Below are 57,671 nucleotides of genomic sequence, written 5' to 3'. Positions count from 1 at the left end.
AGTGCCTATAAGGAAGTGATCGTGTTCACGCTGATCATCCCAGTGCTGCTGTGGCGTAGTCTCGCCAGTCCGCATGCGGAAGAGGACGAGGAGTGACACGATGAAACGCATCCTGCAAAGCAAGTTCTTCTGGCTGTTCCTCGTCGTGATGTTCGCGCTGCCGGTGTTGCCGCAGCCGCTTCACGTGCCCGAGTACTGGGTGACGCTGCTCAATTACATCGGCCTGTACGCGATCGTGGCGATCGGCCTGGTCCTGCTGACCGGCATCGGCGGCATGACGAGCTTCGGCCAGGCGGCGTTCGTCGGCGTGGGCGCCTATACGACCGCCTTCCTGACGACGCAGTACGGCGTGTCGCCGTGGCTCGCGCTGATAGTCGGGGTGGTGCTGACAGCGCTGATTGCGCTGATGCTCGGTGCCGTGACGATGCGTCTGTCAGGGCACTTCCTGCCGCTCGGCACTATCGCCTGGGGGCTGGCGCTGTTCTATCTGTTCGGCAACCTCGACATCCTCGGCAAGTACGACGGCATCAACGGCATCCCGGTGCTTAACGTGTTCGGCATCAATCTGGAATCGGGCCGCCATATCTATTACCTGATCTGGGTGGTGGTGATCGGGGCGGTGGTGTCCGTTCAGAATCTGCTTAATAGTCGGCCGGGGCGGGCGATCCGTGCCTTGCGCGGCGGCGGCGCGATGGCGGAAGCCATGGGTGTCAATACGGCGTGGATGCGTGTGGTGATCTTTATCTACGCGGCCGTGCTGGCGTCGATCTCCGGCTTCCTTTACGCGCATCTGCAACGCTCGGTGAATCCGACGCCGTTCGGTCTGAACCACGGCATCGAATTCCTGTTCATGGCGGTGGTGGGCGGCGTCTCGCATGTGTGGGGCGCGGTGCTCGGGGCGGCGATCCTCACTATCCTGCAGGACTATCTGCAGACGCTGCTGCCCAAACTGCTAGGGGAGAGCGGCAACTTTGAAGTGATTGTGTTCGGCGTGCTGATGGTCCTGTTGCTGCAGTACGCGCGCCAGGGCGTGTGGCCGTTCGTGGCGCGCTTCTTTCCGCGCGGGCCGCGTGCCCACGTGCCGGAGCAGGCGGAGCCGTTGCCGCAGCGCAGCAAGCCCGCAGCCGGTGAAACGCTTCTGACCGTGGATAAGGCGCGCAAGCAGTTCGGCGGCCTGGTGGCCGTGAACGACGTCAGCTTCGAGGTGAAGGCGGGGCAGATCATCGGGCTGATCGGACCGAACGGCGCCGGTAAATCGACCACCTTCAATCTGGTCACGGGTGTGCTGCGGGCGACCAGCGGCGAGATCGCGTTTCGCGGCGAGCGGATCGATGCGCTCACTTCACGTGAAATCGTCAAACGCGGGATTGGCCGCACGTTCCAGCACGTCAAGCTGCTGCCGGGCATGAGCGTGCTGGAAAACGTCGCGATCGGCGCGCACTTGCGCGGGCACGCGGGCGTGTGGCGTAGCGTGGCAAGGCTGAACGGCGCGGAAGAAGGGCGCCTGATGGCGGAAGCCGCCCGGCAGATCCGTCGCGTGGGGCTGGAAGAGCATATGTACGACGAGGCCGGAAGCCTCGCGCTGGGCAAGCAGCGGATTCTCGAAATCGCGCGGGCGCTGTGCTGCGATCCGACGCTGCTGCTGCTCGACGAGCCGGCTGCGGGTCTGCGTTATCAGGAGAAGCAGCAGCTCGCCGATCTGCTGCGCAAGCTCAAGGAAGAGGGGATGAGCGTGCTGCTGGTCGAGCACGACATGGATTTCGTGATGAACCTGACCGACCGGCTGGTGGTGATGGAGTTTGGCACGCGGATCGCGGAAGGTTTGCCGCAGGACGTACAGCAGGATCCGGCGGTACTCGAGGCGTATCTGGGTGGGGTGGACTGATGAGAACGATGATGAATTCCGCAATGCCGATCCTCGACGTGGAGGGCCTGTCGGTCCGCTACGGCAAGGTCGAGGCGCTGCACGGCGCCAGTATCAAGGTGCGGCCGGGGCAGATCGTGTCTGTGATCGGTCCGAACGGCGCGGGCAAGTCCACGCTACTCAACGCCATCATGGGCGCGTTGCCGGTGAGCGGCCATGCGAAGGGCGCGATTGTCTATCAGAGCGAGGATGTCAGCGCGGTGCCGGTGGAAAAGCGGGTGGCGCTGGGCATGTGCCTCGTCCCCGAGAAGCGGGAGTTGTTTGCGACGATGAGCGTCGAGGACAACCTGGTGCTCGGCGCCTACCGACGCAAGCGGGCAGGGGAGCGCAACTTCCTGGACCAGCTTGAACCGGTGTTCACTTTGTTTCCGCGCCTGAAGGAGCGTCGCAAGCAGGCGGCAGGGACGCTATCCGGCGGCGAGCGGCAAATGCTGGCGGTGGGGCGGGCGCTGATGGGCAAGCCCGAATTGCTGATGTTGGACGAGCCGAGCCTGGGCCTCGCGCCGCTGATCGTGAAAGAGATTTTTCACATCATCAGCGCGCTGCGTCAGACAGGTGTCGCGACCTTGCTGATCGAGCAAAATGCCCGCGCGGCCCTGCAGATTTCGGACTATGGCTACGTGCTGGAGACCGGCGAGCTGGCGCTGGAGGGTCCAGCCGTGGAGCTGGCGCAGAATCCTCGCGTGATCGAAACGTATCTCGGTTTGACGAAGAAGGTGGCGTAAAGCCTTTGGCCTCAAGGGTTTGCGAGTGATCGAGCGGTGTGTTTCACGTGAAACACACCGTTTTTTTTATCGCCTTGGCCAAACGGACGAATTCGGGCCAAAACCGAACCCGCTATAATTCGCCCATACATTTTCCTTAGAAGGTTCACGCGGTGTCCCGGCGTGAGATCCGCGATGCTTTATCCCACTGAATTTGACGTAATCGTCGTCGGCGGCGGCCACGCCGGCACCGAAGCCGCTTTGGCTTCCGCGCGCATGGGCAACAAGACGCTCCTGCTGACGCACAACATCGAAACCCTCGGCCAGATGAGCTGCAATCCGTCGATCGGCGGTATTGGCAAAGGCCATCTGGTGAAGGAAGTCGATGCGCTGGGCGGCGCGATGGCTGCGGCCACGGACGAGGGCGGCATCCAGTTTCGCATCCTGAATTCGTCGAAAGGCCCAGCCGTGCGTGCGACCCGCGCGCAGGCCGACCGCCTGCTGTACAAGCAGGCCATCCGGCATCGTCTCGAAAATCAGCCAAATCTCTGGCTGTTCCAGCAGGCGGTGGACGACCTGACGGTGGAGGGCGATCGGGTAGTGGGCGCGGTGACGCAGGTGGGAATTCGCTTCCGCTCGCGTGCTGTCGTGCTGACGGCCGGGACCTTCCTCGACGGCAAGATTCACGTGGGTCTGAACAACTACACGGGTGGCCGCGCAGGCGATCCGGCTGCGGTGTCGCTGTCGGCACGCCTCAAGGAACTGAAGCTGCCGCAAGGCCGGCTGAAGACCGGCACGCCGCCTCGGATCGACGGCCGCACGATCGATTTCTCCAAGCTCGAAGAGCAGCCGGGCGATCTGGACCCGGTGCCGGTGTTCTCGTTCCTCGGTCGCGTCGAGCAGCATCCGCGTCAGGTGCCGTGCTGGGTCACGCATACCAACGAGCGCACGCACGACATCATCCGCGGCGGACTCGACCGGTCGCCGATGTATACGGGCGTCATCGAAGGGGTGGGGCCGCGCTATTGCCCGTCGATCGAGGACAAGATTCACCGCTTTGCGTCGAAGGAATCGCATCAGATCTTCCTTGAACCCGAAGGCCTGACCACGAACGAGTTCTACCCGAACGGGATTTCCACGAGCCTGCCGTTCGACGTGCAATTGGAACTGGTGCGCTCGATGGTGGGTCTTGAGCATGCTCACATCCTCCGTCCGGGGTATGCGATCGAGTACGACTATTTCGATCCGCGTGGACTGAAAGCATCGCTGGAAACCAAGGTGATCAACGGGCTGTTCTTTGCCGGCCAGATCAACGGTACGACCGGTTACGAAGAGGCGGCGGCGCAAGGGCTGCTGGCCGGGATCAACGCGGGTCTGCATGTGCAGGGCCGCGAAGCATGGTGCCCGCGCCGCGATCAGGCTTACCTCGGCGTGCTGGTCGACGATCTGGTGACGCGTGGTGTCTCCGAGCCGTATCGCATGTTTACCAGCCGGGCAGAATATCGCCTGAGCCTGCGCGAAGACAACGCGGATATGCGTCTGACGGAGGTTGGGCGCGAGCTCGGCGTCGTGGACGACGTGCGTTGGGAAGCCTTTAGCCGTAAGCGCGAGGCTGTTTCACGTGAAACAGAGCGCCTCCGCACGACGTGGGTGAATCCGAAGACGCTGCCCGCTGAAGAGGCGACGGCATTGCTCGGTAAGGCGATCGATCACGAGTACAGCCTCGCCGATCTGCTGCGTCGTCCGGGTGTGACGTACGACGGCGTGTGCGGTTTGCGCGACGGCGCCTGCGCACCGGCCGAAGCCTTGGCTGAAGACGACGTTCTGCTGGCCCAGATCAAGGAGCAGATCGAGATCGGCATCAAGTATCAGGGCTATATCGAGCGTCAGGCCGGGGAAATCGAGCGCAACGAATCCCACGAGAACACACGCCTGCCCGAAGGACTGGACTATGCCGAGGTACGCGGACTGTCGTTCGAGGCCCGCCAGAAGCTGACCCAGTTCCGGCCGGAAACGATCGGCCAGGCATCGCGCATCTCCGGGATCACGCCGGCGGCGATTTCGCTGCTGATGGTTCACCTGAAGCGTGGCCTTGGCCGGCGCTCGAGCAAACCCGCCGGTGCGGCCGACAGCGGCACCGACTCCACGCCGGTGACGCAATGACGGCACGGCAGAAGGGATTTGGCGGCGCGGATAGCAGGGAAGCGCTGGGTGCATTGCTCAATGAGGGCGTCGAGGAGTTGGGCCTCGATCTGAGCGACGCCCAACTCGACAAACTGCTCGACTACGTCGCATTGCTCGCCAAGTGGAATGCCGTATACAACCTCACGGCAATCCGCGACCCGCGGCAAATGCTGATCCAGCACATCCTCGATTCGCTTTCGATCGTGCCGCATCTCGCGAGCCTGGGGCCGTCGTCGGCGCTCGACGTCGGCTCGGGTGGCGGCCTGCCCGGCATCGTGCTGGCGATCGTCTTGCCGGACTGGACGGTCACGCTCAACGACATCGTCCACAAAAAGACGGCGTTCCAGGCGCAGGCCAAAGCGGAACTCGGTCTCACCAATCTCTCGGTAGTGACCGGCCGCGTCGAAACGCTGAAGCCTGGCGTGGAAGTGCCGGCAAAGTTTGATGTAATCGTCTCGCGTGCATTCGCAGAGCTCGCGGATTTCGTTACACTGGCCCGTCATCTGGTTGCCGGGCAGGGCGCGATCTGGGCCATGAAGGGCGTGCGCCCCGATGGCGAGATCGAACGCCTGCCTGCGGGCTCCCACGCGAAACAGATCATCCGGCTCAAGGTGCCGTCGCTCGAGGCTGAGCGCCACCTGGTCGAGGTGGTGCTGGACGCTGGCAGCTAAGCCCCACGAAGCACAGCAGACACCAGACACAAGCGCATTCCAACTCATCCAGGCAGCAAAAAGGGACACACCAACGATGGCAAAAATCTTCTGCGTTGCGAACCAGAAGGGCGGCGTCGGGAAGACGACGACAGCAGTCAATCTTGCCGCGAGCCTCGCATCGCAGGGACAGCGTGTCCTTCTCATTGATCTGGATCCGCAGGGTAACGCCACCATGGGCAGCGGCGTCGACAAGGCCGCCTGCGCGAATACCATCTATGAAGTGCTGGTGGACGGCGTGGCGGTGGCGGATGCGCGTGTGCGGCCTGAGGCGGTTTCGTACGATGTCGTGCCGGCCAACCGCGAACTGGCGGGCGCTGAGGTCGAGCTGGTGAACGTGCAGAATCGCGAGCGTCAGTTGAAGGATGCGCTGGCGCTGGTGGAGGGCGAGTACGACTTCGTACTGATCGACTGTCCGCCGGCTCTGTCGTTGCTGACACTCAATGGTCTGTGTGCCGCGCATGGCGTGGTGATCCCGATGCAGTGCGAGTACTTCGCGCTCGAAGGGCTGTCGGACCTGGTCAACACCATCAAGCAGGTGCATGCGAACCTGAATCGCGATCTGAAGGTCATCGGGCTGCTGCGCGTCATGTTCGATCCGCGCATCACGCTGCAACAGCAGGTGTCCGACCAGTTGAAAGAGCATTTCGGCGACAAGGTATTTGACGTCGTCATTCCGCGCAATGTGCGCCTTGCCGAGGCGCCCAGCTATGGATTGCCGGGCGTGGTGTTCGACCGTGCGTCGCGCGGCGCGCAGGCGTACGTGCAATTTGGCGCGGAAATGATTGAGCGAGTGCGCGCGATCATCTGACGCGTGGCGAGGCACCCCAAGCTGATCGAGGAAGTACGATGAATGCAGTAGCACGAAAGAAGGGATTGGGCCGGGGGCTGGAAGCCTTGCTCGGCGGCAGCGCGGATATCACCGAGGCGGTCAAGATCGAAGGCGCGCCGAACGTCTTGCCGCTCGGCAAGCTGCAGGCCGGCAAGTACCAGCCGCGCACGCGTATGGACGAAGGCGCGCTGCAGGAGCTGGCGGCCAGCATTCGCGCGCAAGGGCTGATGCAACCGATCCTCGTGCGGCCGGTTTCGGCGGACAAGTACGAAATCATCGCCGGCGAGCGGCGTTTCCGCGCCGCGCGTCTGGCCGGTCTGGACGAGGTGCCGGTGCTGGTGCGGGATGTGCCCGACCAGGCCGCTGCCGCCATGGCGCTGATCGAGAACATCCAGCGCGAAGATCTGAATCCGCTGGAAGAAGCGCAGGGCATCCAGCGTCTGCTCGACGAATTCAGCTTTACGCACGAGCAGGCGGCCGAGTCGGTGGGGCGCTCGCGCAGTGCCGTGTCGAACCTGCTGCGTCTGTTGAATCTGGCAGCGCCGGTGCAGACGATGCTGCTCGCGGGCGATCTCGACATGGGGCATGCCCGTGCACTGCTGGCGGTCGACCCCGCCACGCAGATCACGCTTGCCAACCAGGTGGTCAACAAGCGGATGTCGGTGCGCGAAACCGAAAAGCTGGTGACCACGACCACCAAGGTGGCGCCGGCGGTGAAGGCGAAGGCAAACAACGACGGTGGCCGCGATACCCGGCGCCTCGAAGAGGAACTGTCGGATCTGCTGGCTGCCACGGTCAGGATCAAGCTCGGCCGCGGCGGGCGCGGCCAGGTGCTGGTGGACTTCGGCGACCTCGACGCGCTCGAAGGTATCCTCGCGCGGCTGCGCGGCAACGCCACAGCCTGATCGACGCTTCCCAGTGACGGTTGCCGAGCGCGAGTCCCACACCGCCAAAAGAAGTCCGCTGCGCAAGCTGATCGCCTTTGCGACGAACGAGCCTGTTCTCTCGGTCCTCGTCGTCGCGCTGATCGCGCTGCAGTGTCTGCACCCGCGCCCGTGGCTCACGCTGCCGGGCCTCGTCGACTGGCAGACCGTCCTGACACTGGCAGGACTCCTGATCTTGACGAAGGCCATCGAATTGTCAGGATTCCTGATATGGCTGGCGCACCGCGTGATTCATTCCATCCACTCGGAACGGGCCCTCGCATTTTTGCTGATCGGCCTGGCGGCGGTGTTGTCGATGCTGCTGACCAACGACGTCGCGCTGTTCGTGGTCGTGCCACTCGCGTTGTCCCTGCACGAACTCACACCGCTGCCGCTCAAGCGCCTTGTGATTTTCATCGCGCTGTCGGTGAACGCCGGTTCGATCCTCACGCCGCTCGGCAATCCGCAAAACCTGTTTCTTTGGCAAACCAGCGGTGTGTCTTTTGGCGGTTTCGTCTGGGGGCTGGCGCCACTGTGCGCCGCGTTGATGGCGATGCTCTACGTCATGGCGGCGGCCAGCTTCCGCGCGAAGCCGCTCGATCTGTCCAAAGACACGGAGGCGCACCGCGTCGACCGCGTGCTGGTTGGCGTCGCGGTGCTGTTGTTCGTGGCGTTCGTGCTGCTCGCCGATTCGCACCATGCCGGCATCGGACTCGCGGGCGTCATGGCGGGCTTCCTGATCTGGCGCCGCGAGATCGTGTTGAAGATCGACTGGTTGCTGCTGCTGATCTTCGTCTTCATGTTCATCGTGTTGCGCAGCGTCGCGGCCCTGCCGTGGGTGCACGCGACGGTCGGCCAACTGGGGTTGGCGACCCCGCTGCGCGCTTTTGCCGCAGGGGCGATTCTTTCGCAAGGCATCAGCAATGTTCCGGCTGCGATTATGCTCGCCGAGTTCACCAAAGACTGGCGCGCGCTCGCCTATGGCGTGAGCGTGGGGGGCTTCGGCATCGCCATCGGCTCGCTGGCGAATCTGATCGCGGTGCGTCTCTCAAAAGAGCGCGGCATGTGGCTGCCGTTTCACCTTTACGCCGTGCCGTTCTGGCTGATCGGCGGGGCCGTTGGCGGCTGGCTGCTGTTGCATATTTGATACGGACGCCGCAGCATCCGCGTGCTAGTGTTCCGGCCCGGATCGGGCCAATTCAAGCGGCATTTTTCGCGATCCCCCGGCAGCCTTACAGTTGACGTCCATTGGGGTCGGAAAGCGGCTTTCCCGCATCATGGAGCGCCTTTTCACGCGGGTTATTGAACGGCCTAAAGTCTTGAATTGCCTGCAACTATCGCTTACAATCGCCCGGATTTAATTGCACGGCAACCCCGTAAGCGTCGCGTAAGCTGGCGGACGGAACTAGACTTTCGGAACACAGCGATGGCGGTCAAAACGTCGAATCAGGCGCCGAAGAATGGGCACGACGAAGACCGCGCAGAACGCCCGTTTTCCGCTGCGTCCGGTCGGCCCGTTACACCGGACCCTGAGTGGGATGCCGAGCAACACGATAACAATATCGTTCCGCTCACGCGGGCTGAGGCAGAAAAACTGTTCGGTCCGAATGTGAGTCGTCCATCGCGGGTCACGCCTTTCAAGGTCGTGGCGGCGCAAATGGTTTTGTCCCTGGGTGCGACGCTGGTGTGGTGGCTGTTCTACAAGCCGCCGGGCGCTGCTGCGCTGTCCGCGTTCCTGGGGGGGGCGATTTGCTGGGTGCCGGGCGCATTGTTCGCGGCACGCCTAAGAACACTGAGCGGCGCCGAAACAGTCATGAGCTGGATGATCGGCGAAGCGCTCAAGATGGGGACAACGATCGCGATGTTTGTAGCCATCGCTTTCTGGTATCACGACGTACGCTGGGTGCCGCTGCTCGTGACCTACCTCGTTGCATTGAAGACGTACTGGATCGCGCTCGCCTGGCGGTGAGCGGTGAAGTAACGCAAAAAATACTGGCTGGCGCGCGGCGTCGGCAAAAAGGCGCGCGGGTAAGACATCACTCGCGCCGGCGTGTTCCCGCAATAGACTATTGCGGCGGGAACGGCCCGGACTGATTTTCGACAATTTGGGTGGCATTAACGATATGGCAGCTAGCGAAGGAACGCGCGCGATGGATCCGTCCGAGTACATCGCGCACCACTTGCAGAACTTTTCTACCGCGCACCAGACGTCGATTTTCGATATCCACGTCTGGAATCTGGACACCCTGTTCTGGTCGATCGTTTGCGGCCTGCTCACCATCTTCATCCTGCATCTCGCTGCCCGTAAAGCGACCTCCGGCGTGCCGGGCCGCTTCCAGTGCGCGATCGAAATGCTGGTCGAGATGGTCGAAGATCAATCGAAGTCGATGATCCACGGCAGCCGTACCTTCATTGCTCCGCTCGCCCTGTTCGTGTTCGTCTGGGTTGCCCTGATGAACTCGCTCGACTTCATCCCCGTCGACCTGCCGGGCCGCGTGATCGGCTGGCTGGGCCTCTCGGAAGTCATCCCGCACCACCGCATCGTTCCGACGGCCGACCTCAACGGCACGATCGGCATCGCGCTCGGCGTGTTCGTGCTGATGATTTACTACAACTTCAAGATCAAGGGCGTCGGCGGTTTCGTGCATGAACTGCTGTCCGCTCCGTTCGGCGCGCATCCGCTGCTGTGGATCCCGAACCTGGCACTGAACATCATCGAGTTCGTCGCGAAGACGGTTTCCCTCGGCATGCGGCTGTTCGGCAACATGTATGCGGGCGAACTGCTGTTCCTGCTGATTGCCCTCCTGGGCAGCATCTGGAGCTTCGGCGCGGACACGACGGTGCTTGGCTTCATCGGCCACGTGATCGCCGGCAGCGTGTGGGCCATCTTCCACATTCTGATCGTGCTGCTGCAGGCGTTCATTTTCATGATGCTGACGCTGGTGTACCTCGGCCAGGCACACGACAAGCACTAACCTGCGCTGTCGAACCACGAATTGCTTTAGCTTTTTAGTTTTTTAAATCCTAGTTCCAACCAGTTCCAAAAAGACTTTTCACAAAGGAGTGATCATGCAAGCTTTCATCGCCAACATCCAGGGTCTGACCGCCATCGGTATCGGCATCATCATCGGCCTGGGTGCAATCGGCGCCTGTATCGGTATCGGCCTGATGGGCGGCAAGTACATTGAGGCATGCGCTCGTCAGCCGGAACTGATGAACCCGCTGCAAACCAAGATGTTCCTGCTGGCTGGTCTGATCGATGCGGCGTTCCTGATTGGCGTTGGTGTGGCAATGCTGTTTGCGTTCGCGAACCCGCTGCTGTCGAAGCTGGCAGGCTGAGGTTCCTCGGAAGTTTGCGCCTGAGCTATAACTGGTAAAGGCGCAGGGCGGAACGGGCACTTAGGCGCTGATCGAATACAGAATCGATGAGCGCCTTGCCGTTTCACTTTCCGAACTAGCAACGTTTAAGGAAACACCGTGAATCTCAACGCAACCCTGTTTGCGCAAATGGTCGTGTTCCTGATCCTCGCGTGGTTCACGATGAAGTTCGTGTGGCCTCCGTTGATCAACGCTCTCGACGAGCGCGCGAAGAAGATCGCCGACGGTCTGTCTGCTGCTGAAAAGGGCAAGGCGGAACTGGAAGCCGCGCACAAGCGCGTCGACCAGGAACTGGCACAGGCACGCAACGACGGCCAGCAACGCATTGCTGACGCCGAAAAGCGCGCAGTGACCCTCGCTGACGAAATCAAGGCTCAGGCGCAAGCTGAAGCCGCCCGCATTCTCGCGCAAGCGAAAGCCGACGCCGAGCAACAAGTCGTCAAGGCGCGTGAAGCGCTGCGCGGCGAAGTCGCCGTCCTCGCCGTCAAGGGCGCCGAACAGATCCTGAAGCGCGAAGTCGACCAGGCAGCTCACGCTGACCTGCTGAATCAACTGAAAGCCGAGCTCTGATCATGGCCGAACTTGCAACCATCGCCCGTCCGTACGCAGAAGCGCTGTTTGGCGTGGCCGAAGCTGGTGACATCGCCGCCTGGTCCACGCTCGTGCAGGAGCTGGCACAGGTTGCGCGTCTGCCCGAAGTGCTGTCGATCGCTACGAGCCCAAAAGTAAGCCGCGCCCAGGTCAGCGAACTGCTGCTGGCCGCGGTCAAGTCGCCGCTCAAGGACAATGCGCAAGCGAAGAATCTGGTGCACATGCTGGTGGACAACCACCGTCTGCCACTGCTGCCGGAAATCGCTACGCAGTTCGAAGAGCTGAAGAACGCCCGCGAAGGGGCGGCCGATGCGCTGATCGTCAGCGCATTCCCGCTCGAAGGCGAGCAGTTGAACGAACTCGTCGCAAGTCTCGAACACAAGTTCAAGCGCAAGCTGAAGCCGGTGGTCGAGGTCGACTCGTCGCTGATCGGCGGCGTGCGCGTGACGGTCGGCGATGAAGTGCTCGATACCTCGGTCCGCGCGCGGCTTGCCAGCATGCAGACGGCTCTGACGGCCTGAAGCGCCGAAAGCGCTGAAGCGGCTGGCACGCAACAGAATTGACTATCAGGAGCGAATAATGCAACTCAATCCCTCTGAGATCAGCGAGCTGATCAAGAGCCGGATCCAGGGCCTTGAAGCGAGCGCAGACGTTCGCAACCAGGGCACCGTGATCTCCGTGACCGACGGTATCGTGCGTATCCACGGCCTGTCGGAAGTGATGCAGGGCGAAATGCTCGAATTTCCGGGCAACACCTACGGTCTCGCGCTGAACCTCGAGCGCGACTCGGTCGGCGCCGTGATTCTGGGCGAATACGAACACATTTCGGAAGGCGACATCGTCAAGACGACGGGCCGCATTCTCGAAGTGCCGGTGGGTCCGGAACTGCTCGGCCGCGTGGTCGACGCACTCGGCAACCCGATCGACGGCAAAGGCCCGATCAACGCGAAGCACACCGACGCAATCGAAAAGATCGCACCGGGCGTGATCTGGCGTAAGTCGGTGTCGGAGCCGGTCCAGACCGGCCTGAAGTCGATCGACGCGATGGTGCCGGTCGGCCGCGGCCAGCGCGAGCTGATCATTGGCGACCGCCAGTGCGGCAAGACGGCTGTGGCTGTCGACACGATCATCAACCAGAAGGGCAAGAACCTCTTCTGTATCTACGTCGCGATCGGCCAGAAGGCTTCGTCGATCATGAACGTGGTGCGCAAGCTGGAAGAAACCGGCGCGCTGGAATACACGATCGTCGTGGCCGCTTCGGCTTCGGAATCGGCTGCGATGCAATACCTCGCACCGTACGCCGGCTGCTCGATGGGCGAATACTTCCGCGACCGTGGCCAAGATGCACTGATCGTTTATGACGACTTGACCAAGCAGGCCTGGGCATACCGTCAGATCTCGCTGCTGCTGCGCCGCCCGCCGGGCCGTGAAGCTTACCCGGGCGACGTGTTCTATCTGCACTCGCGTCTGCTGGAACGTGCGGCTCGCGTCTCGGAAGAGTACGTCGAGAAGTTCACGAACGGCGAAGTGAAGGGCAAGAGCGGTTCGCTGACGGCACTGCCGGTCATTGAAACGCAAGCGGGCGACGTGACCGCATTCGTTCCGACGAACGTGATCTCGATTACCGACGGCCAGATCTTCCTGGAAACCGACCTCTTCAACGCAGGTATCCGCCCGGCAATTAACGCCGGCGTGTCGGTGTCGCGTGTGGGCGGTGCGGCTCAGACCAAGGTGGTGAAGAAGCTGTCGGGCGGTATCCGTACCGACCTCGCGCAGTACCGTGAACTGGCTGCATTCGCCCAGTTCGCCTCGGACCTCGACGAAGCCACCCGCAAGCAGCTCGAACGCGGACGCCGCGTGACGGAACTGCTGAAGCAGCCGCAGTATCAACCGCTGCAAGTATGGGAACTGGCCGTTGCGCTGTTCGCTGCGAACAACGGTTACCTCGACGACCTCGAAGTCGCACAAGTGCTGCCGTTCGAAAAGGGCCTGCGTGACTACCTGAAGTCGAAGCACGCTGACCTGATCAAGCGCATCGAAGATACCAAGGAACTCTCGAAGGACGACGACGGCCTGCTGCATACGGCTATCAAAGACTTCAAGAAGTCCGGCGCTTATTGATCCGCGAGTGACCCGCAAGGCATAAACGGACCTTGAAGCGGCGCGGGCCGCATGTGAATGCCCCCGCGCTGCTTCGATCGCTTTGCATGGGACCCGAGTCACCGCTAAAGCGGTCACTCGGGCCGACAAAGGAGCAAGCAATGGCTGGAATGAAGGAAATTCGCGGCAAGATCAAGAGCGTGCAAAACACGCGCAAGATCACGAAAGCGATGGAGATGGTGGCCGCATCGAAGATGCGCCGCGCTCAGGAGCGCATGCGCGCTGCTCGCCCGTATGCCGACAAGGTCCGCGACATCGCTGCACACATGAGCCGTTCGAACCCTGAGTATCGTCACCCGTTCATGGTGTCGAACGAAGGCGCGAAGACGGCCGGCATGATCCTCGTCACGACCGACAAGGGTCTGTGCGGCGGCATGAATACGAACGTACTGCGCGCGGCGCTGCAGAAGTTCAAGGAGCTGGAAGGCCAGGGCAAGACCGTCGAAGCAACGGCGATCGGCACCAAGGGTCTCGGTTTTCTGAACCGCCTGCGCGCGAAGGTTGCGTCGAACGTCGTGCATCTGGGCGACACGCCGCACCTCGAGAAGTTGATCGGCGCGGTGAAAGTGCAGCTCGACATGTACTCGGAAGGCAAGATTTCCGCGGTGTACCTGGCGTACACGCGCTTCGTCAATACGATGAAGCAGGAAGCGGTGATCGAGCAACTGCTGCCGCTGTCGGCAGACCAGTTCGAGCGCAAGGAAGACGAGGGCACGACCCCGAGCACGTCGTGGGACTACATCTACGAGCCGGATGCCCAGGCGGTGGTGGACGAGTTGCTCGTGCGTTATGTGGAAGCGCTGGTTTATCAGGCCGTCGCGGAAAACATGGCGTCGGAGCAGTCGGCACGGATGGTCGCGATGAAGGCCGCTTCGGACAACGCGAAGACGGTCATCAACGAACTGCAGCTCGTATACAACAAGAGCCGCCAGGCCGCGATCACGAAAGAACTGTCGGAAATCGTCGGTGGCGCTGCGGCGGTCTGACCATCATGGTCAGGCGCGCCTTTGGGCAAGCGCTACGAAACTGCGCCTTTGCGCGAGTGAAGAATTGAGTATCTAAAGGAAAAGCGATGAGTACTACTGCTTTGGTAGAAGGCAAGATCGTACAGTGCATCGGCGCGGTGATCGACGTGGAATTCCCGCGTGAACACATGCCGAAGATTTACGACGCGCTCATTCTCGACGGTTCGGAACTGACCCTCGAAGTTCAGCAGCAGCTGGGCGACGGCGTCGTGCGGACCATCTGTCTGGGTGCATCCGACGGCCTGCGCCGCGGTACGACGGTGAAGAACACCGGCAAGCCGATCAGCGTGCCGGTTGGCAAGCCGACGCTCGGCCGGATCATGGACGTGCTGGGTCGCCCGATCGACGAAGCCGGCCCGATCAACTCGGACGTGACGCGCGGTATTCACCAGAAGGCGCCGGCGTTCGACGAACTGTCGCCGTCGACCGAACTGCTCGAAACGGGTATCAAGGTGATCGACCTGATCTGCCCGTTCGCAAAGGGCGGTAAGGTTGGCCTGTTTGGTGGCGCCGGTGTGGGCAAGACCGTGAACATGATGGAACTGATCAACAACATCGCCAAGGAACACGGTGGCTATTCCGTGTTCGCCGGTGTTGGCGAGCGTACCCGCGAAGGGAACGACTTCTATCATGAAATGAAGGACTCGAACGTTCTCGACAAGGTCGCGCTGGTGTACGGCCAGATGAACGAGCCGCCGGGCAACCGTCTGCGCGTCGCGCTGACCGGTCTGACGATGGCTGAGCACTTCCGTGACGAAGGCCTCGACGTGCTGTTCTTCGTCGACAACATCTACCGTTTCACGCTGGCAGGCACGGAAGTGTCGGCACTGCTCGGCCGTATGCCGTCGGCAGTGGGCTATCAGCCGACGTTGGCTGAAGAAATGGGCAAGCTGCAAGAGCGGATTACGTCGACCAAGACCGGCTCGATCACGTCGGTGCAGGCCGTGTACGTCCCTGCGGATGACTTGACCGATCCGTCGCCGGCTACGACCTTCGGCCACCTTGACGCAACCGTCGTGTTGTCGCGTGACATCGCCTCGCTGGGGATCTACCCGGCGGTCGACCCGCTCGATTCGACCTCGCGTCAGATCGACCCGAACGTGATCGGCGAAGAGCACTACGCCATCACGCGCGGCGTGCAGCAAACGCTGCAGCGCTACAAGGAACTGCGCGACATTATCGCGATTCTGGGCATGGACGAACTGGCGCCGGAAGACAAGCTCGCCGTGGCGCGCGCTCGTAAGATCCAGCGTTTCCTGTCGCAGCCGTTCCACGTCGCTGAAGTGTTCACGGGCTCGCCGGGCAAGTACGTGCCGCTGAAGGAAACAATCCGTGGCTTCAAGATGATCGTGGGCGGTGAGTGCGATCATCTGCCGGAGCAGGCGTTCTACATGGTCGGCACGATCGACGAAGCCTTCGAAAAGGCCAAGAAGATCCAGTAAAGGTCGGGTGTAGGCAATCAGGCGCGGCAAGTCACACCGCTGAATATGTAACACGTGACTTATCGCGCCTCTCACTACGCTCAACCGAGCCTTGCATGGGACGAGAGTAACCGCTAAAGCGCTAACTCTCGTCGAGCTTTGCATGGGACCCGGGTAAGCGCTAAAGCGCTAATTCGGGTCGACACAGGAGTCGATATGGCAACCATTAAAGTAGACGTCGTCAGCGCGGAAGAGCAGATCTTCTCGGGTCAGGCGAAATTCGTGGCGCTGCCGGGCGAAGCGGGCGAGCTCGGCATTCTGCCGGGTCACACGCCGCTCATTACGCGGATTCGTCCGGGTGCGGTGCGTATCGAAGCTGAAAACGGCGAAGAAGAGTTTGTGTTCGTCGCCGGCGGCATTCTCGAAATCCAGCCGGGCGCAGTGACGGTTCTCGCCGACACGGCAATCCGCGGTAAGGATCTCGACGAAGCCAAGGCCGAAGACGCACGCAAGCGCGCTGAAGAAGCGCTGCAGAACACCGGTTCGAACCTCGAATACGCAACCGCTCAGGCGGAACTCGCGTATGCGACGGCTCAGCTCGCGGCGATTCAGCGTCTGCGCAAGCTGCGCGGTCAGAATTAAGCAGCAAGCAGCAAAGAAAAAGCAGCCTGACCGGCTGCTTTTTTTTCAACATTTCTTGACGTTTACGGAAAGGGAAACAGAATCATTGCCTTGATGTGGCCGAAGCAGTTGATGCAGCTGACGAGTTTGAAGCAGTCGAAACAGGAAAGCACCTGCGGGTAAGACTTGATGCCTTGCCGTTATCCGCCGGGGCACAATCGGTTTCGAAGTCATTCCAACAGAGCACGCATTCGTTTCCGGAGACACCGCCATGGCAACGCAAGCGTCAGGTGAAGGCGCCCTCATTGAACCGAAGGACGGTCTGTCCTACGTGCGCGGCTCGACCGCTATCCCGTTGAGCGATGCGACCGTCGGACGATTCCTGTGCGATACCGCGCGACGTTTCGCCGACCGGCCCGCCGTGGTGTTCCGCGAGCAAGGCATTCGCTGGACGTGGCAGGTGTTTTTGCAGGAAGTCGACGTGCTCGCCACCGGTTTGCTGGCACAGGGTATCGGCAAGGGCGATCGTGTCGGCATCTGGTCGCCGAACCGGGTCGAGTGGCTGATGACGCAATTCGCCACCGCGCGCATCGGCGCCGTGCTGGTGAACATCAACCCGGCCTATCGGCTGGCCGAACTCGAGTACGCGCTGAACAAGGTGGCCTGCAAGGCCATCATTGCCGCCGAGCGCTTCAAGTCGTCGATGTACCTGGAGATGCTGCAAGAACTGGCGCCCGAGCTTGCCACAGCAACGCCCGGCGATCTGCACGCCGCTCGCCTGGCGGATCTGCGGGTCGTCATTCGCATGGGCGATACCCCGACGCCGGGCATGTTGAGTTTCTCCGATGTGATCGAGCAGGGCCGCACGACGCTTGACCCGGCGAAGCTCGAAGCGATCGGCGCCGCCCTGTCGGCCGACGATCCGATCAACATCCAGTTCACGAGCGGCACCACCGGCAATCCGAAGGGCGCCACGCTCACGCATCGCAACGTCGTCAACAACGCCCGCTATATCGCGATGGCGATGCGTCTCTCGGAACAGGATGGCCTCTGCATCCCCGTGCCGCTCTATCACTGCTTCGGGATGGTGCTCGCGGTGCTGGCCTGCGTATCGGTCGGTGCGAATATGGTGTTCCCGGGCGAGGCCTTCGACCCCGTTGCTACGCTGGCCGCGGTCGCCGAGGAAAAATGCACGGCATTGCATGGCGTACCGACCATGTTCATCGCCGAACTGGATCGCCCCGAGTTTGCGCGCTTCGATCTCACACGCCTGCGGACCGGCATCATGGCCGGCTCGCCATGCCCGATCGAGACGATGAAAAAGGTCGTATCGAAGATGCACCTGGCCGAAATCACGATTGCCTATGGCATGACGGAGACAAGCCCGGTGTCGTTCCAAAGCTCGACCACGGATCCTCTGGACAAGCGCACTTCAACGGTGGGGCGCGTCCAGCCGCATCTGGAAGTCAAGGTGATCGACGCGCTGGGCAATATCGTGCCGGTCGGCGAGACGGGCGAGCTGTGTACGAAGGGTTACTCGGTGATGCGGGGCTATTGGGGCGATGAAGCGAAAACGCGTGAAAGTATCGTGGATGGCTGGATGCACACCGGCGACCTCGCGACCATCGATGCCGATGGCTACTGCAACATCGTCGGCCGCCTCAAGGACATGCTGATTCGCGGCGGCGAGAACATCTATCCCCGCGAGATCGAGGAGTTTCTGTTCCGTCATCCGAAGATCCAGAGCGTGCAGGTGTTCGGCGTGCCGGACGCGAAATACGGCGAGGAAGTGTGCGCGTGGATCGTGCTGCGTGCCGGCGAACAGGCAAGCGCCGAAGAGGTGCAGGACTTCTGTCGCGGCCAGATCGCCCACTACAAAATCCCGAAGTACATCCGCTTCGTCGACGAACTGCCCATGACGGTCACCGGCAAGGTGCAGAAGTTCGTGATGCGCGAATGCATGATTCAGGAATTGAAGGTGAAGGAAGACAAGACGGCCTGATCGAGGTGGCCTGAAACGGCTGCGGGCGTCGCGTACCGTGTACGCGACGCCCGCAGGGGTCCGACCTTGAAGTAGCGAATCGTCTGCGAAGCCGGGTCTGAAAACAACCCTTGCGAGGCCCGTCTGGGCGGCGCGCAAACGTTTGGCTAAAGAAAAAAAAAGCGGGCCTGGAGCCCGCTAAAAACCACACGCTACGGGGTTAGCGCGAGGAGACCATTGGAGGAACCGACTGGGCAGACGCTTTACGCGTTGACCACGGCGCCAACAGGGATGCCCCTTTACAGGGCTTCGGCGTGCTGCCGACCGGCAAGTGCATCGTATCCGCTCACACCACGCACCCAGCCACATCCGTGTTGAAACCGTTGAAAGGCATTGTGGGCGAATAACTCAGGCAACGCGGTAACAAAGTGTTTCAGGTTGTAACGCCCGCCAGATAAGGCTCTTGGGGATTTTTTGCCATTGAAAGCTGTTTAAAACGTATTTCTTACCGATACTCCTGGCGATTGTTATACAGGTGCGATTGATGCTATCCGGGACGCATCGTGCACCGCTTCTGATTCAGTTTTCACTGCATGAAAACATGGTCTGCCCGCGCAATGGTCGTCGGATCGCCGTGTCTATAGGCCGATACGGCTCTAATAAGCTGAGCGATCGTGAGACGAACAGCCGCACGTCGCTGCAGCGCATCGTTGAGCGCAATCGCGTCGTCAGGGTGGTTGGCCTGTCAGACCAGCCGTCGCGAGCGCGCCGTTCTGTATCGGCTTACGTGCAGAGGGTCGGTTACATGATTGTCCCGACCCGCCCGCGTACCGCACCTGACGTGCAACCGCCCGGCGTACGGCCCTAAGCGATTACTTCAACCACTTGTCCGAGATCGCCTGGTATTCCCCCGTGGCCTGCGCGAGGTGCAACCACTGATCGACATACTGCTGGAACACCACGTCGCCGCGGGGTAGCAGCCATGCTTTCTCGCCGTATTGGAACGGCTTGTCGGGGTGGACGGAGCACAGCCCCGGGTTGAGCTTCTGCTGCAATAGCGTCTCCGAAGCGTCAGTCACCATCACATCCGCCTTGCCGGCCAGGATCTGCTTGAAGATGGTCACGTTGTCCGGATAGACGGTGAGGTTCGCGTGCGGGAAGTACTGCCTCGCGAAGCGCTCGTTCGTGCCGCCCGGGTTGACGATGACCCGGGTCGCGGGCTGGTCGATCTCGGCAACCGTCTGGTACTTGTTCACGTCATCGCAGCGAGCAATGGGCGTCTTGCCGTCGACCATGTAAGGCTGGGTAAAAAACGCGTGCTTCTGTCTCTCAAGGCTCGGTGAAACGCCGCCCACACCGATGTCGCATTTCGCCACGAAGTCGTTCATCAGGTTCGACCACGAGGTCTTCACGTACTCGACTTTCACGCCGAGCGACCGGGCGAGCGACTCGGTCATATCGATGTCGATGCCCTCGAACTGGCCGTCGCCCTTGTAGAACGAATACGGCTTGTAGTCGCCGGTCGTGCAGGTGCGCAGCGTGCCGCGCGCCAGAATCTCATCGAGCCGCGACGGGGCCATTGCGGCGGCGCCGGCAGGGGCCGTTGGCGTTTGCGCGTTGGCCATGCCGGCAGCCGTGCACAACAGCACCCCGACCAGGATCCATGCAGCTTTGTTCATCGGCTCTCCTCGAACACCGTAACTGTTTGGTAAGGCTGCTGATCATAGCCCGGCAACCGGCCGTTGAACATTAGCCGAAAGGCCTAGGCCAAGCGGCCGCCGCGCAACGCTATCGCCGGGATCAATGAAGATGCAGGATGGGTCCCGCTGCGTCCGGTAAAATGCCCCTTTGCCTTCAGTCGCAAGCAACGTGGCCCATAACCTCCTCAACGACACCTTCCTGCGCGCGCTGCTGCGCCAGCCGACCGACTACACGCCGATCTGGCTGATGCGTCAGGCGGGCCGCTACCTGCCCGAATACAACGCAACGCGCAGCCGTGCCGGCAGCTTCCTCAGCCTGGCGAAGAGTCCGGCCTATGCGACTGAAGTCACGCTGCAGCCGCTCGAGCGTTACCCGCTCGACGCGGCCATCCTGTTCTCAGACATTCTCACGGTGCCCGATGCAATGGGCCTTGGGCTGGATTTCGTGGCCGGCGAGGGGCCGCAGTTTGCCCGCCCGGTGCGCACCGAAGCGGACGTCGCGCGCCTCGCCGTGCCCGACATCGACGCCACGCTGCGCTACGTCACCGACGCCGTGCGCGAAATCCGCAAGGCGCTCACCGACGCGCAAGGCCGCCAGCGTGTGCCCCTGATCGGCTTCTCGGGCAGTCCGTGGACGCTGGCCTGCTACATGGTCGAAGGCGCCGGTTCGTCCGATTTCCGCACGGTGAAGTCCATGCTGTATGCGCGCCCGGATCTGATGCAGCGCATTCTCGAGGTGAACGCGCAAAGCGTGGCGGCCTACCTGAACGCGCAGATCGAAGCCGGCGCGCAAGCCGTGATGATTTTCGACAGTTGGGGTGGCGCACTGGCCGACGGCATCTTCCAGCGCTTTTCGCTGCACTACATCGAGCAGGTGGTGAGCCAGCTCAAGCGCACTCACGACGGGGAAAAGGTGCCGGTGATCACCTTCACGAAGGGGGGCGGCCCGTGGCTCGAAGACATTGCGGCTAGCGGTGTCGACGCGGTCGGGCTCGACTGGACGGTCAACCTCGCCAAGGCGCGCGAGCGCGTCGGCGACCGGGTGGCGCTGCAGGGCAACCTCGATCCATCGGTGCTGTTCGCGCCGCCCTCGGCGATTCGCATGGAAGCGCGTGCCGTGCTCGACAGTTTCGGCAATCATCCCGGCCACATCTTCAATCTCGGTCATGGCATCTCGCAATTCACGCCGCCGGAACATGTCGCCGAACTGGTCGACGAAGTGCATCGGCACAGCCGTGCTATTCGCGCTGCTGGAGCAGGCGGAACCACGCTGGCTACGTGACGGTTTTGTTGCAGTGCGGCGAGCTGGGCTCTCGGGCTAAGGTAAAAATAGTGTTAACCGGGCCGTCAGATGGCGCTTCCGCCGTTGTCAAGACTTGACTTATGCACACTTATCACGCTGCGGCGCGGTAGAGGCTTTCATCGCAGCATTGTCCTTGCAAGTTGTGTGCGCATTTGATCAAGTCCTTGACTGGCAAGGGTTTCCACGGGGCGGAAGGAATTGTGCGAAAACCCACACAAGGCCGCAGTGGCGCGGTTTTCCGGCCTTCCGGGCGGAGTTCTCAACAAAGTTATCCACAGGACGCGCGGGTCAACAGCAATTGTTCAGTCGAATCCAAAACTTAGCGCGGAAAGTGAAGTTTTACTTTAACTTCGCCGCGTACGCCGCCGCTTCACGGCACGTCACGCCGCTCGCCGCGCCGCGTCTGCCGACCCCGATCGCGATTCCGAATCCAATTTGAGCCCCGTCTTCGTCCGCGTCGCGCTGGATCATCCACTGCCGACCCTGTTCGACTATCGCTGCGACGCGACCGAGCCGCCGCAGCCGGGTACACTCGTCAGCGTGCCGTTCGGCAGGCGCCAGGTGGTGGGTCTCGTCTGCGAAGTGACCGCTCACAGTGACGTCCCCGCGGACAAGCTGCGCGCCGTGGATGCGATCTGCGAGGCCTGTCCACCGCTATCGGACGAATGGCTGGCGCTCGCCGCCTTTGCCGCGGACTACTACCAGCGGGGTCTCGGCGAAGTCGCCTTGCCGGCTTTGCCGCAAGCGTTGCGCGACCCATCGCGCTGGGCGCGGCTGCTGGCGCCGCAGGAGCGCTACAGTCTGCTGCCGGCCGGCCGCGCGGCGCTGCCCGACGCCTTGCCGGCACGCGCGAGCGCCTTGCGGCGCCTCGCTCAGGCGCTGATCGAAGCGGACGCGCTGCTGGCTGCCGACGCGCGCGTGATCCACCCGAAAGCCGTCGCGACACTCGATGCATGGCAGGCCGAAGGCTGGGTAGCGCTGGAGGTGACCGAAGCGGCCGCATTGGGCGCGGCACCGTCCGTGCGCGACGGCGCGCAAGCCGTCTCGCCCACCCTGCCGACTCTCACCGACGAACAGGCCGCCGCCGTCGAGGCGATCCGCGACGCCGACGGCTTCGCCCCCTTCCTGCTGCATGGCGTGACCGGCAGCGGCAAGACCGAGGTCTATTTGCGCGCGCTCGCCGCCATTCTCGCGGCGCGGCCCGATGCTCAGGCGCTCGTCCTCGTCCCCGAAATCAATCTCACGCCGCAATTCGAGGCTGCGTTTCGCGCACGTTTCGCGGCGCTCGACGGCACTTCGATCGTCACCTTGCACAGCGGTCTCGCGGAGGGCGAACGGGCGCGCAACTGGTTTGCGGCGCACAGCGGCCGTGCGCGGATCGTGCTCGGCACGCGGCTCGCGATACTCGCGTCGCTGCCGAAGCTGGCCATCATCGTGGTCGACGAGGAGCACGATCCCGCTTACAAGCAGCAGGAAGGCTTGCGCTACTCGGCGCGCGATCTGGCCATCTGGCGCGCCAAGCAACTGGGCTTGCCGGTGGTGCTCGGCTCGGCGACGCCGTCGCTCGAAAGCTGGTGGCAGGCCGACCAGGGGCGCTACACGCGCTTGACGCTGTCGCGCCGCGCGGTCGCCGAAGCGGTGTTGCCCACCGTCAAGCTGATCGATCTCGAAGAAGAGCGACGGCGCGGACGGGCTTCGGTGGAAGGCCTGTCGGGGCCGCTGATTGCGGCCTTGAAAGCGCGCCTGGAAAAGGGCGAGCAGAGCCTCGTGTTTCTGAACCGCCGCGGCTACGCGCCGCAACTGGCCTGCGACGCCTGCGGCTGGGTGGCCGGTTGCCCGCGCTGCAGCGCCTACGTCGTGCTGCACAAGCCGGAGCGCGCGCTGCGTTGCCATCATTGCGGCTGGGAGGCGCGCATCCCGCGCTCGTGCCCGGATTGCGGCAACGTCGACATCGCGCCGCTCGGGCGCGGCACGCAGCGTGTCGAGGAAACGCTGGCAACCGCCGTGCCGGGCGCGCGCGTGCTGCGCATCGACGCCGACAGCACGCGCCGCAAAGGCAGCGCGCAGGCGCTGTTCTCCGATGTGCACGCGGGCGACGTCGACATCCTGGTGGGCACGCAGATGATCGCCAAGGGCCACGATTTTCAGCGCGTTTCGCTGGTGGGCGTGCTCAATGCGGATACCGCGCTGTTCTCGCACGACTTCCGCGCGAGCGAGCGCCTGTTCGCCCAGCTGATGCAGGTGAGCGGCCGTGCCGGACGCGCCGGACTGCCCGGCGAAGTGCTGGTGCAGACGCGTTATCCGCGGCATGCGCTGTATCACGCGCTGGCGCGGCACGACTACGTGGGTTTCGCCAACTCGACGCTCGCCGAGCGCCGCGACGCCCATCTGCCGCCGTTCGTCTATCAGGCCTTGCTGCGCGCCGAAGGGCGCACGCTCGAGGCGGCGCTCGCTTTCCTGCAGCAGGCCGCCGCGGCGCTGGCGGCGATGCCGTCCGCCGGGCGGGTCACCGTCTACGACGCCGTGCCGCTCACCATCGTCAAGGTGATGCATGTGCATCGCGCGCAACTGCTGATCGAGAGTGCGTCGCGCGGCGCGCTGCAAGCCACGCTGCGGGCGTGGCAGCCGATCTTGCGCACCTTGAAGGGCGTGTTGCGCTGGAATCTCGAAGTCGACCCGCTCGACATCTGAAGTCGCACCGCGGCCTGACTCTGGGCCCAGCCGCGCCCGCCGCCCCGGCCAGCGTGCAAATCCCTTTCAGTCATATTCATAGAGCGAAAGGTCGTTTCAGTTCTGAAAGCCGGTCGTCTATATTTCGCCGAATCGGCGCAGTTTTAACAACAATCCCAACTTCTCCCGCGCCGACGCACCTCAACTCTCGGGGCTTTTGCGATGAGCGATACCAATCACAGCCTGCCGGCGGGCGCGGCACCGGCCAAATCCGATCCTAAGCATGACACGGCCAGCCAACGTGGCGGCGGCCTGTTCGCCACCGAAGACTGGTGGGCCGTCTGGATCGGCCTGCTGGTGATCGTCGTCGCGTGGGCGTTGTTCGCCTCGGGCAGCAGCATCAAATGGCTCGCCGTTGCGCCGGCGAAATGGTCGGACCCGGGCGCAGTCGTCCAGGATCTGGTCAAGCATCTGCCGAACTATGCCGCGTTGTTCGTCGTGTTCGCGGTGCTGTTCGGCGTGAGCCTCGCCGCCTTGAAGCAGCGGCTCGCACATTTTCTGCCGTCGTTCCTGATCCTGTTCGTCGCGTCGATCCTGATTTTTGCGCTCGGCGCCTGGGTCAACGCCTCGAAGTACAACCTCGAGCCGCCGCTGGTTGCACTCGCGCTCGGCCTGGTGATCTCGAACGTGTTCCGTCTGCCTGAGTGGTTCTCCGCCGGGTTGCGCGTCGAGTTTTATATCAAGGTGGGTATCGTGCTGCTCGGCGCGACGCTGCCGTTCACCCTGCTGGTCTGGGCCGGTCCGGTTGCGGTCGGGCAGGCGAGCATCGTCTCGCTGGTGACGTTCTTCGTGATCTTCTTTGCCGGCAAGGCGTTTGGCCTCGACCGCCGGTTTGCCGCAGTGCTCGGCGTGGGCGGCGCGGTGTGCGGCGTCTCGGCGGCGATTGCGATTGCAGGCGCCGTGCGCGCTAAACGAGAGCAGGCTTCGGTGGCGATCACGCTGGTGATCCTGTGGGCCATCGTGATGATTTTCGTGTTGCCGTTCGCGTCGCGCTCGCTCGGGTTGTCGACGGCGGTGGCCGGCGCCTGGATCGGCACCTCGGAGTTCGCGGATGCCGCCGGTATCGCCGCCGCCCAGGCCTACGGCGACTTCGCCAAGCACGCAGGCGGTGCGATCGCCGGTGCGCCCGAAGCCTCGCTGCAGGCGTTCACGCTGATGAAAGTGGTGGGCCGCGATATCTGGATCGGCATCTGGGCCTTCGTGCTGGCGATCGTCGCAAGCACCCGCTGGGAGACCGAGGACAGCGGCGTCAAAGCCAAGGCCAACGCCGGCGAGATCTGGGCGCGCTTTCCGAAATTCGTGATCGGCTTCGTGATCGCGTCGGCGCTCGTGACGTGGATCGCGAGCCACTATTCGCTGGCGGATTACCGCAAGGTGGTGACACCGGAGTTCGTCGCGCCGATTACCGCGCTGCGCACCTGGGCGTTCATTTTCTGCTTTCTGAGCATTGGTTTGACGACGCGGTTGCGCCTGCTGAGCGCCACCGGACTGAAGCCGTTCCTCGCGTTCACGGCCGGCGTGGTCGTCAATATCGCCATCGGCTACGCGCTGTCCGCGCACGTGTTCGCATCGTATTGGAATAGCTTGGGACAGGGATCGTGACTGCCCCGGCGGAACGCGCGGACGCGGCGAAGCAGGCACTGCGCGCGTGCCGGCCAAGCTGCGCCGGTTGCCGGTACCGCGCTGACGATCGACACACGCTGGAGCAGAGCATCCCGGGCCTCGTGGTGTTCAGTTCAGGGTTTGGCGCGAGCGTGGCGGCAAGCCGGCTTTGCCGTCTGCACGACCAGCTCGTCTCGCCGGACGACGCCTGCAGCCAGTTCGTGGCGCGGGCCTGAGCCCGCGCTTACTCCCGGACCGCGCCGCGTGCGCCGTTCGGCGAACGTCGCTCGTCCGCCGTTTCTCTTGCGACCGAACACGTCGCACCGCGAATGAAGAGGACTGCGCACATCGCGCACATCGTCCAGATTCCTGCCACTACCAGCCACTTTTCCATTTCCGCTACCCCGTAAGCCCCGTACTGTGCGCTAACGCGCATTCTTAACCTGTATAACGGCGCGATTCCGATTTCGATAAGGGTCGCCAGAAAAGAAATTCGTAGGGGAAAGTACTGATGCCACCGGGGTTTGCCCCGATGCGCCGCTACCCGCCGCAAACCCCGGTCATACAAGGCTTGAACAATGGTGCAACCATGCCTTTTGGATGGTTGCACCTTTTTATTGGGAGGCGTACGATTCGGCCAACTTTTTAGTCTTTGGCCGGCGCGGGTTGGCTGGCATATGAAGAAGGAAACATGGCTAGCACCACCCTCGGCGTCAAGGTTGACGACCTCCTGCGTTCCCGGCTGAAAGATGCCGCCACCCGTCTCGAACGCACTCCGCACTGGCTGATCAAGCAGGCGATCTTCGCGTATCTCGAACGAATCGAGCACGGTCAATTGCCGGCGGAGCTGTCCGGCGTGCATGGTTCGGCGGATATGGCCGACGGTGCAACCGTCGAGTCCGAAGAGGACGGTGCGTCGCACCCGTTCCTCGATTTTGCGCAGAACGTGCAACCGCAATCGGTGCTGCGCGCGGCGATCACTGCGGCTTACCGTCGTCCCGAGCCGGAATGCGTGCCGTTCCTGCTCGGCCAGGCGCGTCTGCCGGCCAACCTCGCCAATGACGTGGACGCGATGGCGAGCAAGCTGGTCGAAACGCTGCGCGGCAAGAGCAAGGGTGGCGGCGTCGAAGGGTTGATCCACGAATTTTCGCTGTCGAGCCAGGAAGGCGTGGCGCTGATGTGCCTCGCCGAAGCGCTGCTGCGGATTCCCGATCGCGCCACCCGCGACGCGCTGATCCGCGACAAGATCAGCAAGGGCGACTGGAAATCGCACGTCGGCCAGGCGCCGTCGCTGTTCGTCAATGCCGCCACATGGGGGCTGATGATCACCGGCAAGCTGGTGACGACCAATAGCGAAACGAGTCTGTCGTCGGCGTTGACGCGCCTGATCGGCAAGGGCGGCGAGCCGCTGATCCGCAAGGGCGTCGATATGGCGATGCGCCTGATGGGCGAGCAGTTCGTCACCGGCGAGAACATCTCCGAGGCGCTCGCCAACAGCCGCAAGTTCGAGGCGCGCGGCTTCCGCTACTCCTACGACATGCTCGGCGAAGCGGCCACCACCGAAGCGGATGCGCAGCGCTACTACGCGTCGTACGAGCAGGCGATCCACGCCATCGGCAAGGCCGCCGGCGGCCGCGGCATCTATGAAGGCCCGGGCATTTCGATCAAGCTCTCGGCGCTGCATGCACGCTATTCGCGCTCGCAGCAGGAACGCACGATGAGCGAGTTGCTGCCGCGCGTGCGTTCGCTTGCGATCCTTGCGCGCCGCTACGACATCGGCCTGAACGTCGACGCCGAAGAGGCGGACCGCCTCGAAATCTCGCTGGATCTGCTCGAAGCGCTGTGCTTCGATCAGGATCTGGCGGGCTGGAACGGCATCGGCTTCGTGGTGCAGGCGTATCAGAAGCGCTGCCCGTTCGTGATCGACTACATCGTCGATCTGGCGCGCCGCAGCCGTCACCGCATCATGGTGCGCCTCGTGAAGGGCGCCTACTGGGACACCGAGATCAAGCGCGCCCAGGTTGACGGCCTCGAAGGCTATCCGGTCTACACGCGCAAGATCTACACGGACGTCTCGTACCTCGCCTGCGCGAAGAAGCTGCTCGGCGCGCCGGACGCGGTGTATCCGCAGTTCGCGACGCACAACGCGCATACGCTCTCGGCGATCTATCACCTCGCGGGTCAGAACTACTATCCCGGCCAGTACGAGTTCCAGTGTCTGCACGGCATGGGCGAGCCGCTGTATGAAGAAGTCACCGGCCCGCTGTCTGCTGGAAAGCTGAACCGTCCGTGCCGCGTGTATGCGCCGGTCGGCACGCATGAGACGCTGCTGGCGTATCTGGTGCGGCGTCTGCTGGAAAACGGTGCGAATACGTCGTTCGTGAACCGCATCGCGGATGAAAACGTCGCGATCAAGGATCTGGTCGCCGACCCGGTCGAAGAAGCGTCGAAGATCGTGCCGCTCGGCGCGCCGCACGCGAAAATTCCGCTGCCGCGCAATCTGTACGGCGCGGAGCGCGTCAATTCGATGGGCCTCGATCTGTCGAACGAACATCGGCTGGCGTCGCTGTCGTCGGCCTTGCTGGCGAGCGCGCATCATCCGTGGCGCGCCGCGCCGATGCTCGAAGACAACGAAATCGCCGTGGGCACCTCGCGCGACGTGCGCAATCCGGCCGATCATCGCGACCTCGTCGGCACCGTCGTCGAAGCCACTTCGGAACACGTGAGCGCCGCGCTCTCGCACGCCGTAGCCGCTGCGCCGATCTGGCAGGCGACGCCGGTCGAAGCGCGCGCCGATTGCCTCGCCCGCGCCGCCGATCTGCTCGAAGCGCAGATGCATACGCTGATGGGCCTCGTGGTGCGCGAAGCGGGCAAGTCGTTGCCGAACGCGGTGGCGGAAATCCGCGAAGCGATCGACTTTCTGCGCTACTACTCGGCGCAGATCCGCACCGAGTTCTCGAACGACACACATCGTCCGCTCGGTCCGGTCGTCTGTATCAGCCCGTGGAATTTCCCGCTGGCCATCTTCATGGGCCAGGTGGCGGCGGCGCTCGCGGCCGGCAACACGGTGCTGGCGAAGCCGGCGGAACAGACGCCGCTGATCGCCGCGCAAGCGGTGCGCATCCTGCGCGAAGCCGGCGTGCCGGCCGGTGCGGTGCAACTGCTGCCGGGCGACGGCGAAACCGTCGGTGCGGCGCTGGTGGCCGATGCCCGCACGCGGGCGGTGATGTTCACCGGCTCGACCGAAGTCGCGCGCCTCATCAACAAGACGCTCTCGAATCGTCTGGACGCCGACGGCAGGCCGATTCCGCTGATCGCCGAAACCGGCGGCCAGAACGCGATGATCGTCGATTCGTCGGCGCTCGCCGAGCAGGTGGTGGCGGACGTGCTGAACTCGGCGTTCGACTCGGCCGGTCAACGCTGTTCCGCGCTGCGCGTGCTGTGTCTGCAGGACGACGTCGCCGACCGCACGCTGGAAATGCTGACCGGCGCGATGCGCGAACTGGCGGTGGGCAACCCGGATCGCCTGTCGATCGACGTGGGCCCGGTGATCGACGTCGAAGCGAAGCGCGGTATCGACGCGCACATTGCGGCGATGCGCGAGAAGGGCCGCAAGGTCGAGCAACTGCCGATGCCGGAAGGCGGCGCCCAGGGCACCTTCGTGCCGCCGACGCTGATCGAGCTCGACAGCATCGACGAACTGAAGCGCGAAGTGTTCGGTCCGGTGCTGCACGTGGTGCGCTATCGCCGCAGCGCGCTCGACAAGCTGCTGGAACAGATCCGCGCGACGGGTTATGGCCTGACGCTCGGCATCCACACGCGGATCGACGAGACCATCGCGCATGTGATCAGCCGCGCGCACGTGGGCAATATCTATGTGAACCGCAATGTGGTGGGCGCGGTGGTGGGGGTGCAACCGTTCGGCGGCGAAGGCCTGTCCGGCACGGGTCCGAAGGCAGGCGGCGCGCTGTATCTGCAGCGGCTTCTCGCCACGCGTCCGGCGGGTCTGCCGAAAACGCTGGCGCAGTTGCTGGTGACGGATGCACCACAAGCGGGCCTAAACGGTGATAATCGCAGCGACAATCCGGCCTCGGCGCTGACGGTCTTGCGCGACTGGCTGATCGGCGAGCGTGAGGCGGCACTCGCGGCGCGTTGCGACGGCTACCTGTCGCAAGGCCTGGCGGGTGCGACGGCGGTGTTGCCCGGACCGACCGGCGAGCGCAACACCTACACGCTGGGCGCGCGCGGCACGGTGCTGTGCGTGGCGTCGACGGCGAGCGGTGCACGCGTGCAGTTCGCCGCGGCGCTGGCTACCGGCAATCGCGCGTTGTTCGAAGGCGCGGCCGGCGAGCAACTGGTGTCGGCGCTGCCGGCAGCGCTCAAGACGTACGCGAGCGTGAAGAAGGGCGGCGACACGCCGTTCGACGCCGTGCTGTTCGAAGGCGATAGCGACGAGCTGCTGGCGCTGGTGAAGGAAGTGGCCAAGCGTGCGGGTCCGATCGTCTCGGTGCAGGGCGTGGCGGCACGGGCGCTGGAAAGCGGCGACGAGGATTACGCGCTCGAACGTCTCCTGACGGAACGTTCGGTCAGCGTGAATACGGCAGCAGCGGGCGGCAATGCGAATTTGATGACGATCGGTTGAGCGAACCTTTAACGGTCGATTCAATAAAACGGAAGCGGTACGGCGACCCCGAAACCGCTCCACTCACACCTGGTACCAAGGAGAAGCTATGCAACACAAGATGAAACAGCTGGCTGGCGCGACGCTCGTCGCAGCCATGTCACTGGCGGGGGCGGCACACGCACAGCAGGTCGAAGACGTGAAGGTGGGTTTTGCTGGTCCGATGACGGGCGCACAGGCTCACTACGGCAAGGACTTCCAGAACGGCATCACGCTGGCTGTGGAAGAAATGAACGCCACGAAGCCGGTGATCGGCGGCAAGCCGGTGCGCTTCGTGCTGGACTCGGCGGACGACCAGGCTGACCCGCGCACCGGCACGACCGTTGCGCAGAAGCTGGTGGACGACGGCATCAAGGGCATGCTCGGCCACTTCAACTCGGGCACGACGATCCCGGCTTCGCGCATCTACGCGAACGCGGGCATCCCCGAAATCGCCATGGCGACGGCGCCTGAATACACGCAACAAGGCTTCAAGACCACGTTCCGGATGATGACGTCCGATACGCAGCAAGGTTCGGTCGCGGGCACGTTCGCGGTGAAGAGCCTGGGTATGAAGAAGATCGCGATTGTCGATGACCGTACGGCTTATGGCCAGGGTCTGGCTGATCAGTTTGAGAAGGCTGCCAAGGCTTCCGGCGCTACTATCGTCGATCGTGAATTCACTAACGATAAGGCTGTCGACTTCAAGTCGATTCTCACCAAGCTGAAGTCGGTGAATCCGGATCTGATCTATTACGGTGGTGCCGATTCGCAAGCCGCGCCGATGGTCAAGCAGATGAAGACGCTCGGCATCAAGGCTCCGCTGATGGGCGGCGAGATGGTGCATACGCCTACCTTCCTTTCGCTGGCGGGTGATGCGGCTAATGGGACGGTGGCTTCGCTTGCTGGCCTGCCGCTGGATCAGATGCCCGGTGGCGCTGACTACGTCGCCAAGTACAAGAAGCGCTTCAACGAAGATGTGCAGACGTACTCGCCTTATGCCTATGACGGCGCTATGGCTATGTTCGATGCTATGAAGAAAGCTAACTCCACCGATCCGGCCAAGTATCTGCCGCTGCTCGCCAAGACCGATATGCCCGCTGTTACTACCACTCATCTGGAGTATGACGGCAAGGGTGATCTTAAGAATGGTGGGATCACGCTTTATAAGGTTGTCGATGGGAAGTGGACTACTTTGCAGAGTGTTGGTGGGAAGTAAGTTGTTTTTTGCCTGACGGCGCCTGGTGGTGGCTCTTTTTGTCGCTCTTTGAGCCGTTGGCTGTTGGTTGATAACGCTCCGCGGGTCTTTGGGCTCGTGGGGCGTTTTCTTTTTTCTGTTTTGGCCTTTCCTTGATTTCTTAGTGGTCTATTGGCGTCGCCCCTGTGCGGGGCGGCACTTACTTTCTTTGCCGCCGCAAAGAAAGTAAGCAAAGAAAGCGGGCTCACACCGCTAGCCCGTAGTGAGCCATCTTTGTTCGTTATCCTTAGTGGTCCGAGACGAGATGCGTTCTCGCATCTCGTGCGTTCGTGACTCAGCGCTCATTCGTTCCAACGTCGCGCTTCGCGCTTCGTCGGGCGGCATAACCCTTTTTTCCGCCGCTGCACTTCGTGCACGGCTGCCCCCCATTAGCCATTCGGATGACTCGTCGGTCCGTCAAAAGTCCTCAACCGATGTCAAAAACCTGCTGGCCTCGGGGAACGTGACGCCGGAGTTCGTCGAACGCGTCATCGTCAAAAGCGATGGGACCGAGCACGTATCGTCGCCGTATCACAGGTTTGCGGAGATCGACGTTCACGTGGTCGCGTCAAGTGGCTGGTACGTGAAGTTCTACTTCATCGGCAATCCAGACACCATGTTTGTTAGCGTTCGTCAGTGAGCAAAACCGTGAACACAAAACTGTATGAAGAAGGTGAGAAGAGCAAGGCAATCTGCTCCAGTTGCCAGCAGATCGTCACCTCCACCTTCGCCCGGCGCGATGTGCCGTTTAGCGACGGCAACGGCGAAGTGAAGAACATCCTCGTCTCTGTCTGCGACCTCTGCGATCAAGTCGTCGCCATCCCCGCGCAGTCCACGCCGGCTATTCGCGAAGCACGGCAGAAGGTCGTGAAGCCCATCGAGGCACAACTGCCCGCCATCTATCTGGATATGCTCGACCTCGCCGCGTTCACCATCGACAGCACAAACTCAACCGAATTTCGCAAGGTTCTGATGGTCTTCTATCTGCATCGCTTCGCCTCCGGCGAGTACCCCAGGGAGCGCTTGCTGAAGGCACACCGTACGGCCGTCGAGCGTTTCAAGGAGGAGCGCGGCGCCGCGCGCAGGCGCCTCTCCATGAAGGTGTCGCTGCGTATCGCCGACGACATCAAGACGCTCGTCGACAATACGTCCATGAGTCAGACGGAAGTGATCAAGTCCGTGATCTATCAGATTCAGACAGACGTCGTCGAGGCCCGCAAGCCAGCTTTGCTGAAGGAACTCAGCGCCTTGTCCGCGATTTCCGCCTAGCAGCAGTTCGTCGTCAGCGCGTTGGGCGGTCCCGGCCAGCAAGACCACCCCGTCGTCGCCTGCTTCTATTCTCCCCGCAGCTTGCGGCCCTGCTCCCGAATCTGCTCCAAGGTCGCACCAGGCGTACTCGCTTCCTGCGGCATGCGAATTTCGATCACCGCTGCGCGCTTCGCCGCGAGCGATCGCTCGAGCGCCGGCAGAAAATCCTCCGTGCGCTCCACCGTCTCGCCATGCGCGCCAAACGACCGCGCGAACGCCGCGAAATCCGGATTGGTCAGGCCCGTGCCATGCACACGGTTCGGATAGTGCCGCTCCTGGTGCATGCGGATCGTGCCGAAGTGGCTGTTGTTCACCACGATGAATAGCACATGCAGGTCGTACTGCATCGCCGTCGCCAGCTCCTGAGCAGACATCATGAAGCAGCCGTCGCCGGCTAGCGCCACCACCGCACGCTGTGGGTAAAGCGACTTCGCCGCAATCGCCGCCGGCACACCGTATCCCATCGCGCCGCTGGTCGGCGCAAGTTGCGAGCGGAAATGCCGATACGAGAAATGCCGGTGCAGCCACGTCGCGTAATTGCCCGCGCCGTTGGTCAGGATCGCGTCGTCGGGCAAGTGCGCGCGTAGTTGCTGGATCACTTCGCCCATCTGCACGTCGCCGGGAATCGGCCGCGGCGTGCGCCAGTCGAGATAGGCGCGGTGCGCCTCCTCCGCGCTTCCCGCCCATGCCGGTTTTCCAGTGGGAGGCTGCAACGCGGCCAGAAGCGAGGCGAGTTCGGGCATCCCCGAGACGATCGGCAGATCCGCCGAATACACGCGGCCCAATTCCTCCGCGCCTTGATGCACGTGGACCAAGGTCTGCTTCGTCTTCGGAATGTCCAGCAGCGTGTAGCCGCCGGTCGTCGCTTCGCCGAGACGCGGGCCCAATGCAAGCAGCAAGTCCGCATCGCGGATACGTTTCGCCAGCGCGGGGTTAATGCCGAGCCCGACATCGCCTGCGTAATTCGGGTGTTCGTTATCGAGCGTGTCCTGGAAGCGGAACGCGAGGCCAATCGGCAACTGCCAGTTCTCGATGAAGCGCTGCAGATCCGCGCAGGCTTCGGGTGTCCAGCCGCTGCCGCCGGCAATCACCATCGGCCGCTGGGTGCCTCCCAGCAGTTGCCGTAGTTGCGTCATCTGCGTGGCCGAGGGCGAGGCGGCCACACGGTGATACGTCGGCGCGCCCGGTACCACAGGGCACACGTCGCTCAGCACGTCTTCCGGCAACGACAACACAACCGGGCCCGGTCGTCCTGAGGTCGCGGTGTGGAACGCGTGGCTAAGATATTCGGGAATCCGCTTCGGATCGTCGATCTGCGCGACCCACTTGGCCATCTGGCCGAACATGCGTCGATAGTCGATTTCCTGGAAGGCCTCGCGGTCCAGATGCTCGCGTGCGCATTGGCCGATCAGCAGGATCATCGGCGTCGAGTCCTGGAACGCGGTGTGTACGCCAATCGAGGCATGCGTCGCGCCAGGCCCGCGCGTGACGAGTGCCACGCCCGGGCGGCCGGTCAGCTTGCCGATCGCTTCGGCCATGTTGGCCGCGGCCGCTTCGTGCCGGCAGACGACGGTCTGGATACGCTCGGTCTCGTCGTGCAGCGAGTCGAGTACGGCAAGGAAACTCTCGCCGGGGACGCAGAAAACACGTTCGACACCATGGGTCAGCAGGGCATCGACTACAAGGCGCGCACCAGTGGTGGTGGCGGAATCATTCGGCAGCGGCATTGCGATGAAGCCTCCAGTCGGGTCGGTCGGCTGGTCGGCCATGGGGTAGCCGACGGGCTTCGACAGCTTACGCCGAGTGGGCGACTGGTGTCACGAGGACGGGCGATGCCGCAGCGCATCAACGGCGAGGCGCGGGAGGGCGTCGTTAGCCGCCCGCCCTCGCGCCACGCGACCTCAGCACTCGACGATATTCACCGCCAGGCCGCCGCGCGAAGTTTCCTTGTACTTGGTCTTCATATCGGCGCCCGTCTCGCGCATCGTCTTGATGACCGAGTCCAGAGAAACATAGTGACTGCCGTCGCCACGCAGCGCCATCCGCGCCGCATTGACCGCCTTCACCGAGGCCATCGCATTACGTTCGATGCACGGAATCTGCACCATGCCGCCCACCGGATCGCAGGTCAGCCCCAGGTTGTGTTCCATGCCGATTTCCGCGGCGTTCTCCACCTGCTCCGGTGTGCCGCCCATCACGGCAGCGAGCGCGCCCGCGGCCATCGAACAGGCCACGCCCACCTCGCCCTGGCAGCCCACTTCCGCGCCCGAAATCGAGGCATTCAGCTTGTACAGAATGCCGATGGCCGCCGCTGTCATCAGAAAATCGATCACGCCTTGCTGGTTCGAACCCGGCATGAAACGCGTGTAGTAATGCAGCACCGCAGGGATGATGCCGGCCGCGCCGTTGGTCGGCGCGGTGACCACCCGTCCACCGGCCGCATTCTCTTCATTGACGGCGATTGCGTAGAGATTGATCCAGTCCACCATCGACAGCGGATCGCGCAACGCCAGCTCCGGATTGCCGGACAAGGAGCGATACAACTGCGGTGCGCGCCGCTTCACCTGGAACGGCCCGGGCAGCGTGCCGTCCGCATCCGGATTGCCGATGCCGCAACCGCGCGCGACGCACGACTGCATCACGTCCCAGATTTTCAGGAGGCCGCTGCGCGTTTCCTCTTCGGTATGCCACACGCGCTCGTTTTCCCACATCAGTTGCGCGATGCTCTTGCCGGTCGCCTTGCACAGCGCAAGCAACTCGTTGCCGCTGCGAAACGGATGCGGCAACTGATCGACGGCGCTCAGCACCTTGGTATTCGGCGCGCCCGCTGTGACGACAAACCCGCCGCCTACCGACAGATACGTCGCCGCACGCAGCGTCTCACCCTGCGCGTCGAACGCGTGCAGCTTCAGCCCGTTCGGATGCTCGGCAAGCGCCTGACGATAAAACGAAATGTGATCCTTCTGCACGAACGGCACCGGGTGCGTGCCGAGCAGCGCCAGCGAGCGCGAGGTGCGCACCGTTTCCAGACGTTGCGCGATCGTCTCGGGATCGACGGTATCCGGCGCATCGCCCATCAGGCCGAGCATCACACCGCGATCCGTTCCGTGGCCCTTGCCGGTTGCGCCGAGCGAGCCGTACAGATCGACCTTCACGGAAGACGTGGCCGCCAGCAGTCCGTCGCGTTCGAGCCCCTGGACAAACATCAGCGCCGCGCGCATCGGCCCGACCGTATGCGAACTGGACGGACCAATGCCGATTTTGAAGAGGTCGAACACACTGACTGCCATTACTGCTCCTGCAAAAAGAAAATATCGGGTTTACCGCGCCGGCAGCGGCAGGCACACGGCCAGCCATGCGGGCGGGTTGGGCGCCAGATGCAGCGCGACTGGCGCATAGCGGCCATCCAGCCGCGCAGCCAGGTTAAACAGTTCCGTCGCGTTCTTCGGATCCCACTGACCCGAATAGCCCGGCAAGCCGGCTTCGCGACGTTTTGCATCGAACGGAACGTCCGAATGCACAAATTCGTCATGCGTCTTCGTGCCCAATGCGTAGGGCGTCAACCAGTTCAGCGCGGCGCCCAGCGTCGCACCGTTGGTGGCCTTCTCCGGCAACCAGTTGCGGTTGTGGCGGCGAGCCGCCAGCGCCGCGGTCACGAGCGGCTGCAAGTCGTAGGTCACGTAATGCAGCGCATCGCGTTCCTTGAAATCGATCGTCGAACCATCCGGTTCGATGTTGTCGCCAATGTGCTCCACAAACAGACGCTGCGCCGCGTTGATCATCTTGCGGTTGTCGAGCGTGAAGGCAGCCATCGCAATCAGCTTGATGCGGTGACTCTGCCAGTTGTTACGAAACGTGCCGGTCAAGGGGCGCGGCTGCGCGTCGATCTGCTCGATGTAACCGTTGCCAAGTTTCGTCAGAAACGCCATTGCCGCGTTGCGGGTCTTCACCGGCAAGGCGCTCGCCGTCATGTCGTAGGCGAGGATCAAACCTTCGAAGCGGGTTTCGTCGATCGGGTTGAAGCTCGGCTCGTAGATGGTGACCCATGCGTACAGCAGACGGTCGACCAGCTTCAGATAGCGATCGTCGCTGGTGGCGCGCCAGGCGAGCGCGGCGTCGCGCAGCAGGTCGAGATCCTTCTCCGCTTCGACGCTCTGGTCGTAGATGCCCTCGTGCGGCAGCGTGCCTTCGGTGTGCAACTTCGACACTGCGTGGGCCGGGTCGTTCAGATGCGCTTCCACATTGCTGACGAGCGCCTTGACGCCAGGATCGGCATTGGTGCGCTCGCTCGTTTGCAGCGCAGGCGCCGCACAGAAATTCATCGCGGCGCGGGCCTGCCGCGCCGGCAGCATGATGGCGCTGCATACCAGCAGCAGCGCCAGCGGGGTTCCCGCTGCCTGCCATGACGGCATGCGCCCTGAATGGCTTCGGCTTTGCATCATTAGCACCTTTCGCACCATGCGAAACTCCTTCGTTGGGCTGATTCGGTGTGTGATGTTAGCCGTTCCCGGGCACGAACGACAGGACCGCACACTGCCCTCAGGCGGTGCGCGGTTCAGGACAGCGGCTGAAGCGGCGTTACGCGTAATCCGCGATCGGCACGCAGGAGCAGAACAGATTGCGGTCGCCATACACGTTGTCCGCACGGCCGACCGGCGGCCAGTACTTCTTCGCGATCAGCGACGGCAGCGGATACGCCGCGGTTTCACGCGGGTAAGCATGCTTCCAGTCGTCGGCAATCACCACGGCTGCGGTGTGCGGCGCGTGCTTGAGCGGATTGTCTTCGCGGTCCAGACGGCCTTCCTCGACGGCGCGGATCTCCTCGCGGATCGCCGTCATCGCTTCAATGAAGCGGTCGAGTTCTTCCTTCGATTCCGATTCGGTCGGCTCGACCATCAGCGTGCCCGGCACCGGGAAGCTCATGGTCGGCGCGTGGAAGCCGTAGTCGGCGAGACGCTTGGCGACGTCGTCGACGGTTATGCCGCTGGTTTCCTTGATCGGACGCAGATCGAGAATGCACTCGTGCGCGACCAGTCCGCCCGGGCCCGAATACAGCACCGGATAGTGCGGCGCGAGCTTGTTGGCGACGTAGTTGGCGTTGAGGATCGCGGTTTCGGTCGCAGCGGTGAGATTCTTCGCGCCCATCATCGCGATGTACATCCACGAGATCGGCAGGATCGAAGCGGAGCCGTACGGTGCGGCGGACACTGCGCCAATGCCGTCAGCGGTGCGCTCGTAGCCCGACGACACCTGGTTCGGCAGGAACTTCGCGAGGTGCGCGCCCACGGCCACCGGACCGACGCCGGGGCCGCCACCGCCGTGCGGAATGCAGAACGTCTTGTGCAGGTTCAGGTGCGAGACGTCGCCGCCGAACTGGCCCGGCGCCGTGAGGCCGACCATCGCGTTCATGTTGGCGCCGTCCACGTAGACCTGGCCGCCGTGCGCATGCACGATCTCGCAGATTTCGCGTACGTTCGCTTCGAACACGCCGTGCGTGGACGGGTACGTGATCATGATGGCTGCGAGCTTGTCCGCGTGTTGCGCGGCCTTCGCCTTCAGGTCGTCAATATCGACGTTGCCTTGCGCGTCGCACGCCACCACCACGACCTGCATGCCGGCCATCTGCGCCGACGCCGGGTTCGTGCCGTGTGCCGAAGCGGGAATCAGGCAGACGTTACGATGCCCTTCGCCGCGCGAGGCGTGGTACGCGTGGATGATCAACAGACCGGCGTATTCACCTTGCGAGCCCGCGTTCGGTTGCAGCGAAACCGCCGCGTAACCGGTTGCCGCCACCAGCATCTGCTCGAGCTGATCGATCATTTCGCGGTAACCGACCGTTTGCTCGGCCGGCGCGAACGGGTGAATCTGACCGAACTCCGGCCACGTGACTGGCAGCATTTCCGAGGTCGCGTTCAGCTTCATCGTGCAGGAGCCGAGCGGGATCATCGAGCGGTCGAGCGCCAGATCCTTGTCCGACAGGCTGCGCAGATAGCGCAGCATTTCCGTTTCGGAATGGTGACGGTTGAAGACGTGGTGCGTCAGGTAAGCGCTGGTGCGTTCGAGCGCGGGCGGCACGGTGCTCTCTGCGGGCAGTTCGGCGTCGAGCGCATCGATTTGCGGCACGTCGTTCACGAACGCCGCTTGGGCGAACACGGCCAGCAGATCGGCCAGATCGCTGCGCTTGGTGGTTTCGTCGATCGAAATGCCGACGCGCGTATCGCTCACGCGGCGCAGGTTGATGCGCTTGGCGGTCGCGGCGTCATGCAGTGCCTGGGTGCGGGCGCCGGTTTCGAACGTGAGCGTGTCGAAGAAGGTTTCGTTGACGAGCGTGTAGCCGAGCTTCTTCGCGCCGGCGGCGAGCAACGAGGCGATGCGGTTGACGCGTTGCGCGATCGTCTTCAGTCCTTGCGGGCCGTGATAGACCGCGTACATGCTGGCCATGATCGCGAGCAGCGCCTGCGCGGTGCAGACGTTCGAAGTCGCTTTTTCGCGGCGGATATGCTGTTCGCGTGTTTGCAGCGCAAGACGCAGGGCGGGCTTGCCCTGTGCGTCGACCGTGACGCCGACCAGACGCCCCGGCATTTGCCGCTTGAATTCGTCGCGCACGGCCAGATACGCCGCGTGCGGGCCGCCGAAGCCAACCGGCACGCCGAAACGCTGGGTGTTGCCGACGGCGACGTCCGCGCCCCATTCGCCCGGCGGCGTGAGCACGGTGAGCGCGAGCAGATCGGCGGCGACCACCACATGGCCGCCCGCTGCGTGGATCGCTTCAGCGAGTGCGCGGTAGTCGCGCACATCGCCGTTCACGCCCGGGTATTGCAGCAGCACGCCGAACGCATTGGCGTTGGCGGCGTCCGCCGCCGGGCCGACCTTCACTTCGATGCCGACCGGCGTGGCGCGCGTCTTCACCACTTCGATGGTTTGCGGCAGCACGTCGTCGGCGACGTAGAAGACGTTCGACTTCGGCTTGCCCACGCGTTGCAGCAGGGTCATCGCTTCGGCGGCGGCGGTGGCCTCGTCGAGCAGCGACGCGTTGGAGATGGCGAGGCCGGTCAGGTCGATGATCATCTGCTGGAAGTTCAGCAGCGCTTCGAGACGGCCTTGCGAGATTTCCGGCTGATACGGCGTGTAAGCCGTGTACCACGCCGGATTTTCGAGCACGTTGCGCAGGATCACCGTGGGGGTGTGCGCGTTGTAATAGCCCTGCCCGATATACGAGCGGAACACCTGGTTCTTGTCCGCCAGTTCGCGCAGCGCGGCGAGCGCTTCGGCTTCGCTCTTCGGCTGCGTGAAGGGGCCGAGCGGCAGCGTTTCGCTGCGGCGGATCGTCTGCGGAATCACGGCGTCGATCAGCGCGGCGCGCGACGCGAAGCCGAGGGCTTCGAGCATCGCTTGCTGGTCGGCCGAGTCCGGGCCGATGTGCCGTTCAGCGAAGGCATCATGCACTTCGAGCGCGGCGAGCGAGAGAGGAGTGCGGTTCATCAGACGATCCGGGTGTTCGAGCTTCATGGGGTGTTCCTGGCGGTGCGGCCGTCCGCGTTCGTCGGACGCCGCACCTGACGGTTGATACGAGTGTTGAATGCCTCTTAGGCGCCGATGGACTTCGTATAAGCGGCGGCGTCGATCAGGCGGTCATGCGTGGCGTCGGCGGCCGGCTTGATCTTGAACAGCCAGCTTTCATACGGCGCGCTGTTGACGGAGTCCGGCGTGTCGGCCACGGCCGTGTTGGCTTCGATGATTTCGCCCGAGACCGGCGCGTAGATATCGGAAGCGGCTTTCACGGATTCGATGACCGCGACGGTGTCGCCGGCGGTCACGGTCTTGCCCAGTTCCTGGACTTCGAAGAAGACGATGTCGCCGAGCGCTTCTTGCGCGTGGTCGGTGATGCCGACCGTCAGCGTGCCGTCTGCTTCGGTGCGGACCCATTCGTGCGATTCGGTGTATTTCAGATCGGCCGGGATGCTCATCGGATGCTCCTATGCGGTGTGTTCGGGAATAGCTTAAAAGAGGGGGCGTACGCGACGGAGCCGCTTAAACCGCAAGCACCTTGCCGTTGCGCACGAACGGCAGTTTTACCACGCTTGCGGGAAGGGCTTTGTCACGGATTTGCACGTGGACGATATCGCCGGGTTTCACGTCCTTCGGTACGCGCGCGAAGGCGATGGATTCCTGCATGGTCGGCGAGAACGTGCCGCTGGTGATTTCACCGTCGCCGTGCGGCGTGACGACCTTCTGATGGGCGCGCAGCACGCCGCCCGCCTTGCCGTTTTCCTTCTGCAGGATCAGGCCGACGAAAGCGGCTTGCGAACCGTCGGCTTCGAGCTTCGACTTGCCGACGAAGTCGCGCGGCGACGTCAGGTCCACTGTCCAGGCGAGACCGGCGTCCAGCGGCGAGACGTTGTCGTCCATGTCCTGGCCGTAGAGGTTCATGCCGGCTTCGAGACGCAGCGTGTCGCGCGCGCCGAGACCGGCCGGGCGCACGCCCTGGCGTTGCAGCGCGTCCCAGAACTCGCAGACGGAGGCGGCCGGCAGCACGATTTCGAAACCGTCTTCGCCGGTGTAGCCGGTGCGGGCAATCATCAACTCGCCGAACGGCGTGTTGTCTACAATGGCCGCGTTGAAGGGCTTGAGCAGTTCCGTGGAGGTGCGGCTGGACGGTGCGACTTGCCAGACTCTTTCGCGGGCGTTCGGTCCCTGCACGGCGACGATCGCCAGATCGCGGCGCGGCGTGATGGTGAGGCCGTAGTGGCCATCGGCGTTCAGCTTGCCGAACCAGGCGACGTCCTTCTCGGCCGTGCCGGCGTTGACGACCAGGCGGAAGTGATCTTCGCTGAAGAAATAGACGATCAGGTCGTCGATCACGCCGCCATCCGGGTTCAGCAGGCAGGAGTAGAGTGCGCGCCCCGGGGTTTGCAGCTTGCCGACATTGTTGGCGAGGGCGTGTTCGAAGAAGGCGCGCACGCGCTCGCCCTGGAAATCGACGACGCACATGTGCGACACGTCGAACATGCCGGCGTCGGTGCGCACGGCGCGGTGTTCGTCGATCTGCGAGCCGTAGTTGACGGGCATGTCCCAGCCGCCGAAATCGACCATGCGGGCATTCAGCGCGCGATGGGTGGCGTTAAGCGGGGTGTGTTTGAGTTCGGTCATCAGGGCCTCAGGCAATCTCGACGGATACAAAAAGGCCATGCGGCTTGATCCCTCGCGGCCAAAATGCCTGCGAGCGATGCCATGCATGACCCCTCTGTCCTCGATACCTGAGAGATTGCGCTGCCGTGCGGGTTTGCAAGCCTTTGCAAGCCGTGACGGCGAAACGCGCGCCCCTTCGGTGGGCAGCCTGCCTGGCATCGACGATGTCCTATGCCGCTGGCTACTGCCGCTCTCCAGAGTGCGAAAAACCGGTGCCTGATGGAAGCCCGGACGATGCCGGTATCAGACGGGTTCTTCGACGCGGTCGGTCCTTTTGCCTGAGAGTTTGCGGGTGTGCCCCTTCGGCGGCGCGGCCTGCGAAAAACAATGCGGCCAGCGCGCTCTCCCGACGCGTGCGGCGAATGTACGCGAGGCCCGGAGGCTTGTCAAATGGAGGCTTGAGAGGACGGCGCGGTGGTGCGATGCACACGGCGCACGCCAAAAAAAAGCGCGGGGAATGATCCCCGCGCCTGTGCTTTCACAGCAGATTGCCGAGAGGCTTACTCGCCGATTGCGTGCGCTGCGCCGTCGAGTTCCTGGTTCAGCACGCGCTGTTCGTCGCCGGACAGGCCGCCGCCATGCTGCGCCGCCATGTCATGCGCTTCCTGACGGATCACGTCGAGGCGGTGATGCAATGCGCCGCCTTGCGGGGGCGGGTAGTAGCCTTGATTGACATGATTGTCGATGCGGTGGCTCAGGTTGTCGGCACGGCCGTAAACCTGATTCAGGCGTTGAATGGCGATTTCATGCTGGTCGGGGTGCGGTGCCGGGGGCGGCGGCGCGACCACGCAGGCGGCCAGCGAAGAAACCAGCGCCACACCTGCCAGCGCACGGATGAAACGTTGCATACCTACTCTCCTAAGTCGTCGTCTTTTCGTGATCGATGCTCAGATCGATATCGTGTAGCAACGGCTAGCCGCTGCTACACGCTGACCTGAACTCAGCAATATATTGTAACGGAGCGTTCCTTTCGGAACTGTTGGCAGCGGTTACCGTCATGTAAGCCGCAACTTGCGATGACTTGCCACGACCTGCGTCGCGTTCTCAGCGAATCCGCTCGAATGGCAGGCGCTGGCCTTCCTCTTCGCTGCGCGCGGCCAGTTCGATGATCGTCATGACGTCGACGGCGTCTTGCGGCCTGACCGGGAAGCGTTCGCCGTCGAGGATCGTGGCGGCCAGCGCCTGATAAAAACCGACGTAGTCGCCATCACGGGTGGGCAAAGTACGCTCCACTTCCTGATTGTTCGCGTCCAGCACGCGCAGCAACCCCGCCGCATTGCCGCCGCCGAAACCGGCGTCGCCAGGCCGCAGCCCCGCTTTCAACTGATCTTCCTGAGTGTCGAGTTCGCGTTTGACGTAGCTGCCGCGCGTGCCGTCGATGGCGAAACGCGGCGGCGCGAGAGCGGTGAGGGCGCTCGCGTGCAGCACGACTTCGAGGCCGGGGTAACCGAGTTGCAGATGCACGTAGTCGGGCGCGCCGCCGCCGTCGCGATACGTCTTGACGGTGGCCGACACGGTCGCCGGCGCGCCGAACAGCGCAAGCGCCTGGTCGATCAGATGCGGCCCGAGATCGAACAGCAGGCCGCCGCCGCGCGACGCCTCTTCGCGCCAGCGCGGCCGCACATCCGGACGAAAGCGGTCGAAGTGCGATTCGTAGTGCGTGACGCGGCCCAACTCGCCGCTCGCGAGCAGATCGCGAACGGTGAGGAAATCGCCGTCCCAGCGGCGATTGTGAAACGGCGCGAAGGTGAGGCCGCGCGCCAGCGCCAGATTGGCGAGCGTCATGGCCTCCGTGGCCGTCAGCGTGACCGGCTTGTCGACCACCACGTTTTTGCCGGCTTCGAGCGTGCGTTTGGCGAGGTCGAAGTGGGTATCGTTCGGCGTTGCGATCACGATGCACTGGAGGTCGTCGAGCGCGAGCAGGGCGTCGAGATCGGGCACGACGGTGGCGCGCGGATAGTCGGCGCGGGCCGGCTCGGGCTTGCTGGTGGCGATCGCCGCGACGGTGGCCCGGCCGCAGTGCTCAATCACCGGCGCGTGGAAGGTCGCGCCAGCAAAACCGTAACCCATCAATCCTGTTTTCAGCGGTGCAGACATGTGAGTTTCCTGCGAAAAAAGCGCGCCGCTTTGCCACCGCGGCGGCGGCGCGCGGCCTGTAATTGTGGCATGTCCCGCGTGCGGCCTGTTTCGGCGGCTCAGTTGGCAACCAGGTTGCCGACTTGGTTGCCAACCCGGTTGCCGGCGAAATAGCCAACCCAGTTGCCAACCTGGTTGCCAACTGAGCGGACGGCACGCGGGGCGCGGCTCGCGGAGTGCGTGCGGGCTTCGTGTTAACATCGCTCCTCTCGCGCGAATCGGCTCAGCCGACCTGCCGCCGCAGTTCCCCCCTCAACCGTAAGACCCCATCCACACACGATGTCCGCAGGCCTGAATCCCGCCCAAAACGAAGCGGTGCGCTATCTCGACGGTCCCTGTCTCGTGCTTGCCGGCGCAGGCAGTGGCAAGACGCGCGTGATTACGCAGAAGATTGCGCACCTGATCGAAGTCAAAGGCTTCGAGCCGCGCCACATCGCCGCCGTGACCTTCACGAACAAGGCGGCGGCGGAAATGCGCGAGCGCGTCGGCAAGCTGCTCGAGGGCAAGACGCTGACGACGCCCGGCAAGGAAGGCCGCAAGGTGCCCGTCAATCAGTTGACGGTGTGTACCTTCCACTCGCTTGGCGTGCAGATCCTGCGTCAGGAGGCGGAACACGTCGGCCTGAAGCCGCAGTTCTCGATCATGGATTCGGACGACTGCTTCGGCATGATCCAGGAACAGGTCGGCTCGACGGACAAGGGGTTCATCCGCAAGATCCAGTCGATCATCTCGCTGTGGAAAAACGGCATGATCATGCCCGACGAGGCGATGGCGATTGCCGCGAACGAGGACGAACATCAGGCCGCGATCGTCTACCGCAATTACGTGGCGACGCTGCACGCGTACCAGGCCGTGGATTTCGACGATCTGATCCGCGTGCCCGCCGAGCTCTTTGCGAAGAACGAGCAGGTGCGCGAGCGCTGGCAGAACAAGCTGCGCTATCTGCTGATCGATGAGTACCAGGACACGAATGCCTGCCAGTACGAACTCGTGAAGCTGCTGGCCGGGCCGCGCGCGGCCTTCACGGCGGTGGGCGACGACGATCAGGCCATCTACGGCTGGCGCGGCGCGACGCTCGAGAACCTGGGGCAGCTCAGCAAGGACTTCCCGAAGCTGCATCTGATCAAGCTCGAGCAGAACTACCGTTCGACGGTGCGCATCCTGACCGCCGCGAACAACGTGATCGCGAATAACCCGAAGCTGTTCGAAAAGAAGCTGTGGTCCGAACACGGCATGGGCGACACCATCACCGTGACCGGCTGCAACGACGAAGAGCACGAAGCCGAATCCGTAGTGTTCCGTCTGTCCGCGCACAAGTTCGAGCGGCGCGCGCAGTTCCGCGATTACGCCATCCTCTACCGCGGCAATTTTCAGGCGCGCATCTTCGAACAGGTGCTGCGGCGCGAGCGGATTCCGTACGTGCTGTCGGGCGGGCAGTCGTTTTTCGACAAGGCCGAGATCAAGGATATCTGCGCGTATCTGCGCCTGATCGCCAACGCCGACGACGATCCCGCGTTCATCCGCGCGATCACCACACCGCGGCGTGGCGTGGGCAACACGACGCTCGAAGCGCTTGGGTCGTTCGCGGGCCAGGCGAAGGTGTCGCTGTTCGAGGCGGTGTATATGGGCGGCATCGAGGCGCGGCTGTCGGTGCGCCAGGTGGAACCGCTGCGCACCTTCTGCGATTTCATGCAGCGCCTGACCGACCGCGCGGACAAGGATCCGGCCTCCGAGGTGCTCAACGACCTGATGGACGCGATCCACTACGAGGCGTACCTGTACGACGCATTCGACGAGCGCCAGGCGCAGTCGAAATGGCAGAACGTGCTGGAGTTTATCGAGTGGTTGAAGCGCAAGGGCACCAAGCCGGAGCCTGCGGCGGGGTCCGAGGCCACCGGCTACGACAACGCCGACGGTCTCGCGGATACCGGCAAGAACCTGCTCGGCCTGATCCAGACGGTCGCGCTGATGTCGATGCTCGAAGGTAAAGAGGAAGATCCGGACGCGGTGCGGCTTTCGACGGTGCATGCGTCGAAGGGGCTCGAGTATCCGCACGTGTTTCTGGTGGGCGTCGAGGAAGGCATCATGCCGCACCGCGGCGGCTCGGACGACGCGCCGATCGACGAAGGACGCATTGAAGAAGAACGCCGGCTGATGTACGTGGCGATCACGCGTGCGCAGCGCAGTTTGCATCTGAACTGGTGCAAGAAGAGAAAGCGCGCGCGGGAGACGGTGGTGTGCGAGCCGTCGCGTTTCATTCCCGAAATGGGCCTCGACGAAGCGCCGCCGCCGACGGCGGATGAGGCGCCGATGTCGCCGAAGGACCGGCTCGCGAGTTTGAAGGCGCTGTTGCAGAAGCCTTGATTCGGGGGCCGCGGTGGGTCTTGTTGGCAAGACCCCGTGCGCGGCAGGTGCATCGGCGCTTTGCGGGCGGTGTCGCGCTACAGTGGCGCGGCCTGCTCAACGGAGACCCGCCCGCATGACCACCCCGCCGCTCGCGCGCTGCCGTAGCGCGCTCGAAACCTATCTCGACGCAAAGGACAACACGCGTGCCGAGCGCATCGCCGAAGTCTTCGCGCCCGATGCGGTGCTCACCTTTTCCCTCGCCACCTCGAACATTGCGTTCCCGGCCAGCACGGTCGGGACGGCGGCGATCGCCAGGACGCTGGTCAGCGATTTCGGCGCGCAGTACGTGCAGTGCCGGACCTACTACGTGTGCGATTCGCTGACGGTGAGCGGCCACGAGATCGAAGCGTTGCCGTGGCTCGTGCTGATGCGCGAGCCGGCCGCGGACGCGCTGCGCGTCGGGCACGGCGTGTACCGGTGGACGTTTGGTTTCGACGCAGCGACAGATGAATGGCACGTGACGCACTTCCATATCCACATTGCACGGATGGACGTGGTGCCCGATCCGGATGGCGCCTTGCTCGCGGCGTTGCAGGACGGCTTGAGCTATCCGTGGCTGACGCCCGCCGCACTGCGCGAGCGCTTCGAGACGCTGGCACGGTCGACGCCTGCCCTGGCGTTCATTCATGCGTTTGCTGCGCCGGCTACTAGTCCGTCGCCCGATGTCAGCATGTAAAAAATCCCTGCCCGTATTGCTACGGGGCAGGGATTTTTGCTTTCCTGCTGCGACGACGCGCGAAACTCGCGCGCCGCTTATTTGGCCGCGCTGACCATGTAATCGACGGCGGCCTTCACGTCCGCATCCGACGCGTTCGATCCGCCCTTGGGCGGCATCGCACCCTTGCCGTGCAGGGCGTAGTTGTAGACCGTGTCCATCGGATCCTTGAGGCGCGGCGCCCAGGCGGTCTTGTCACCGAACTTCGGCGCATTGAGGACGCCGGCGGCGTGGCACGCCTGGCAAACCTGCTCGTAGAGCGCCTTGCCGGCCTGCGCGTTGTCGGCGCTCTGCGTGGCGCCCGCGGGCGCGGCTGCCGGTGCGCTGGCAATGGCGGCGAGCGCGGCCGCCGCCTGGGACGCCGCCGCGCCTGCATCCGCCGTGGCGCCGGACGCGGGAGCTGCTGCCGCTGCCGCTGCCGCACCTGAAGCGGCTTGCGCCGCGGTCGGCACCGGCGGTTCGGCAAGGTTGCCACCCGAGTTGTTCGCCATATAGACGACGGCGCGGGCGATTTCGTAGTCGCTATAGTCGTCCGGGCTGGTGCCGCCGCGTGCGGGCATGGCGCCCTTGCCGGTCAAGGCGGTGTGCCAGAGCGTGTCGAAGCCCTGCGCGATGCGCGGCGCCCAGTCGGCGGAGTTGGTGAATTTCGGTGCGCCTGCCGCCCCGGTGGCGTGACAGGCCGAGCAGACCGCCTTGTAGACTTCCTCACCGGTCTTGTAGACGCGTGGCGCGTTGGCGTCGCGAATGTCGACCTGGGCGAGCGGCGCGATGCGCGCGCTGACCTCGGCGTCGGAGAGGCTGTCGGTACCGGCGCCCGTGCGGGTCCAGTTGTTCGCGTAGACCGCGAGCAGGATGATGACTACGACCGGGATAGCAAAACTGGCGATGATCGCCGCAATGAGCTGTCCAGGAGTTTTGATCGGGGCTTCGTGATTATTTGGTGCTTCGCTCATGCTTGTCTCGTCTCCCGTGGGTATTGTGAGCGGTACAGCGTGACGGCAACGACCTTATTCTTTATTTAGCCACGGACGATTATAGACGCAGAGTTTCGGCGGCGGCGAGCGGCGGCTGGGGGTCTTCAGCGGGCGTTTACCCGAATTGGGGCTGGCGCCCCCAGGCCGGGTGCGGGCGCTGGCGGGGCCTCTCCGGGGCGGTCGGTGGACGGGTCGACGGAAACCGGGTATCCTCTCGGTCTCGCTTTAGCGCCACTTCCCCAGTGCCGCTCTCGTGGTGAAGCGCCCGTAGCTCAATGGATAGAGTACTGCCCTCCGAAGGCAGGGGTTGCTGGTTCGATCCCAGCCGGGCGCACCAATAGCGATAAGGCTTTCAGCGATTTCTCCCGTTTCCGTTTGTGAATTTTCGCTACGGATGTCGTAAACGACGCCCGTAGCTACCACGCAGAGTCCAGAGTTAGATTCAGCGCTTGAGTCGTTCCGAATCTGGACAAATCGCTTTCCCTCGTTTGCCTGACCCCGCCATTTTCACAGCCGTTGCAGCGAACGCCCCCAGATGCGCTTGCTGCACACGCCGGTAAGTTCCAGGAATAGCCTCCCCTTCTAAGCGCTTGAGCACTCGCCTTCGAGAGGGATAAATGCCGGCCGCGTGGAGCGCATTGTGCTCACTCAAGTACAAGTCGTTGAAACTATCTGTCGCCTCCCGGCGGAGAGACTCGGAGAGCTTGTGGCCGTGTGCGACCAGCCACTCCTGTTGCTGAGGGAAATTTCTTTTCAGATATTTCAACGAAATCCCGAGAGACCGAGCTGCTTCGGTCGCGTTAATCGCGCGGCCGCTGCGAATCAGCGCATCAAGCTCCGCGCGCAGCTCCGCTTGGGGGCGACGAGCACCCGTGCCTCCGGGTTGAATCAAAGGCCGTTGGTGGTCGCTCGACGCAGGTCGGAGCGAAAGCATCACGCTGTTTCCGAGCAGAATGTCAGCGATGGCGCATCCGCAGCAGTACGCAGTCTGCACGAGGCGCGGAAAGCTCATCTGCACGCCACCCTTTATCCATCCATGAACTTGGGATTTGCTGATACCCAGATGCGCGGCAAAGTGCGCTGATACGCCATCGAATAAGAGGCTAATCGCGTGCGTGAGAAAGATGGACTGAGCAGTTGCGGAATAGCCTGCCTCGGAAAAATACACGGCGTCGTCGAGCAAGTCCGCAATAAGGCGAGAAGTTTCGACCTCGAGCTCCGATGCCGCCACATGCGTTGGTGGCCCTGCGATTTTGTACTGGGTCGAAGGTTCTTGAGTGAAGGTTCCATTCTCCCGTTTCGAAGTGCGGCGCTTTTTGGCCTGAGGGCTGTTGACTAGCCGGAACCGATGTAGTGGGCACGCCTCGACCGCAGCAATACTCCACAACAATCGCTCATAGCAGTCGCGTCCAAGCCGAACGTCATTTTCGTAGCAGCCGGGACAGAAGCGCCCTTTCTTAGACAGAAGAACAAAATTAGACACGAGGTTTTTGAGCGGCAGTAAGGTACAGAGCTGCAGATTGTTGCGAAGGGTAAGGTAGTTCAGGGTCTGAGCCCAATGATTCGCCTGTTCCGTCAGGCCAGAGATATTGAGGTTGTATGCCGCTCGGCCGATGTCCCGCCCCATCCTGTCGCTGCTCACGTGAAAAAGCTCTTCCGCTGTCGGTCCAACGATTACCGTCGTAAGTGACCAGCGCGTCATTTCGTGTTCCTCGCACAGACGATTAAGGTAGCTGCCGAGGCTCTCGCGGTCTTCCCCCGAGCACCCGTAGGGCGCAAGACTAGCGAGAATCGACCGAGGCGGCGCGTCCTCCGGCCAGCCGCCTGGTAAGCTCCGGCGAAACGGAAATGTCATTGCCATTGCGCTCCTTCGCGGTCGCCGCTGTTCTTCTGGTGCCTGCCTTTGTCGAAGACGCGTGCCTTAGCGTTGTCGTGAATCTTCTTTGCACCGATGCGGACGCGCATTTCCGCAGCGGACGGGTAGGCGATGGGCTGTGACTTTGAAAGATAAGGCTGGATACTGTCTTCGCCCGCCAACGTCTCAGCCGCAATGGTTTCGTATTCAGCTGGACTCGGCAGTGCTTCCCAGACGTACTCATCTTTCCACGAGTGGCTGCCGTCGTAGGCACCCCGAGTGACTGCCTCAATCAGCGCGCCGGCCGCATAACCCGGCATACCAAGGTGGGCAAAGAAGAGTTGCTCAGTGTATTTCTTGAGGTCTACCCTGAACGGCAGGGGAATGTGAGCTTCGAATTCCTTGATGAACTGGGTGAACGCGTCGAAATCCTGCTGGTTGTCGCGATACCTTTCGAAATGAACCAGGCCGATGCGGCGTGCTATTTGTCCACTGGCATGAACGAGTTTCTCTGACCCGTAGGCGCCCACAAGGAGCAGGTTCATGCCGTTGCGATTCGCAAGCGATTTGAGCAGATTCCCGTATTGGAGGGGCTCAGTCGCGGAGTCGGTGAAATGCACTGCCTCGTCCAATATCAGGTGCCGGACGTTTCGGAAGCGCATCCCCTTCTCGAATCGCAGCCGTAGATTCCGAACCTTGTAATTGCTTTCGCTGATTTCGCCACCACCTTGATTTTCTGGGGTCAACAACTGCAAGTCCTCGGACAGATGTTGATAGAACAATCTCCAGTTGAATTGCTTTCCATCGGCGGCATCAATCTCGCTCAGGACGACCGGAATAACGCCGGGATTCTCACGAATTTCGACCTCGTAAAGCTTGAGCAACGCCTCTGCCTGTAGCGCAGCGAACGTGGATTTACCTACGCCGGATGGGCCCACAACGATGGTGAGAGAGAGGCCGGCGCCAGGAAGCATGCGTCGCTTAACCTCATCTATCACCCTTTCAAGATTTCGATGCATAAAGCGCAAGCCTTTAAGGTACGCACCCTTGTCGTCGGGGCTTCCGTGCAACGCATGTTCAAAGCTGATTGAGTTCATATGCACCTCTTGGGTTAGACGGGACGAGATGTGGGAAGAGCGTCGTAGTTCATCTTGAGGCGTCCATGTGCGAGCTTCGGCACAGGGATGCGCATAACGCTATCGTCGTCCGGTGGCCCGAGCTCAGCGGGGACGGTGATGGGCACTTCGATGGCAGCTGCGATTGCGTCGGCGGGTACGTCGCCGAACGTAAGCGTTTGACCGTAGACTTGGCGCGTAGCAGCCGTGAGGGACGCTGCATCAGGAAGCACGTGGTCGCTAATGACGGCGTAGAGCACTTTCTCGAGGTTCTCCTCGGGTTCGCCACGCATCCGCATCCGGACCTCGTACATGACGTATCCCCACTCGACGTATGTGAGTCTGCGGTACTTCATGAGCAGCTTGGACTGGCATCGAATCCACTTGCCATTAAGAGATGCATAGACGATGCTCACGTCCCACATGTCAATGAGGACCTCGACGCTCTGCGGCCGTACGCCCTTTTCGGCAAACTCGTCGGCCCAATACCAGATGTTCGAAATCTTCACCCCCATCTGCTTGCTGAAGACTCGGGTTGTCCCCTTCGACGGCGGGATACACGTCAGGATGTAAAAGAACGAATCATATGGCGTCAACCGCGCCAAGCGTCGACCAGTAACCGCAAATCGAAGGTTCATGTATTCGATAGGAGCATGGTCATGTGCTGGATGAATGCGGAGGTTGTAGTCCCGGTAGAAGTATTCATCGAGAAGCCCATGCAGTTGAGCAAAGGTCAAGAGGTCCGCTCGAATCGGGTCTACAGACCGCGTGACCGTGCGGACGTTGCGAAGAGCCTTCGTGTTACCAACCAGGTTGTGGATGAGTTCGGTGTTGGTTGTGCCGAATAGTCGTTCCATGACGCCGCCGAAGCGGGACTCGTGCGCCGGTCGGAACTGCAGCGTGATGTATAAGAGGTCGCAAAGTCTGTCGAATGCGTTCGAATGAAATTCCTTTCCGTTATCGACAACGATGACTGACGGAGTGCGCCGGAATATTCGCACCATCGCGCGAATCGCCATCATGCAACTGACGGTGCTCGGTGCATGAATCGACAAATAGAAGCCGAGGACTGCTCTGGTCTCAGCGTCGATAATCAGGGTGAGCCATGGTCTCCTTCGAAAAATTCTCCCGCCTTTGCCTCGAATGGCAACGAAGACATCGAGCTTTGTGTGGTCAATGTGCACACGATGGAACGGCCGGCCGCCGTGTATCTTGTCTTCCAGGTGCAGGTACCATGTCGCAGGCGCCTCGTTGTACGCAACTCTCCCGCCTTGGCGCGCCTTGATGTCGATGTACTTTTTTCTTCGCTCATAAAACGTCTTCCGTGAGATGAGGTCGACATTTGCCGCGTAACTCAGCTCTTTGTATTTCCTGTATGTCGCTCGCCCTCCGGGGTTCGTCGAATTGTTACTCCACTCCGTCGCTTCGCGAATCATGTCGAGCTGACGGTCAGTCACTTGACACCGGCCACCACTTCGACGCTTCGGAGTGGCAGCTCTTCGTCGAGCGGGAAGCGAGTCGCCAGCTTCCCGCATCCGCTTACGTATGCGCTGAATTTGCCGCAGTGAGAGGTTGCAGCGCACCTGCTTGCCAGCGTCAAGGTCTCGAACTATGAGGAAGCGGTTCTTTCCCTCGGCGATTTGATAGTCGGACAATCCCTCGATTCTCGACAGACGCTCGTCAGTCGATTGATGCGAGGAAAGCAGAACGATTTCGCGTTGGAACGTCGCACGCTCAAATTCGGCGACGGGCATGAGTCCGCCGTTGCGCGATTGCTGGTCGAAGTAGTGCACGGCATTTGCATTGACGAGCGATACTTCAAAAACCTCGGGGCGACCGGCAAGCATGAACTCGGTTCCCATCTCGACGTCGAAAGAAATCTTGTCACTAACGGCTTTGGGAACTGGCCTATTGAACTGAAGGGCATCGAGCTGTGCGCGCGATTTACACAACACGACGTCTTGCGGTTCGCTTAGGTCGTCATACTCAAGGTCGACAAATAGCTTTTGATTCGCAATCGCCTTGTACACGTCGTCAACAAGGAACGCATTCGGCGGGGTGTCGACGAGGAGCCTTTCGTTCCAAGGTGTTTCCTCCGGATATGCGTGTGTCAGTAGCAACCCCAGGGTCATCGGGCAGGAATCGCGCGTTATCCGTTCGATTGCCTGCCATGTGTTATCGCTCAAAGGCGCGCACTTTTCGTTCAGAAAGTCCTCGAGGAACTCGAGATTGGTCACGAAGATGGCACCGTTCTCGCTACCCGACCGGAGGCAGAACGTGAATCCCAGTTCCCCAAAAAATCTTTCACGCTCCGGACATCGCCACGTCCCGTCATCGTCCTTGAAGAATCGCCCTGGGTACTTCTCGGCAAGCTTCTCGAGGTCCCTCTCGGCTTTCCATTCCTCCACATAGACACCGTAGGGTGTGAGTCGCAGAATATCGGACGTATAGGGCGTAGGCGCTTGGTATACGGTGATGGTGCCATTGGACAGTTTCCGCATGGTTTCGACATTCAACCGGACCTGCGGTGGCTGACAGTAGAACTCGCGGGTTGTCCCGTCGAAATCGTAACGCACCACTGCGCCGTACTCGGGCTTACGACTTTCTGTCGCTATACGTCTGCGCATCTTTCGAGAGCTGTAGTGAGAAACGACGTTCCCGACGCGTGACTTGACCTTCCGCGATGGGGAATTCGCGCGAGTATTCCAAATGTATTCCTGTCCCTCGACAGGCGTTCCCCAACGTTCGAATTCTTGCCGCAATTCTGCATCCGTATATGGCGGTAGCGCGGTACCAATGGGACATTCGAGCGACCAGCGATTTTCCATCTGCTTCCATTTCGAATCGACGGGGATAGTGGTCGGAATCTGAATAGGCATGGTTAGCTCCTGGTCTGAACAAGGTCTTTGCACGACGAAGGCATCGGAAACCAAAGTTGCTGCAGGTTTTGTCGTGCCAGTCGGTAGCTTTCGGTACTACGGATTTCCGCTTCCTGACAGCGTGTGAAACTCATGCTGTTCAGGGACTGTTGCGAAGGTGCGTTGATTCGAGACGGGCGCAAACGCACGCATAGCTGCTCCCAGTCGCCCGACGCCATGGGGCTAAGCAGCTTTATCTTAAATATGGTCTGCAGGCTGTACCCCTTTGCCAACAGCGACGCGGCGTCGCATGCGTTGATGGCGCTCCTCACATCCTTGCGATGCATGGAGGAAAGGCGGAGGCACAGTTGTTGAAAGTGCTGCAGAGAGGAGACGAGTCGAAATTTGCTACCTGTGCAAAAAACGTCCGACCAAGTCTTAACGAGGTCGCCGTCGAGCCTCCATCCTTGTTGCCGAGCAAGTTCGGCGCTCACGATGTTCAGCTCAAATACGGTGTCGTCGAGGGCGACCAGAAGCTGCGCAGCCGTCTCTTGTCGTTCACTGTTCACGTGCGATGAACGGTTGTTCGTCGTCGACGAAGAGGGCGCGGCGACTGCTTTGCCGGGCAGGGTCGGATTACACAGTCGAGCGATGCTGTCCGGACAGTGGTCCGGCTGACGCCCATTAATTTCGGTTGACCGCGCTTGCTTGCACATCGCCAGAGTGAGTGTCCGTCTTGTCTGTGCGGGTCGCGGCACGTTCACTGAAGTGCTACTACTGGGTGCGGGGAGCTTCGGGAAACTGTCGAGCGCAACAATGAAGTCTGACAGTTCGTTGTCGAAGCCGGATTCGCTGACTTGCATGTTCATGAATTTCCTCGAGAGTCAAAGTGACAGTGCGGCCGGACCCCTCGCGCCAGTCTGTTAACTGGTTGCGATAGACGTGCGTCGGCTTTCGCCGGCAGTCGTCGTCGGCGACGGAGTCAGGCTTCCGGATTACTCCGCGCTAACTAGGTAGCCGCGGTCGACAGCTGCTCCAGACGTTCTGATAGCTGGATTTGCCAGGGGCGTTGAGAGGTAGAGGAGGACTGCGGAAGGGGCCAAACGGAGGGGGGAGGGGACTGCGAGAACTGCGCTGAAGCGGTTGTGGAAAATTGGGGTTGGATGGCTGTCGTTGCCGAGAGCTATGCCGATGTAGTGTCGGCGCTCCCGGGCGACTGGAGTTCGGCGGATTTGGGCAAAGATGTGCGAAGTTCGGGCTCATTTGCTGTCGATTCCACGTTTGTTACGGACGTGAGAGGACCTTGACACCCGGTAAACCGCGTGAGAGCATCACGTTGCTAAGGCGTGGACTCTTTGTTGGGTTCACCGAGGCCGCGGTTCAAGTTCGCTTGGGCTTAGCGGCCTCTTCTCTTTTGTACGACAGAAAAGAAGTAACGCGGTCCGCGTCGCCCATCGGGCAATTTTCAACGTTGCAATTTTCGCGTCGCGTGACCTCCTTAGCTTCTGCCGTGTGATGCAAAATTGTATGTCGGTGCGTGCCGCAAGAGAAGAGATTTTTTGCTACAAGCGACTTCGGTGCACGCACATTAGCACGTCTCGAGGCGGCCTGTAGAACAAGCTTGCACGTATAGCGTTAAATGCGAAATATGCCTACATACAAGGCCTTTTCCTAGCGTCACGAGTCCAAGGGTGCACCCACTTCGCAACGTTAGATGCCATTTGAGAGTCGGCAATGTTGGTGGTCGATTGGTTCGGATGGCTTATTAATTGGCCGAAAACTGTTATGGGTTTTGAGAAAGCTCAATCGTCTCTTAACACTTCGTTGTGCCGCTTGACTTCCTAGACCTTCGGATGGGTCCAGCAGTAAGAGGTTCGGCTCGAGGTCACGGCGGTATCGTGCATGATTGTGGTCAAGAATTATCCACGACCGAGAGCGCTGCCGAGCAATGTGCTGTTCAGCTTCTTCTCGCCGAGAAGGCATGGTTTCGTACGTGCCGATATGCTGGACGGTGCTATCGCTAACGCGAGCAGCGAGCGTCGCAGGCAGGAGGTCTTTGCATACATCAAGGCCGAGATAAAAAGTCCACCACGTGTTGAGCACAATCGCTACCTCATCGAAGTCCTCGAGTGCACCCGCTAGAAGTCCCGCATGCTCGAGAGCGTGATGCCCTGGCGTTAGCAGCGACGGCATGTATCCCTTCTCGTAGAAGACCTGGTCGGGGTGCAGGACGCCATCGAAATTTAGGTACAAAATCATGGCACCTCCTTTAGCGAGACTCAGTTGGAGCTGTAAGTTAATCGGAGTCCAGAAGGCGACGTAGCGCAACCGAGAGCTTGTCGAGATTGCTGGGCGAAGTCGAACCGACCGCTATCGACCTATCGAGGTACTCGAATGGGATGCTCATACGCTCTCCGTCAACGATTGTTACGCGTTGGGGATTCCGACGAGCGATGTCCGACCGCAACAGGTCGATTTTGCTTTGGGCGCTATACGACTTTCGATGCGCTCGGTTGCCTCGCATGGTTGCACCGATGGTCTTCTGTGCTAATTCGAGCGGCAGGAGGCGACGAAGCGTACAGTATCCATAGTCCGCAATTAGCCAGCTATTGAGCACAATCGCAAGGTCGGGTCGGTCGAGGACGTTCTCAACCAAGCATGCAAACAGAATGCTTTGTGACGAATGCTCTCGAGCTGGTTGACTCGGCGGCGAGGAACGAAGTAGCCTGGGAAACAAAAGGCGTTCGGCACCCAAGTACAGAATAGAGTTCATGGTGAAGTCCGACTGCAGAGGACCGAGTTCGACTCATGCTTAGGAGCAGCGTGAATTGGTGAGCATGGGGCAGCGGTCGATGCGAACGGTTCGTCGGAATTTTGGTCTTTGACTTCTCGGCGAATCGCGTGGGTTACCACACATAAAACATAGCTCATGTCAACGCGAAATCAAGCGAAAGTTAGCGAACTCATCGATGGTCCGTGGGAGAGGCTGTCTTCGCGCGCCCTACGCGTCATGCTGACCCGTCGAGACATGAGCTATTCACAACTTGCGAAGGCATTGACGCAGATTGGGGTTGCAGAGTCGGAGCGGTCGATAGAGGGCAAAGTCCATCGTGGAACGTTCCGGCACACGTTCTTCCTGCAGGTTCTGTCGGCTTCGAGTTCTTTGTATCCCGACCGGTGGGCCCGTGCACTCCAGGCCGAAATGAGTTGGGAGGAACGTGCCGCGGCCATTTTGCGCGGGGAGTTGTCCCTTCAACCTTGGCTAGACGGGGTGAAACTCTCGAACCGTCTTGAAGAGATAGGCGTTTGTGTGGAACCCGAGACATTACGTGTGCAGATTGAAGACGGTTCTTTCTCGACCGCACTGTTCCTCCAATGCGCGACTGTCTGTCGTTTTGCAGGCGTTCACCTCTTTCTTGACCAGTTCGA

44 protein-coding genes, 1 tRNA gene and 2 riboswitches (2 of these 47 running past the window's edge) are annotated in these 57,671 nt (G+C 62.2%); of the genes, 30 read left to right on the top strand and 15 right to left on the bottom strand.

Going from position 1 to position 57,671, the window contains the following annotated elements:
• From P3T42_RS26335 to P3T42_RS26250, 18 genes are all read left to right on the top strand, one after another.
• Window positions 1-96, top strand: the final stretch of a protein-coding gene (locus P3T42_RS26335; RefSeq protein ID WP_429307651.1) for a branched-chain amino acid ABC transporter permease. 960 nt of this gene lie to the left of the window's left edge; only the last 96 of its 1,056 coding nucleotides appear in the window; its start codon lies off the left edge, out of view; the stop codon is at window positions 94-96.
• A gap of 4 nt (window positions 97-100) precedes the next feature.
• Window positions 101-1,885: an ABC transporter permease subunit gene (locus P3T42_RS26330; RefSeq protein ID WP_074301229.1), complete on the top strand. Its 1,785-nt coding sequence runs from the start codon at window positions 101-103 to the stop codon at window positions 1,883-1,885.
• An 11-nt stretch (window positions 1,886-1,896) separates the two neighbouring features.
• Entirely contained in the window at window positions 1,897-2,649 is a 753-nt protein-coding gene (locus tag P3T42_RS26325) for an ABC transporter ATP-binding protein (RefSeq protein ID WP_171991761.1), read from the top strand.
• Window positions 2,650-2,823: 174 nt separating this feature from the next.
• Window positions 2,824-4,791 carry a tRNA uridine-5-carboxymethylaminomethyl(34) synthesis enzyme MnmG gene (gene mnmG, locus P3T42_RS26320; protein WP_429307650.1) on the top strand — a complete coding sequence of 656 codons (1,968 nt, stop codon included), beginning with the start codon at window positions 2,824-2,826 and terminating at the stop codon, window positions 4,789-4,791.
• On the top strand, window positions 4,788-5,483 hold the full coding sequence (gene rsmG, locus P3T42_RS26315) for a 16S rRNA (guanine(527)-N(7))-methyltransferase RsmG (protein WP_074301231.1): 696 nt from the start codon (window positions 4,788-4,790) through the stop codon (window positions 5,481-5,483). Before mnmG ends, rsmG begins: the two co-directional genes overlap by 4 nt.
• Window positions 5,484-5,559: 76 nt before the next feature.
• Window positions 5,560-6,333, top strand: a complete 774-nt coding sequence (locus P3T42_RS26310) for a ParA family protein (protein WP_074301232.1) — start codon at window positions 5,560-5,562, stop codon at window positions 6,331-6,333.
• Between the two features lie 38 nt (window positions 6,334-6,371).
• A complete protein-coding gene (locus P3T42_RS26305) occupies window positions 6,372-7,259 on the top strand; it encodes a ParB/RepB/Spo0J family partition protein (protein ID WP_429307649.1) in 888 nt (295 codons plus the stop codon).
• Window positions 7,260-7,272: 13 nt separating this feature from the next.
• Entirely contained in the window at window positions 7,273-8,424 is a 1,152-nt protein-coding gene (locus P3T42_RS26300) for an SLC13 family permease (RefSeq protein WP_083640686.1), read from the top strand.
• Between the two features lie 279 nt (window positions 8,425-8,703).
• Window positions 8,704-9,246 (top strand): ATP synthase subunit I, encoded by a 543-nt coding sequence (locus P3T42_RS26295; RefSeq protein WP_074301234.1) that lies wholly within the window; start codon window positions 8,704-8,706, stop codon window positions 9,244-9,246.
• 154 nt (window positions 9,247-9,400) lie between these two features.
• Entirely contained in the window at window positions 9,401-10,252 is an 852-nt protein-coding gene (gene atpB / locus P3T42_RS26290; RefSeq protein WP_074301235.1) for a F0F1 ATP synthase subunit A, read from the top strand.
• A gap of 94 nt (window positions 10,253-10,346) precedes the next feature.
• Complete coding sequence (gene atpE, locus P3T42_RS26285; RefSeq protein ID WP_007180033.1) at window positions 10,347-10,616, top strand: F0F1 ATP synthase subunit C; 270 nt, start codon at window positions 10,347-10,349, stop codon at window positions 10,614-10,616.
• Window positions 10,617-10,754: 138 nt separating this feature from the next.
• Window positions 10,755-11,225: a F0F1 ATP synthase subunit B gene (locus P3T42_RS26280; protein WP_074301236.1), complete on the top strand. Its 471-nt coding sequence runs from the start codon at window positions 10,755-10,757 to the stop codon at window positions 11,223-11,225.
• Window positions 11,226-11,227: 2 nt separating this feature from the next.
• On the top strand, window positions 11,228-11,767 hold the full coding sequence (locus tag P3T42_RS26275) for a F0F1 ATP synthase subunit delta (protein WP_429307648.1): 540 nt from the start codon (window positions 11,228-11,230) through the stop codon (window positions 11,765-11,767).
• Window positions 11,768-11,825: 58 nt separating this feature from the next.
• Window positions 11,826-13,367 carry a F0F1 ATP synthase subunit alpha gene (atpA, locus tag P3T42_RS26270; RefSeq protein ID WP_074301238.1) on the top strand — a complete coding sequence of 514 codons (1,542 nt, stop codon included), beginning with the start codon at window positions 11,826-11,828 and terminating at the stop codon, window positions 13,365-13,367.
• A gap of 140 nt (window positions 13,368-13,507) precedes the next feature.
• Window positions 13,508-14,392, top strand: a complete 885-nt coding sequence (gene atpG, locus P3T42_RS26265; RefSeq protein WP_074301239.1) for a F0F1 ATP synthase subunit gamma — start codon at window positions 13,508-13,510, stop codon at window positions 14,390-14,392.
• Between the two features lie 86 nt (window positions 14,393-14,478).
• On the top strand, window positions 14,479-15,873 hold the full coding sequence (atpD, locus tag P3T42_RS26260) for a F0F1 ATP synthase subunit beta (RefSeq protein WP_074301240.1): 1,395 nt from the start codon (window positions 14,479-14,481) through the stop codon (window positions 15,871-15,873).
• 195 nt (window positions 15,874-16,068) lie between these two features.
• Window positions 16,069-16,494, top strand: coding sequence for a F0F1 ATP synthase subunit epsilon (locus P3T42_RS26255; protein ID WP_012434800.1), 426 nt, complete (start codon window positions 16,069-16,071; stop codon window positions 16,492-16,494).
• Between the two features lie 250 nt (window positions 16,495-16,744).
• Complete coding sequence (locus P3T42_RS26250; RefSeq protein WP_429307647.1) at window positions 16,745-18,475, top strand: AMP-binding protein; 1,731 nt, start codon at window positions 16,745-16,747, stop codon at window positions 18,473-18,475.
• A gap of 851 nt (window positions 18,476-19,326) precedes the next feature.
• Here P3T42_RS26250 and P3T42_RS26245 read toward each other — a convergent pair.
• The gene (locus P3T42_RS26245; RefSeq protein WP_429307646.1) at window positions 19,327-20,133 is read right to left on the bottom strand and encodes a transporter substrate-binding domain-containing protein; all 807 of its coding nucleotides are present in this window, start codon (window positions 20,131-20,133) and stop codon (window positions 19,327-19,329) included.
• A gap of 190 nt (window positions 20,134-20,323) precedes the next feature.
• Between P3T42_RS26245 and hemE the strand changes: the two genes are divergently transcribed.
• From hemE to P3T42_RS26205, 8 genes are all read left to right on the top strand, one after another.
• Window positions 20,324-21,436, top strand: a complete 1,113-nt coding sequence (gene hemE / locus P3T42_RS26240; RefSeq protein ID WP_429307645.1) for a uroporphyrinogen decarboxylase — start codon at window positions 20,324-20,326, stop codon at window positions 21,434-21,436.
• 456 nt (window positions 21,437-21,892) lie between these two features.
• Window positions 21,893-24,148: a primosomal protein N' gene (locus P3T42_RS26235; protein ID WP_429307644.1), complete on the top strand. Its 2,256-nt coding sequence runs from the start codon at window positions 21,893-21,895 to the stop codon at window positions 24,146-24,148.
• Between the two features lie 201 nt (window positions 24,149-24,349).
• A complete protein-coding gene (locus tag P3T42_RS26230; protein WP_429307643.1) occupies window positions 24,350-25,789 on the top strand; it encodes a YeiH family protein in 1,440 nt (479 codons plus the stop codon).
• Window positions 25,786-26,025, top strand: a complete 240-nt coding sequence (locus P3T42_RS26225; RefSeq protein WP_074301245.1) for a hypothetical protein — start codon at window positions 25,786-25,788, stop codon at window positions 26,023-26,025. Before P3T42_RS26230 ends, P3T42_RS26225 begins: the two co-directional genes overlap by 4 nt.
• Before the next feature lie 455 nt (window positions 26,026-26,480).
• Window positions 26,481-30,431, top strand: coding sequence for a trifunctional transcriptional regulator/proline dehydrogenase/L-glutamate gamma-semialdehyde dehydrogenase (gene putA / locus P3T42_RS26220; RefSeq protein WP_429307642.1), 3,951 nt, complete (start codon window positions 26,481-26,483; stop codon window positions 30,429-30,431).
• An 88-nt stretch (window positions 30,432-30,519) separates the two neighbouring features.
• Window positions 30,520-31,668, top strand: a complete 1,149-nt coding sequence (locus P3T42_RS26215) for a branched-chain amino acid ABC transporter substrate-binding protein (RefSeq protein ID WP_074301248.1) — start codon at window positions 30,520-30,522, stop codon at window positions 31,666-31,668.
• A gap of 283 nt (window positions 31,669-31,951) precedes the next feature.
• Complete coding sequence (locus P3T42_RS26210) at window positions 31,952-32,326, top strand: hypothetical protein (RefSeq protein ID WP_429307641.1); 375 nt, start codon at window positions 31,952-31,954, stop codon at window positions 32,324-32,326.
• An 8-nt stretch (window positions 32,327-32,334) separates the two neighbouring features.
• Window positions 32,335-32,955 (top strand): hypothetical protein, encoded by a 621-nt coding sequence (locus tag P3T42_RS26205; RefSeq protein WP_429307640.1) that lies wholly within the window; start codon window positions 32,335-32,337, stop codon window positions 32,953-32,955.
• 65 nt (window positions 32,956-33,020) lie between these two features.
• Here P3T42_RS26205 and P3T42_RS26200 read toward each other — a convergent pair whose 3' ends face one another.
• The 8 genes from P3T42_RS26200 to P3T42_RS26165 form a co-directional block, all read right to left on the bottom strand.
• A complete protein-coding gene (locus P3T42_RS26200; protein WP_429307639.1) occupies window positions 33,021-34,721 on the bottom strand; it encodes a thiamine pyrophosphate-binding protein in 1,701 nt (566 codons plus the stop codon).
• Between the two features lie 174 nt (window positions 34,722-34,895).
• Window positions 34,896-36,284, bottom strand: a complete 1,389-nt coding sequence (locus tag P3T42_RS26195; protein ID WP_074301250.1) for an L-serine ammonia-lyase — start codon at window positions 36,282-36,284, stop codon at window positions 34,896-34,898.
• A 30-nt stretch (window positions 36,285-36,314) separates the two neighbouring features.
• The gene (locus tag P3T42_RS26190; RefSeq protein WP_429307638.1) at window positions 36,315-37,406 is read right to left on the bottom strand and encodes an alginate lyase family protein; all 1,092 of its coding nucleotides are present in this window, start codon (window positions 37,404-37,406) and stop codon (window positions 36,315-36,317) included.
• A gap of 166 nt (window positions 37,407-37,572) precedes the next feature.
• Window positions 37,573-40,503, bottom strand: a complete 2,931-nt coding sequence (gcvP, locus tag P3T42_RS26185; RefSeq protein WP_074301252.1) for an aminomethyl-transferring glycine dehydrogenase — start codon at window positions 40,501-40,503, stop codon at window positions 37,573-37,575.
• A 77-nt stretch (window positions 40,504-40,580) separates the two neighbouring features.
• The gene (gene gcvH, locus P3T42_RS26180; protein ID WP_074301253.1) at window positions 40,581-40,961 is read right to left on the bottom strand and encodes a glycine cleavage system protein GcvH; all 381 of its coding nucleotides are present in this window, start codon (window positions 40,959-40,961) and stop codon (window positions 40,581-40,583) included.
• Window positions 40,962-41,025: 64 nt separating this feature from the next.
• Entirely contained in the window at window positions 41,026-42,144 is a 1,119-nt protein-coding gene (gene gcvT, locus P3T42_RS26175; RefSeq protein ID WP_429307637.1) for a glycine cleavage system aminomethyltransferase GcvT, read from the bottom strand.
• A gap of 84 nt (window positions 42,145-42,228) precedes the next feature.
• A riboswitch (glycine riboswitch) is annotated at window positions 42,229-42,391 on the bottom strand.
• Between the two features lie 48 nt (window positions 42,392-42,439).
• Window positions 42,440-42,542, bottom strand: a riboswitch (glycine riboswitch).
• A gap of 141 nt (window positions 42,543-42,683) precedes the next feature.
• On the bottom strand, window positions 42,684-43,031 hold the full coding sequence (locus tag P3T42_RS26170) for a hypothetical protein (RefSeq protein ID WP_074301255.1): 348 nt from the start codon (window positions 43,029-43,031) through the stop codon (window positions 42,684-42,686).
• 196 nt (window positions 43,032-43,227) lie between these two features.
• Window positions 43,228-44,280, bottom strand: a complete 1,053-nt coding sequence (locus P3T42_RS26165) for an oxidoreductase (protein ID WP_429307636.1) — start codon at window positions 44,278-44,280, stop codon at window positions 43,228-43,230.
• Between the two features lie 318 nt (window positions 44,281-44,598).
• On the opposite strand from P3T42_RS26165, the gene P3T42_RS26160 reads away from it, so the two are divergent.
• Window positions 44,599-46,683: a UvrD-helicase domain-containing protein gene (locus P3T42_RS26160; RefSeq protein WP_074301257.1), complete on the top strand. Its 2,085-nt coding sequence runs from the start codon at window positions 44,599-44,601 to the stop codon at window positions 46,681-46,683.
• 115 nt (window positions 46,684-46,798) lie between these two features.
• The gene (locus P3T42_RS26155) at window positions 46,799-47,401 is read left to right on the top strand and encodes a hypothetical protein (RefSeq protein WP_429307635.1); all 603 of its coding nucleotides are present in this window, start codon (window positions 46,799-46,801) and stop codon (window positions 47,399-47,401) included.
• 77 nt (window positions 47,402-47,478) lie between these two features.
• Here P3T42_RS26155 and P3T42_RS26150 read toward each other — a convergent pair whose 3' ends face one another.
• On the bottom strand, window positions 47,479-48,393 hold the full coding sequence (locus tag P3T42_RS26150) for a c-type cytochrome (protein ID WP_429307634.1): 915 nt from the start codon (window positions 48,391-48,393) through the stop codon (window positions 47,479-47,481).
• Window positions 48,394-48,675: 282 nt separating this feature from the next.
• Here P3T42_RS26150 and P3T42_RS26145 point away from each other — a divergent pair.
• Window positions 48,676-48,751, top strand: a tRNA-Arg gene (locus tag P3T42_RS26145).
• A gap of 105 nt (window positions 48,752-48,856) precedes the next feature.
• On the opposite strand, the gene P3T42_RS26140 is transcribed toward P3T42_RS26145, so the two are convergent.
• From P3T42_RS26140 to P3T42_RS26120, 5 genes are all read right to left on the bottom strand, one after another.
• Window positions 48,857-50,275 carry a TniQ family protein gene (locus tag P3T42_RS26140; protein WP_429307633.1) on the bottom strand — a complete coding sequence of 473 codons (1,419 nt, stop codon included), beginning with the start codon at window positions 50,273-50,275 and terminating at the stop codon, window positions 48,857-48,859.
• Complete coding sequence (locus P3T42_RS26135; protein WP_429307632.1) at window positions 50,266-51,366, bottom strand: ATP-binding protein; 1,101 nt, start codon at window positions 51,364-51,366, stop codon at window positions 50,266-50,268. Before P3T42_RS26135 ends, P3T42_RS26140 begins: the two co-directional genes overlap by 10 nt.
• Window positions 51,367-51,380: 14 nt before the next feature.
• The gene (locus P3T42_RS26130) at window positions 51,381-54,263 is read right to left on the bottom strand and encodes a DDE-type integrase/transposase/recombinase (protein ID WP_429307631.1); all 2,883 of its coding nucleotides are present in this window, start codon (window positions 54,261-54,263) and stop codon (window positions 51,381-51,383) included.
• Between the two features lie 2 nt (window positions 54,264-54,265).
• On the bottom strand, window positions 54,266-55,111 hold the full coding sequence (locus P3T42_RS26125) for a hypothetical protein (protein WP_429307630.1): 846 nt from the start codon (window positions 55,109-55,111) through the stop codon (window positions 54,266-54,268).
• Between the two features lie 841 nt (window positions 55,112-55,952).
• Complete coding sequence (locus tag P3T42_RS26120; protein WP_429307629.1) at window positions 55,953-56,501, bottom strand: HAD domain-containing protein; 549 nt, start codon at window positions 56,499-56,501, stop codon at window positions 55,953-55,955.
• A 670-nt stretch (window positions 56,502-57,171) separates the two neighbouring features.
• Between P3T42_RS26120 and P3T42_RS26115 the strand changes: the two genes are divergently transcribed.
• Window positions 57,172-57,671 carry the 5' portion of a DUF6471 domain-containing protein gene (locus P3T42_RS26115; protein ID WP_429307628.1) on the top strand. The gene runs 40 nt beyond the window's last position, so 500 of the gene's 540 nt are visible here — the first part of the coding sequence; the start codon lies at window positions 57,172-57,174; its stop codon lies off the right edge, out of view.

Source organism: Paraburkholderia sp. GAS38 (genome assembly GCF_050434965.1).
Classification (GTDB): Bacteria; Pseudomonadota; Gammaproteobacteria; order Burkholderiales; family Burkholderiaceae; genus Paraburkholderia; species Paraburkholderia phenazinium_A.
This window is presented reverse-complemented; position numbering and strand designations above follow the sequence as displayed.

Bases quoted from the DNA above. Each gene is read 5' to 3' on its own strand.
- P3T42_RS26295 (WP_074301234.1), top strand. From the start codon at position 8,704: ATGGCGGTCAAAACGTCGAATCAGGCGCCGAAGAATGGGCACGACGAA.
- atpA (WP_074301238.1), top strand. From the start codon at position 11,826: ATGCAACTCAATCCCTCTGAGATCAGCGAGCTGATCAAGAGCCGGATC.
- atpE (WP_007180033.1), top strand. From the start codon at position 10,347: ATGCAAGCTTTCATCGCCAACATCCAGGGTCTGACCGCCATCGGTATC.
- mnmG (WP_429307650.1), top strand. From the start codon at position 2,824: ATGCTTTATCCCACTGAATTTGACGTAATCGTCGTCGGCGGCGGCCAC.
- P3T42_RS26245 (WP_429307646.1), bottom strand. From the start codon at position 20,133: ATGAACAAAGCTGCATGGATCCTGGTCGGGGTGCTGTTGTGCACGGCT.
- P3T42_RS26305 (WP_429307649.1), top strand. From the start codon at position 6,372: ATGAATGCAGTAGCACGAAAGAAGGGATTGGGCCGGGGGCTGGAAGCC.
- rsmG (WP_074301231.1), top strand. From the start codon at position 4,788: ATGACGGCACGGCAGAAGGGATTTGGCGGCGCGGATAGCAGGGAAGCG.
- P3T42_RS26125 (WP_429307630.1), bottom strand. From the start codon at position 55,111: ATGAACATGCAAGTCAGCGAATCCGGCTTCGACAACGAACTGTCAGAC.
- P3T42_RS26330 (WP_074301229.1), top strand. From the start codon at position 101: ATGAAACGCATCCTGCAAAGCAAGTTCTTCTGGCTGTTCCTCGTCGTG.
- P3T42_RS26215 (WP_074301248.1), top strand. From the start codon at position 30,520: ATGCAACACAAGATGAAACAGCTGGCTGGCGCGACGCTCGTCGCAGCC.
- atpG (WP_074301239.1), top strand. From the start codon at position 13,508: ATGGCTGGAATGAAGGAAATTCGCGGCAAGATCAAGAGCGTGCAAAAC.
- atpD (WP_074301240.1), top strand. From the start codon at position 14,479: ATGAGTACTACTGCTTTGGTAGAAGGCAAGATCGTACAGTGCATCGGC.
- gcvP (WP_074301252.1), bottom strand. From the start codon at position 40,503: ATGAAGCTCGAACACCCGGATCGTCTGATGAACCGCACTCCTCTCTCG.
- P3T42_RS26170 (WP_074301255.1), bottom strand. From the start codon at position 43,031: ATGCAACGTTTCATCCGTGCGCTGGCAGGTGTGGCGCTGGTTTCTTCG.
- gcvT (WP_429307637.1), bottom strand. From the start codon at position 42,144: ATGACCGAACTCAAACACACCCCGCTTAACGCCACCCATCGCGCGCTG.
- P3T42_RS26165 (WP_429307636.1), bottom strand. From the start codon at position 44,280: ATGTCTGCACCGCTGAAAACAGGATTGATGGGTTACGGTTTTGCTGGC.
- gcvH (WP_074301253.1), bottom strand. From the start codon at position 40,961: ATGAGCATCCCGGCCGATCTGAAATACACCGAATCGCACGAATGGGTC.
- putA (WP_429307642.1), top strand. From the start codon at position 26,481: ATGGCTAGCACCACCCTCGGCGTCAAGGTTGACGACCTCCTGCGTTCC.
- P3T42_RS26140 (WP_429307633.1), bottom strand. From the start codon at position 50,275: ATGGCAATGACATTTCCGTTTCGCCGGAGCTTACCAGGCGGCTGGCCG.
- P3T42_RS26255 (WP_012434800.1), top strand. From the start codon at position 16,069: ATGGCAACCATTAAAGTAGACGTCGTCAGCGCGGAAGAGCAGATCTTC.
- P3T42_RS26325 (WP_171991761.1), top strand. From the start codon at position 1,897: ATGAATTCCGCAATGCCGATCCTCGACGTGGAGGGCCTGTCGGTCCGC.
- P3T42_RS26210 (WP_429307641.1), top strand. From the start codon at position 31,952: ATGCGTTCTCGCATCTCGTGCGTTCGTGACTCAGCGCTCATTCGTTCC.
- P3T42_RS26195 (WP_074301250.1), bottom strand. From the start codon at position 36,284: ATGGCAGTCAGTGTGTTCGACCTCTTCAAAATCGGCATTGGTCCGTCC.
- P3T42_RS26275 (WP_429307648.1), top strand. From the start codon at position 11,228: ATGGCCGAACTTGCAACCATCGCCCGTCCGTACGCAGAAGCGCTGTTT.
- P3T42_RS26230 (WP_429307643.1), top strand. From the start codon at position 24,350: ATGAGCGATACCAATCACAGCCTGCCGGCGGGCGCGGCACCGGCCAAA.
- P3T42_RS26150 (WP_429307634.1), bottom strand. From the start codon at position 48,393: ATGAGCGAAGCACCAAATAATCACGAAGCCCCGATCAAAACTCCTGGA.
- atpB (WP_074301235.1), top strand. From the start codon at position 9,401: ATGGCAGCTAGCGAAGGAACGCGCGCGATGGATCCGTCCGAGTACATC.
- P3T42_RS26130 (WP_429307631.1), bottom strand. From the start codon at position 54,263: ATGCCTATTCAGATTCCGACCACTATCCCCGTCGATTCGAAATGGAAG.
- P3T42_RS26155 (WP_429307635.1), top strand. From the start codon at position 46,799: ATGACCACCCCGCCGCTCGCGCGCTGCCGTAGCGCGCTCGAAACCTAT.
- P3T42_RS26250 (WP_429307647.1), top strand. From the start codon at position 16,745: ATGGCAACGCAAGCGTCAGGTGAAGGCGCCCTCATTGAACCGAAGGAC.
- P3T42_RS26200 (WP_429307639.1), bottom strand. From the start codon at position 34,721: ATGCCGCTGCCGAATGATTCCGCCACCACCACTGGTGCGCGCCTTGTA.
- P3T42_RS26310 (WP_074301232.1), top strand. From the start codon at position 5,560: ATGGCAAAAATCTTCTGCGTTGCGAACCAGAAGGGCGGCGTCGGGAAG.
- P3T42_RS26190 (WP_429307638.1), bottom strand. From the start codon at position 37,406: ATGCCGTCATGGCAGGCAGCGGGAACCCCGCTGGCGCTGCTGCTGGTA.
- P3T42_RS26135 (WP_429307632.1), bottom strand. From the start codon at position 51,366: ATGAACTCAATCAGCTTTGAACATGCGTTGCACGGAAGCCCCGACGAC.
- P3T42_RS26120 (WP_429307629.1), bottom strand. From the start codon at position 56,501: ATGATTTTGTACCTAAATTTCGATGGCGTCCTGCACCCCGACCAGGTC.
- P3T42_RS26160 (WP_074301257.1), top strand. From the start codon at position 44,599: ATGTCCGCAGGCCTGAATCCCGCCCAAAACGAAGCGGTGCGCTATCTC.